The 57,671-nt window shown below is 71.7% G+C and carries 43 protein-coding genes and 1 pseudogene (1 of these 44 running past the window's edge); 19 read left to right on the top strand and 25 right to left on the bottom strand.

Translation table 11 applies throughout. The features are described 5' to 3' along the window. Positions 1–108: the 3' end of a hypothetical protein gene (locus tag ABZ321_RS40440; protein WP_354900937.1), read on the top strand. 1,746 nt of this gene lie to the left of the window's left edge; only the last 108 of its 1,854 coding nucleotides appear in the window; its start codon lies beyond the left edge, outside the window; it ends in the stop codon at positions 106–108. A gap of 87 nt (positions 109–195) precedes the next feature. Here ABZ321_RS40440 and ABZ321_RS40435 read toward each other — a convergent pair whose 3' ends face one another. After that, on the bottom strand, positions 196–1,692 hold the full coding sequence (locus ABZ321_RS40435) for a cellulose binding domain-containing protein (protein ID WP_354900935.1): 1,497 nt from the start codon (positions 1,690–1,692) through the stop codon (positions 196–198). 154 nt (positions 1,693–1,846) lie between these two features. Here ABZ321_RS40435 and ABZ321_RS40430 point away from each other — a divergent pair, with 154 nt between their 5' ends. After that, positions 1,847–2,038 (top strand): hypothetical protein, encoded by a 192-nt coding sequence (locus ABZ321_RS40430; RefSeq protein WP_354900933.1) that lies wholly within the window; start codon positions 1,847–1,849, stop codon positions 2,036–2,038. 44 nt (positions 2,039–2,082) lie between these two features. On the opposite strand, the gene ABZ321_RS40425 is transcribed toward ABZ321_RS40430, so the two are convergent. The 9 genes from ABZ321_RS40425 to ABZ321_RS40385 all read right to left on the bottom strand — a co-directional run bounded on the left by ABZ321_RS40425 (position 2,083) and on the right by ABZ321_RS40385 (position 14,442). After that, positions 2,083–2,751 carry a hypothetical protein gene (locus tag ABZ321_RS40425; protein ID WP_354900932.1) on the bottom strand — a complete coding sequence of 223 codons (669 nt, stop codon included), beginning with the start codon at positions 2,749–2,751 and terminating at the stop codon, positions 2,083–2,085. Positions 2,752–2,890: 139 nt separating this feature from the next. Continuing rightward, complete coding sequence (locus ABZ321_RS40420; RefSeq protein WP_354900930.1) at positions 2,891–3,949, bottom strand: polysaccharide deacetylase family protein; 1,059 nt, start codon at positions 3,947–3,949, stop codon at positions 2,891–2,893. Between the two features lie 231 nt (positions 3,950–4,180). Further along, entirely contained in the window at positions 4,181–5,179 is a 999-nt protein-coding gene (locus ABZ321_RS40415; RefSeq protein WP_354900928.1) for a S66 peptidase family protein, read from the bottom strand. Between the two features lie 193 nt (positions 5,180–5,372). Continuing rightward, a complete protein-coding gene (locus ABZ321_RS40410; RefSeq protein ID WP_344513814.1) occupies positions 5,373–6,176 on the bottom strand; it encodes a TIGR02569 family protein in 804 nt (267 codons plus the stop codon). Positions 6,177–6,266: 90 nt separating this feature from the next. Continuing rightward, positions 6,267–7,940 carry an allophanate hydrolase gene (gene atzF, locus ABZ321_RS40405; RefSeq protein WP_354900926.1) on the bottom strand — a complete coding sequence of 558 codons (1,674 nt, stop codon included), beginning with the start codon at positions 7,938–7,940 and terminating at the stop codon, positions 6,267–6,269. After that, complete coding sequence (locus ABZ321_RS40400; RefSeq protein ID WP_354900924.1) at positions 7,937–11,431, bottom strand: 5-oxoprolinase/urea amidolyase family protein; 3,495 nt, start codon at positions 11,429–11,431, stop codon at positions 7,937–7,939. Before ABZ321_RS40400 ends, atzF begins: the two co-directional genes overlap by 4 nt. 4 nt (positions 11,432–11,435) lie before the next feature. Then, on the bottom strand, positions 11,436–12,074 hold the full coding sequence (locus ABZ321_RS40395) for an urea amidolyase associated protein UAAP2 (protein WP_354900922.1): 639 nt from the start codon (positions 12,072–12,074) through the stop codon (positions 11,436–11,438). Further along, positions 12,071–12,868 (bottom strand): urea amidolyase associated protein UAAP1, encoded by a 798-nt coding sequence (locus ABZ321_RS40390; protein ID WP_354900920.1) that lies wholly within the window; start codon positions 12,866–12,868, stop codon positions 12,071–12,073. The genes ABZ321_RS40395 and ABZ321_RS40390 overlap by 4 nt, the downstream gene beginning before the upstream one ends. Further along, a complete protein-coding gene (locus tag ABZ321_RS40385; RefSeq protein WP_354900918.1) occupies positions 12,865–14,442 on the bottom strand; it encodes an amino acid permease in 1,578 nt (525 codons plus the stop codon). The genes ABZ321_RS40390 and ABZ321_RS40385 overlap by 4 nt, the downstream gene beginning before the upstream one ends. A gap of 190 nt (positions 14,443–14,632) precedes the next feature. Here ABZ321_RS40385 and ABZ321_RS40380 point away from each other — a divergent pair, with 190 nt between their 5' ends. Further along, positions 14,633–15,244 (top strand): helix-turn-helix domain-containing protein, encoded by a 612-nt coding sequence (locus tag ABZ321_RS40380; protein WP_354900916.1) that lies wholly within the window; start codon positions 14,633–14,635, stop codon positions 15,242–15,244. 28 nt (positions 15,245–15,272) lie between these two features. Here ABZ321_RS40380 and ABZ321_RS40375 read toward each other — a convergent pair whose 3' ends face one another. Continuing rightward, on the bottom strand, positions 15,273–15,707 hold the full coding sequence (locus tag ABZ321_RS40375) for a helix-turn-helix domain-containing protein (RefSeq protein ID WP_354900914.1): 435 nt from the start codon (positions 15,705–15,707) through the stop codon (positions 15,273–15,275). 108 nt (positions 15,708–15,815) lie between these two features. Here ABZ321_RS40375 and ABZ321_RS40370 point away from each other — a divergent pair. Further along, positions 15,816–16,466 (top strand): annotated as a pseudogene (locus ABZ321_RS40370) (NAD(P)-binding domain-containing protein); the annotation flags it as partial. 25 nt (positions 16,467–16,491) lie between these two features. Here the strand turns inward: ABZ321_RS40370 and ABZ321_RS40365 are convergent. Further along, the gene (locus ABZ321_RS40365; protein WP_354900912.1) at positions 16,492–17,055 is read right to left on the bottom strand and encodes a MarR family winged helix-turn-helix transcriptional regulator; all 564 of its coding nucleotides are present in this window, start codon (positions 17,053–17,055) and stop codon (positions 16,492–16,494) included. A 133-nt stretch (positions 17,056–17,188) separates the two neighbouring features. Between ABZ321_RS40365 and ABZ321_RS40360 the strand changes: the two genes are divergently transcribed. Continuing rightward, on the top strand, positions 17,189–18,439 hold the full coding sequence (locus ABZ321_RS40360; protein WP_354900910.1) for an amidohydrolase family protein: 1,251 nt from the start codon (positions 17,189–17,191) through the stop codon (positions 18,437–18,439). Between the two features lie 65 nt (positions 18,440–18,504). On the opposite strand, the gene ABZ321_RS40355 is transcribed toward ABZ321_RS40360, so the two are convergent. Then, positions 18,505–19,083: a TetR/AcrR family transcriptional regulator gene (locus ABZ321_RS40355; RefSeq protein ID WP_344513834.1), complete on the bottom strand. Its 579-nt coding sequence runs from the start codon at positions 19,081–19,083 to the stop codon at positions 18,505–18,507. A gap of 90 nt (positions 19,084–19,173) precedes the next feature. Here ABZ321_RS40355 and ABZ321_RS40350 point away from each other — a divergent pair, with 90 nt between their 5' ends. From ABZ321_RS40350 to ABZ321_RS40305, 10 genes are all read left to right on the top strand, one after another. Beyond that, on the top strand, positions 19,174–19,620 hold the full coding sequence (locus tag ABZ321_RS40350) for a DUF1772 domain-containing protein (RefSeq protein WP_354900908.1): 447 nt from the start codon (positions 19,174–19,176) through the stop codon (positions 19,618–19,620). Between the two features lie 155 nt (positions 19,621–19,775). Further along, the gene (locus tag ABZ321_RS40345) at positions 19,776–20,855 is read left to right on the top strand and encodes a hypothetical protein (RefSeq protein ID WP_354900906.1); all 1,080 of its coding nucleotides are present in this window, start codon (positions 19,776–19,778) and stop codon (positions 20,853–20,855) included. Positions 20,856–21,390: 535 nt separating this feature from the next. Continuing rightward, positions 21,391–22,656 (top strand): extracellular solute-binding protein, encoded by a 1,266-nt coding sequence (locus ABZ321_RS40340; protein WP_344513841.1) that lies wholly within the window; start codon positions 21,391–21,393, stop codon positions 22,654–22,656. An 18-nt stretch (positions 22,657–22,674) separates the two neighbouring features. Beyond that, positions 22,675–23,655, top strand: a complete 981-nt coding sequence (locus ABZ321_RS40335) for a sugar ABC transporter permease (RefSeq protein ID WP_344513843.1) — start codon at positions 22,675–22,677, stop codon at positions 23,653–23,655. Then, a complete protein-coding gene (locus tag ABZ321_RS40330) occupies positions 23,652–24,545 on the top strand; it encodes a carbohydrate ABC transporter permease (RefSeq protein WP_344513845.1) in 894 nt (297 codons plus the stop codon). Before ABZ321_RS40335 ends, ABZ321_RS40330 begins: the two co-directional genes overlap by 4 nt. Continuing rightward, positions 24,542–28,540 carry a glycoside hydrolase family 38 C-terminal domain-containing protein gene (locus ABZ321_RS40325; RefSeq protein WP_354900903.1) on the top strand — a complete coding sequence of 1,333 codons (3,999 nt, stop codon included), beginning with the start codon at positions 24,542–24,544 and terminating at the stop codon, positions 28,538–28,540. The genes ABZ321_RS40330 and ABZ321_RS40325 overlap by 4 nt, the downstream gene beginning before the upstream one ends. Before the next feature lie 656 nt (positions 28,541–29,196). Continuing rightward, on the top strand, positions 29,197–29,859 hold the full coding sequence (locus ABZ321_RS40320; protein WP_354900901.1) for a response regulator transcription factor: 663 nt from the start codon (positions 29,197–29,199) through the stop codon (positions 29,857–29,859). A 203-nt stretch (positions 29,860–30,062) separates the two neighbouring features. After that, the gene (locus ABZ321_RS40315; protein WP_344513855.1) at positions 30,063–31,466 is read left to right on the top strand and encodes an MBL fold metallo-hydrolase; all 1,404 of its coding nucleotides are present in this window, start codon (positions 30,063–30,065) and stop codon (positions 31,464–31,466) included. Next, entirely contained in the window at positions 31,463–32,044 is a 582-nt protein-coding gene (locus ABZ321_RS40310) for a rhodanese-like domain-containing protein (RefSeq protein ID WP_354901034.1), read from the top strand. Before ABZ321_RS40315 ends, ABZ321_RS40310 begins: the two co-directional genes overlap by 4 nt. Positions 32,045–32,150: 106 nt before the next feature. Beyond that, positions 32,151–32,927, top strand: coding sequence for a sulfite exporter TauE/SafE family protein (locus ABZ321_RS40305; protein ID WP_354900898.1), 777 nt, complete (start codon positions 32,151–32,153; stop codon positions 32,925–32,927). Between the two features lie 10 nt (positions 32,928–32,937). On the opposite strand, the gene ABZ321_RS40300 is transcribed toward ABZ321_RS40305, so the two are convergent. Continuing rightward, positions 32,938–33,207, bottom strand: coding sequence for a metal-sensitive transcriptional regulator (locus ABZ321_RS40300; RefSeq protein WP_344513859.1), 270 nt, complete (start codon positions 33,205–33,207; stop codon positions 32,938–32,940). 268 nt (positions 33,208–33,475) lie between these two features. On the opposite strand from ABZ321_RS40300, the gene ABZ321_RS40295 reads away from it, so the two are divergent. Next, positions 33,476–38,809 (top strand): AAA family ATPase, encoded by a 5,334-nt coding sequence (locus ABZ321_RS40295; RefSeq protein ID WP_354900896.1) that lies wholly within the window; start codon positions 33,476–33,478, stop codon positions 38,807–38,809. A 30-nt stretch (positions 38,810–38,839) separates the two neighbouring features. Here ABZ321_RS40295 and ABZ321_RS40290 read toward each other — a convergent pair whose 3' ends face one another. After that, on the bottom strand, positions 38,840–40,711 hold the full coding sequence (locus ABZ321_RS40290) for a DUF4118 domain-containing protein (RefSeq protein ID WP_354900894.1): 1,872 nt from the start codon (positions 40,709–40,711) through the stop codon (positions 38,840–38,842). Between the two features lie 389 nt (positions 40,712–41,100). Between ABZ321_RS40290 and ABZ321_RS40285 the strand changes: the two genes are divergently transcribed. Next, complete coding sequence (locus ABZ321_RS40285; protein WP_354900892.1) at positions 41,101–42,030, top strand: aminoglycoside phosphotransferase family protein; 930 nt, start codon at positions 41,101–41,103, stop codon at positions 42,028–42,030. Between the two features lie 79 nt (positions 42,031–42,109). On the opposite strand, the gene ABZ321_RS40280 is transcribed toward ABZ321_RS40285, so the two are convergent. The 5 genes from ABZ321_RS40280 to ABZ321_RS40260 form a co-directional block, all read right to left on the bottom strand. Then, a complete protein-coding gene (locus tag ABZ321_RS40280; RefSeq protein WP_344513865.1) occupies positions 42,110–42,841 on the bottom strand; it encodes a phosphotransferase in 732 nt (243 codons plus the stop codon). Positions 42,842–42,898: 57 nt separating this feature from the next. Continuing rightward, a complete protein-coding gene (locus ABZ321_RS40275) occupies positions 42,899–43,759 on the bottom strand; it encodes an ABC transporter permease (RefSeq protein WP_344513867.1) in 861 nt (286 codons plus the stop codon). Next, a complete protein-coding gene (locus ABZ321_RS40270; RefSeq protein ID WP_344513869.1) occupies positions 43,719–44,507 on the bottom strand; it encodes an ATP-binding cassette domain-containing protein in 789 nt (262 codons plus the stop codon). Before ABZ321_RS40270 ends, ABZ321_RS40275 begins: the two co-directional genes overlap by 41 nt. 68 nt (positions 44,508–44,575) lie before the next feature. Further along, on the bottom strand, positions 44,576–45,271 hold the full coding sequence (locus ABZ321_RS40265; RefSeq protein WP_354900889.1) for a CPBP family intramembrane glutamic endopeptidase: 696 nt from the start codon (positions 45,269–45,271) through the stop codon (positions 44,576–44,578). Between the two features lie 122 nt (positions 45,272–45,393). After that, positions 45,394–45,921 (bottom strand): hypothetical protein, encoded by a 528-nt coding sequence (locus ABZ321_RS40260; protein WP_344513873.1) that lies wholly within the window; start codon positions 45,919–45,921, stop codon positions 45,394–45,396. 164 nt (positions 45,922–46,085) lie between these two features. Between ABZ321_RS40260 and ABZ321_RS40255 the strand changes: the two genes are divergently transcribed. Both ABZ321_RS40255 and ABZ321_RS40250 read left to right on the top strand, forming a co-directional pair. Further along, positions 46,086–46,844, top strand: a complete 759-nt coding sequence (locus ABZ321_RS40255) for a DUF4118 domain-containing protein (RefSeq protein ID WP_354900888.1) — start codon at positions 46,086–46,088, stop codon at positions 46,842–46,844. A 407-nt stretch (positions 46,845–47,251) separates the two neighbouring features. Further along, positions 47,252–49,084, top strand: a complete 1,833-nt coding sequence (locus ABZ321_RS40250) for a hypothetical protein (protein WP_354900886.1) — start codon at positions 47,252–47,254, stop codon at positions 49,082–49,084. 32 nt (positions 49,085–49,116) lie between these two features. On the opposite strand, the gene ABZ321_RS40245 is transcribed toward ABZ321_RS40250, so the two are convergent. The 5 genes from ABZ321_RS40245 to ABZ321_RS40225 are packed head-to-tail and all read right to left on the bottom strand — an operon-like array spanning position 49,117 to position 57,360. Then, positions 49,117–49,794 carry a hypothetical protein gene (locus ABZ321_RS40245; RefSeq protein WP_354900884.1) on the bottom strand — a complete coding sequence of 226 codons (678 nt, stop codon included), beginning with the start codon at positions 49,792–49,794 and terminating at the stop codon, positions 49,117–49,119. A gap of 8 nt (positions 49,795–49,802) precedes the next feature. After that, positions 49,803–50,681, bottom strand: a complete 879-nt coding sequence (locus tag ABZ321_RS40240) for a hypothetical protein (protein WP_354900882.1) — start codon at positions 50,679–50,681, stop codon at positions 49,803–49,805. Further along, positions 50,671–51,780 carry a hypothetical protein gene (locus ABZ321_RS40235; RefSeq protein ID WP_344513883.1) on the bottom strand — a complete coding sequence of 370 codons (1,110 nt, stop codon included), beginning with the start codon at positions 51,778–51,780 and terminating at the stop codon, positions 50,671–50,673. The genes ABZ321_RS40240 and ABZ321_RS40235 overlap by 11 nt, the downstream gene beginning before the upstream one ends. Beyond that, entirely contained in the window at positions 51,780–55,049 is a 3,270-nt protein-coding gene (locus ABZ321_RS40230; protein ID WP_354900880.1) for a hypothetical protein, read from the bottom strand. Before ABZ321_RS40230 ends, ABZ321_RS40235 begins: the two co-directional genes overlap by 1 nt. A gap of 1 nt (position 55,050) precedes the next feature. Further along, positions 55,051–57,360 carry a hypothetical protein gene (locus tag ABZ321_RS40225; protein WP_354900878.1) on the bottom strand — a complete coding sequence of 770 codons (2,310 nt, stop codon included), beginning with the start codon at positions 57,358–57,360 and terminating at the stop codon, positions 55,051–55,053. Positions 57,361–57,671: the final 311 nt, after the last annotated feature.

Below are 57,671 nucleotides of genomic sequence, written 5' to 3'. Positions count from 1 at the left end.
ACCTACACCGTCCGCAGCGAGCTCAACGACTGCGAACCGAGCTGCGCCGAAGGCACCATCCACACCACCACGTACCGCTACAACGGCACCGACTACGTCAAGCAGTAGCCCGGCAACGCGCGCCGGCGGCCGCCCAGGCGAGCAGGCCCGGGAACCCCGACGGCGACCCGGCAGCACGTCCTTGTCGGCGGTCGGTCACCAGGCCAGGGGGAGTGTCGACAGGTGCTGGGACAGGGCGGCGGCGAGGACCTGGTGGTCGTGCCGCGACGGGTGCCAGTCGCAGCCCAGCAGGTCCAGCCCCAGGGCGGTGTTGTCGTAGTACAGCGCCGAGACCCGGGCGTCGCCGGCGCTGTTGCGGGCCTGGACGATCTGCTGGACCGAGTCGGCGAACGCCGTCGTCATGTACGTCAGGTCCGGGTATGCGAGCACGATGTGCGTGCTCGTGCCGTACCGGGTCCGCAGCCTGTCGATGAAGGTCTGGTAGGCCGCGCGGTAGTCGGCGGCGAGCGCGCCGGTCGTCGACCACTTCTCGCCGGACGTCAGTGCCGTGGAGAAGTCGTTGATGCCCAGGCCGACCACCACGACCTGCGGCCGCCACGTGCTCGGCACCGGCCACACGCCGCTGTTGTACAGCGCCTGCAGGTCCTTGTCGTAGTAGCTCGCCGGGAAGTTGTACGCGGTGTTCTGGCCGCCGTAGTTGCGGACCATGCCCATGCCGGACCAGGCGATGATCTGGTAATCGGCATTGAGACCCTTCGCGGTCAGCGCACCGAACGACGCGTCGGCGTTGGAGTTGCGGGTCACGCCGCCGTTGCCGGCGCAGTCGCGGGTCGTCGACATGTTGCCGTAGCCGGCGGTCCACGAGTCGCCGATGAACTCGATCTGGCGGCTGCGCCGGCCGGCCTTCGCCAGGATCGCGCCGCCGGTGTCGGCGACCAGGCCGCCGAACTCGCCCGCGGCCCACGGGCTCTCGGTCCGCTTCGCCAGCCGCACGGTGTGCTCGCCGCCCGGCAGGCCGCGCACCCAGTACGTGGTCCGGCCCGGCGTCACCAGGTTCGCCACGGTGGTGCCGTCGACCTGCACGACGTAGTCGTTGTCGGCGTCGTTGAGCGCCAGGCCGACGCCGGTGCCGCGGAACCGGCCCTCGAAGTACGTGCCGGGCCAGGTGAACTGCGCGGCGGTCCCGGCCGCTCGGACCCGGCCCACGGTGCTGACCTGGTCCAGTACGGTCCCCGCCGGGCCACTGCCGGAGGCGGTCGGTGATGCCGTGCTTCCGGTACAGGCGACGCCGTTGAGCGCGAAGGTCCCCGGCACCGGGTTGGACGCGTTGTTCCAGGTGCCGCCGAAGCCGAAGTTCGTGGTGGCGCCGGTGCCGAGGGCGGCGTTCCACGCGGCGTTGGTGACCGTCACCGTGGACCCCGACTGGCTCACCGTGCCGTTCCACAGCTGCGTGACGGTCTGCCCGGCGGCGAACGACCAGGTCAGCCGCCAGCTGGTGACGGGATCGCCGAGGTTGGTGACGTCCACGCTCGCGCCGAAGCCGCCCTGCCACTGACTCGTCACGGTGTACTTGACGCGGCATCCGGCGGCGGCGTGCGCGGCCAGCGTCGTCGCGAGCACACCGGTCGACCCGACGACGACCGTGGCGGCCGTGACGATCGTCGTACGGGACCATATCCGCGCTGATCGCATGGGCGCTCCTCCTCGATGACTGTCGATGCGCTTCGAATGCTGCCCCGATGCCGCCGGCCGCGCACGCCGCCGCGACCGGATCATGCATCCGGACGGCGTTCAGCAGCGGCGACGCGGCCCGCCGCCGGGAAACGTTCACGGCCATACTGTTGCGATGACAATTCGGATCAACCGGCACACGGTCGCCGATGAGCGGATCGTCGCGGCGACCGACGACTTCCCGCGGCGGGTGGCGACGCTGGTCGATGCCGAGCAGGAGGGCGGGCCCGGCGGCACCGGCTGGGACATCGACATCGAGTCCGGCTACCTGCCCCGGTCGGTGCTGACCCGCGACTGGACCCGATAGACCTGCACGTGGACGCGGCCTACGCTGCCGGTGCTCGGAGCTTGCTAAACCTCGCGGTCATGGCGGTAGGCGGAACCCGCAGGGGTAAAGGTGAACGTGTCGGCGAAGGCGCCGGTGCCGTACCGGACCGCCACGAGGACGGGCTGCGCCTCGGGCTGCGGCTGAGGCGCGTTCCAGTCGTAGGTGCTTGCGAAGTGCAGGCAGAGCAAGCCTCTGGCGCCGGACGCGGCGGCATAGGCGAGGGTCTTGGCGTAACGCGGGTTGCTGCCGCCGAACAGGACGGACGGTGGCCCGAGTTCGGCGACGATCTCATCGAGTTGCCGGTCCCGGCCACTCCATCGATCAGTCTCAGCGCTCAGCTGCTGGTGTTCGTCGTCGGGCAGGGTCCGATCCACGGTCAGCCAGCCGAGTCGCCACGCTATGTCGGCGTAGACAGAGGCTACCGCCGCACCGTCGTCCTGGTAGCCGGGCAGGATCGCCGTGAACGCCCCGTGCACACCAAGCGGGTTGAACGCACCTCGGACCCGAAGGTCATCGTGTTCCTGCCGCCACAGCTCGTCTGTCCCGTCGACAAAGGCGACGTCGTCCATGAGCAAGCGGATGGACAGCTCCCGACCCCACATGCCCGGGCGGCGCAACGCTTGGTTGAGGCGGTCCAGGTGGTAGCGCCGAACCTCGTCCAGACTGGGCGCACGGCGGATGTCAGGGGCCACTCGAGGATCGTCCCAGGTCCCCAGCGCCTCATCGCCGTCGGACTGCCCACATCGTCAACGTGAAACTGGACCGACCTGAGACCCGGCCCCACTGCCGGGGCGGGCGCCTCGAGGTGAGGCGCCCGCCCGGTAGTCGCGTTTATACGGTGCAGGTCAGCGTGGGCACGGCGTTCGTGCCGTTCCAGGTGCCGGTGAAGCCGAACGAGGTCGTGCCGTTGGCCGGGACGGCGCCGTTGTACGACACGTTCGTCACGGTGACGGCCGAGCCGGACGTGCTCAGCGTGCCGTTCCACAGCTGTGTGATCGTCTGGCCGTTGGCGAATGTCCACCTGACCGTCCACCGTGAGATGGCGGCGTTCCCGGCGCGCACCGTGACCGAGGCCTGGAATCCGCCCTGCCACGAGCTGGTGACCGCGTACGTCGCGGAGCAGGCGCCGCCCGCCGGAGGGGGAGAGGTCGGCGGCTGCGACGTGCCGCCGCCCGGGGTGGTCGGCGGTGGGGTGGTCGGGTTGGTCCCGCCGTCCGGGGCGACCGCCCGGCCGGTCTGCGGGGAGATCATGCCCGCGCAGAGGTTGCGCGCCGCCAGGCCCTGGGCGATGCGCGGGATGGCGGCGACCGTGTTGGCCGGCCAGTCGTGCATGAGGATGATCTGGCCGTTGGTGAGCCGCCCGGCGGCCTGGACGATCGCGTCGACGCTGGCGTTGTTCCAGTCCTGCGAGTCGACGTCCCAGATGATCTGGGTCAGGCCGTAGCGCGACAGGACCGACTGCACGGTGGCGTTGGTCTCGCCGTACGGCGGCCGGAAGAGCTTCGGGGTGCCGCCGCCGGCGTTGGCGATGGCCTGCTGGGTGCGGGACACCTCCGAGTCGATCTGGGCCTGGCTCTGCTGGGTCAGGTGCGGATGGGTGTAGCTGTGGTTGCCGACCCACATGCCGGCGTCGACCTGCGCGCGGACCTGGGCCGGGTACTGGGCGGCGAACTGGCCCTCGTTGAACATCGTGGCCCGCAGCCCGTTCTGGCGCAGGGCGTTGAGCAGGTTGCCGGTGTTGGTGCCCGGGCCGTCGTCGAACGTGAGCCCGACGTACCCGTTACAGGTCGCGGCGTTCGCCGGGGTGGCGGCCCAGGCGACGAACGTGGAGAGGGCCGCGGCCGCCGAGACGGCGACAGCGGTGGCGAGCAGACGGCTACGCGTGTTCATGGTGCGCGCGTTCCTCCTCATTTGGGCAGCGTGCGACGAACCGGTCGGCGTCCGGCTTTGACAGGTGTCGATGGCGCCAGTATTGGGCGACCTTCACGGCGGTGTCAAAGCTTTCGAAAAGCGCGGCGTCGACCGTGCCGGCTTCGCACGGGAACCGGTGACGGTCGCGGTGTACCTTTCCTGGCGCCATGGGGGGTAACGGCGGGACGGGCCGCGCGCCGGCGTGAGCGCTCAGCCGCGCACCGCCGGTTCGAGCAGCGACAGTGTCCGCTGCTGCGCATCGAGACCGACACGGATGCCGACCGGCATCGGCAGGTTCGGGCCGGCGTGTCCGAACTCGACGTTGCCGAGCACCGGGATGTCACGGTCGCCGAGCACGTCGAGGACGATCTCGGACAGCGTCGGGGACGCCTCGGGCGAGTCGAGTCCGGCGATCTCGCGCGGAACGCCCACGACCATGCCGGAGATCCGATCGAGGATGCCGCCGTGCCGCATCACCTGCAGATAGCTCCACACGTGCGACGCCTGGCCGCCCATCTCCTCCCAGAACAACACGGCACCGTCGAACCGGTCGAGCGGCACCGCGAATCGCGTCGCCTGTACCAGCGCGATGCGGTTGATCACCCCACCGATCAGCGGGCCTTCGACCCGCCCGGCGCGCCAGCACTCCCACGACGAACTCGCAGGCAGCGGACCGATCGCCGCGGTGTCGGTCAGCAATCTCGAGTACAGCTTCTCGAGCTCCGCCCGGCGCGTCGCCGGCGCCGTCTGCCAGTTGCCGCCGAAGCCGGGCACGGCCATGTCGGCATGGAACCCGACCAGGCCCGTGCGCGAGTACAGCACCAGATGCAGCAAGGAGATGTCGCTGTAGCCGAGGATCGGCTTCGGATCGGCCCTGATCGCCTCGATGTCGATCAGGTCGAGGTAGCCGAACGCCGTCTGGCCGCCGTCACTCGCGATGATCGCACGCACCTCAGGATCACGGAGAAGGCCGTTGAGCTCCGCGGCGATCTCCGCCGGCGTCGCCGCGCTCCACCACCGGTGCCGCCCGGCTTCCAGCAGCGGGGCCCGGCGCACGCGGAACCCCATCCGCTCGAGCACGACCTCCGTCTGCGCGACGTTGCGCTCGTACGCCGCGGGCAGCGGCCCGGACAGCGAAGCGATGACGACGAGATCGCCGGGTCTCAGCGCACGAGGCCGGAGCGGCTGAGGCGAAGCGGAGCCGGTCACCGATGCAGTATCCGCATCCGCACCACAACCCGCGACACGTTTCCAGGCTCTGGCTCACTTTCGGTGAAGTCGTGACTCGCAGCGACGTTCGTCCATGATCTTCGGGTGCTCGATGCGAGCTCCGTAGATCCTCGGCCGGTTGAGGGTAGGCAGACCGGTACGCGCTCCTGCGAGCTGGGGACCTCTTGACGGGTCACAGACCGATGGCTGCGGCCGCGAGACCGTACCGCCGAGCTTCGTCCTGCAGGTCGACTCCCTCGCCTCCGGACAAAACGCGCTCGTTCGTCGTGGCCATCCGGAACAGCAGTGCGCGCGCTACCGCCGCTGCCGATACATCCACCGTCTCCCACAGAGACGACGGTGCGTCGTGCCAGCAGAGCGCATCAGCCACCACGATCCCGTCGGCGTACGCGGGCGCCCGCCAGTAGGGCGAGATGTCGATGATGGCCGGAGGGAGCCCCGGAGCGAACAAGACGTTCTTCGTCAGGTCCGCGTGCACGAGCTGCGGGCGCCCCAACGGCTGCAGTGCGTCCTCCAGCCGTCGTGCCAGGGCGGCGAACTCCGGTACGAACCGGATAGCCCGTTCTGCCCAGGCCGCTCTGTCCGCTTGTGCCCACCAGTCCCGTCGCGTATCGAGAAAGACCGGCCGGCCGAGATGGGCAACCGCCCGGTGAAACGCCTGGCCGGCCGTGAGGATCTCCTGCCACGTCGATACCGCGGTGTAGTCCGGTTCGCCACCCTGGACCCATCGCGTGGCCGACCACCCCTGCACGCTCCACGCGCCGTCACGGGTACGGACCGGCGCCGCAAGCCGGAAACCTTCACATGTGACGTCGGTGAACGCATCGCCCAGCCATTCGTGCAGGGCACCCCCGTCCGGCTTGAGTACCACATGGTCCGCAGCCCACGAGGTGCCTTGCCCGCCGGTCAGCCGTCGGGCAGGCCCGTCGACACCGAAGGCGTGCAGGACGGTCGATGAAGGGTGATCACGAGACACCCGGTGCACGGTAGACGCCCTCGATCGTTCTATCGACACGATTTGAGCGAGGAAGACATCCGCTCATGCCACATGCAACGCCGGGCGTGTTCATCGGTGCGGCCGCAGGGAGGCCAGGTAGGCGCGCCAGCCGCCGTGGGCGGTGATGTCGGGGGCGTCGGCGACGGCGACGGCTTCGCACAGGAAGCCGGTGACGGTCGAGCCGTCGTCGAGGTGTACCTTCCCCAGCGCCATGGGGGAGGGCAGCGCGGCCAGGAACGGGCCGACCGCGGCGGGCGGCAGCTCCCACAGCTCGCCCTCCACGGCGGCGCCGCCGTCGAGGACGCGGACCAGGCCCGGTTTCGGCGGTTCGGTGGTCAGGCAGTGCAGCCGGTACTGCGGTGCGGTGCGGACCTTGCGGAGCAGGCGGCCCCCCGCCTCGGTGAGCTGGTGGTTGAGCGGCTGCCCGGTCAGGTGCGCGCCGACCACCATCATCGGCAGCCCCCGCCGGTGCGCGCCCGTCGGGGCCTCGCCGGCCAGCCGTGCGGCGATGTCGGCGGCGACGGCGTCGGCGAAGCCGCGGGCGACGACCTGGACGCCGAAGTTGGTGCCGCCGGCCTCACCGGCGGGCACGGCGACGGCGCTGAGGCCGAACAGGTTGCAGAAGTTGGTGTAGGTGCCGACGGTGGCGTTGACTCCGATCGGGTCGGCGGTGACCTCGGCGATCGTCGGGTGGATCGGGCTGGTCGGCAGCAGGAGCGCGTCCGCGTCGCCCCATGCGGTCATGGCCTCGCGGCGCAGGTGCGCGAGCCGTTCGGTGTCGGCGACGAGGACGTGGGCGGGGATGTCGCGGGCGGCGCCGATGATGGCCCGGACGGTCGGGTCGATGTCGTCGGGGTGCCCGTCGATGAAGGCGCCGACGGCGGCGTACCGTTCGGCGACGAACCCGCCGTTGTAGAGCAGTTTCGCCGCGGCGAGGAACGGCGCGAGCCGGATCGGCCGCAGCCGGGCGCCGTGGGTCTCCAGGGTTTTCGTGGCCTGTTCGAACGCGTCGAGCCACTGCGGTGACAGGCCGATCAGGTCGTCGCGGTCCGGCACGGCGACGATCGGATGTGGCGGCGCCGCGAGCGGTGCGTCCGCGGGGAGGACCGGGTCGCTCATGAGGGCGATGGCGTGCGTTCCCTCGGCGACGGTACGGGCGAAGATGGTGACGCAGTCGAAGCTGCGGCAGGCCGGCACGACCCCGTCGGTGGGGACGAGTCCCGGTGTCGGTTTGACGCCGACGATGCCCTGGAACGCGGCGGGCACGCGGCCGGAGCCGGCGGTGTCGGTGCCGACGGCCAGGTCGGCGATGCCGAGCGCGACGGCCACGGCGGAGCCGGAGCTGGACCCGCCGGAGACGCGGGCGGGGTCGCGGACGTCGCGGACCGCGCCGTACGGGCTGCGGGTGCCGACCAGGCCGGTGGCGAACTGGTCGAGGTTGGTCTTGCCGAGGATCAGCGCGCCGGCGTCGACGAGGCGCTGCACGGCGGGGGCGCTGCATTCGGGCTGGTAGGCGTAGGCCGGGCAGCCCGCCGTGGTCGGCAGGCCCGCGACGTCGATGTTGTCCTTGACCGCGACGAGGCGCCCGGCCAGCGGCAGGTGCTCGCCGGCGGCGAGCCGGGCTTCCACGGCGGCGGCGTCGGCGAGCACGTCGCGCTCGGGGCGAAGCGTGATCCATGCCTCGGGGCGTTCGCCGAGGGCGAGGCGTGCGTAGGCGGCGCGGACGCGGTCGGTCGGTTTCATGCGAGCACCACCAGTGGGCTGCCCGGAGCGACCTGGGCTCCGGGGGTGACGAGGATGTCGGTGACGGTGCCGTCCCGCGGCGCGGTGACGACGCTCTCCAGTTTCATCGCTTCCAGGGCGAGCAGCGACTGCCCGGCGGTGACCCGGTCGCCGGGGCGCACGTCGACGCGCCACACGCTGGCGACGAACGGCGCCTCCACGAGCGCGCCGCCGTCCGGCACGGACACCGCACCGGCGGCGGGCGGCGCCGGCGGTTCGGGGCGGGGGTCGAACTCGCCCGCCGCCGCCCACGCGTCGCGTTCGGCACTGAACGCGGCGGCCTGCGTCGCCCGGAAGGCGGCGATCGAGGCGGCGTTGTCGGCCAGGAAGGCCTCATGCTCGGCGAGACGGAAGGTGCCGTCGTCGATGCGCAGCCGGTGCCGTCCGGCGGCGACGTCGGCGCGCAGGTCGAGCAGTTCCTCGGCGCCGACCGGGTACCACTGGATGCGGTCGAAGTGACGCAGCAGCCAAGGGTCGCCGGCTTCCCGCCGCCAGCGGGACCAGACCTGCACGGTACGGCCGACGAACTGGTAGCCGCCGGGGCCTTCCATGCCGTAGATGCACAGGTAGGCGCCGCCGATGCCGACGGCGTTCTCCGGGGTCCAGGTCCGGGCCGGGTTGTACTTCGTGGTGACGAGCCGGTGCCGCGGGTCGAGCGGGGTCGCGACCGGTGCGCCGAGGTACACGTCGCCGAGGCCGAGGACGAGGTAGCTGGCGTCGTAGACGGTGCGGTGGACGTCGTCGACGGACGCCAGGCCGTTGACCCGGCGGATGAACTCGATGTTCCACGGGCACCACGGGGCGTCGTCGCGGACGCCGTTGATGTAGCGGGCGATGGCCTCGCGGGTGGCCGGGTCGTCCCAGGACAGCGGCAGGTGCACGGTCCGGCTGGGCACGGCCAGGTCGCGGGTGGCGGGCAGGTCGGCCTGCAGCGCGCGGACCAGGCCGAGGAGCCTGCGCACCGGCAGGCGGGCGGGGTCGGCGTGGACCTGCAGCGAGCGGATGCCGGGGGTGAGGTCGACGACGCCGTCGAGGCCCTCGGCGCGCAGCCGGTCCATCAGGGCGTGGGCGCGTAGCCGCAGGCCGAGGTCGAGGGTCATCGGGCCGTACTCGATGAGCAGGTTGTCGTCGCCGGACCGCCGGTAGGTGACGTCGTCGTCGCGGGCCAGGATGCCGTCGTCGACGGGTCGCACCAGCGGTGTGAAGTCGAGGTCGGACACGGGCACGAACCGCACGGTGTCGCCGGGGGCCAGCTGGCCGAGCTTCCACCGCTCGGCGGTGACGACGGTGGCCGGGCAGACGAACCCGCCGAGGCTGGGCCCGTCCGGGCCGAGCAGGATCGGCACGTCGCCGGTGAAGTCGACGGCGCCGACCGAGTACGGGGTGTCGTGGATGTTCGACGGGTGCAGCCCCGCCTCGCCGCCGTCGGTGCGCGCCCACCGCGGCTTCGGGCCGACCAGCCGGACGCCGGTGCGCGCGGAGTTGAAGTGCACCTGCCACTGCGCGGCGTAGAACGCGTCGATGTCCTCGCGGGTGAAGAACTCGGGGGCCGCGTGCGGCCCTTCGGTCACCTTGATCTGCCAGTCACGGCGGATCACCGGTCGCTGCGCCACCGGGACGGCGGCGGAGGTCGCGCCGGCCGGCGGTGCGGTGCGCAGGACGTCGCCGAGGCGCAGGGTCCGGCCGCCGTGCCCGCCGAACTGCCCGAGCGTGAACGTCGCCGCGCTGCCCAGGTACTGCGGGACGGCGAGGCCGCCGGCGAACAGCACGTAGGCCCGCAGCCCGCCCTCGGTCGCCCGGCCCACGTCGAGGACCGAGCCGGCGCGCACCCGTACCGGCTCCCACTGGGGCACCTGGACGCCGTCGACGGTGACGGGCATCGCGGCGCCGGTGACGCAGATCGTGGTGTTGGCGGTGAACCGCAGCGCGGGCCCGTCGACGGTGCACTCCAGCCCGGCGGCGCCCTCGGGGTTGCCGAGCGCCGTGTTGCCGAGCCGGAACGACAGGTCGTCCATCGGCCCCGACGGTGGCACGCCGACCTCCCACAGCCCGGTGCGCCCGGGCCAGTCCTGCACGGCCGTCAGCGTGCCGGCCCGCTCCACGACGATGCGCGACTCCGTGTCGTGCACGCCGGCGAGGGTCGCGGTCGAGTGCCGGGCGGCGAGCACGTCGCCGTTGCCGGCCGCCGCCCGCAGCAGACCGAGGTTCGTCTCGATGCCGTCGACGCGGGTGGCGGCCAGGGCGTCGCGGAGGTTGGCGAACGCCTCGTCGCGGGTCGCCCCGGTCACGATGACCTTGGCGAGCATCGGGTCGTACGCCGTGCTCACCTCGGTGCCGGCCTCGACCCAGCCGTCGACCCGCACGCCCGCCGGGAACGCGACGTCGGTGACGAGGCCGGCGCTGGGCTGATGCTCCCGGGTCGGGTCCTCGGCGTAGACGCGGGCCTCGACGGCGGCGCCGGCACCGCCCCGGCGCGGGGTGTCCAGGACGTCGTCGTCGCCCTGGGCCAGGCGCAGCATCCACTCGACCAGGTCGACGCCGAGGACCTCCTCGGTCACCGGGTGCTCGACCTGCAGGCGCGCGTTGACCTCGAGGAAGGAGGCCTGTTCCCGCTCGGCGTCGTAGACGAACTCGACGGTGCCCGCCGACCGGTAGCTCACCGACGCGCACAGCGCCGCCGCCGAGTTGTGCAGCCGCTCGCGGACCGCGCCGGACAGGCCGGGCGCGGGCGCCTCCTCGATCACCTTCTGGTTGCGGCGTTGCAGGCTGCAGTCTCGGTCGCCGAGCGCGACGACGCGGCCGCGGCCGTCGCCGAAGACCTGCACCTCGACGTGGCGGGCGCGCTGCACGAAGCGTTCCAGGAAGACGCCGCCGCTGCCGAAGCTGGCCAGGGCGAGGCGTTCCACCCGGTCGAATGCGGCGGCGAGCTCGGCCGGCGTGTGGCACGCCTGCATGCCGATGCCGCCACCGCCGCCGGTCGCCTTGACCATCACCGGGTAGCCGATCCGGTCGGCGGCGGCGAGTGCCTCGTCGAGACCGGCGAGCAGGCCGGTGCCCTCGATCATCGGTACGCCGGCCGCGCGGGCCAGCTCGCGTGCGGTGTGCTTGGCGCCGAACGCGGTGAGCTGCGCGGGTGTCGGCCCGACGAAGGCGAGCCCGGCCGCTTCCACGGCGGTGGCGAAGGCCGCGTCCTCGGAGAGGAACCCGTAGCCGGGGTGCACCGCACCGGCGCCGCTGGACAGCGCCGCGTCGAGCACGCGGTCCACCAGCAGGTAGCTCTGCCGGGCCGGGGCCGGGCCGAGCCGCACCGCCTGGTCGGCGAGCCGTACATGTGGAGCGCCGCGGTCCGGGTCGGAGAAGACCGCGACCGTCTTCAGGCCGAGCCGGGCGGCGGTGCGGATGATGCGGCAGGCGATCTCGCCGCGGTTGGCGACCAGAAGCGTGTCGAACACGCGGCTACTCCTCGGTGACGATCATGCGGACCGGCGTCGGGTCGAAGCCGTTGCACGGGTTGTTGATCTGCGGGCAGTTCGACACCAGCACCAGCACGTCCATCTCAGCGCGCACCGCGACCCGCAGGCCGGGCGCGGAGATGCCGTCGACGATGCCGAGACTGCCGTCCGGGTCGACCGGCACGTTCATGTACCAGTTGATGTTGCTGACCAGGTCCCGTTTGCCGAGCCCCCACCGGGCGCCCTCGATGAGGAAGTTCTCCACGCAGGCGTGCTGGTGCTTGGTGTGCTGCCCGTAGCGCAGGGTGTTCGACTCCCGGCTGCAGGCGCCGCCGACGGTGTCGTGCCGGCCGACCTCGTCGCCGACGACGGTCATCAGCGCCCGGCCCTCGTTGGAGCGCAGCACGCTCCCGGTGGTCAGGAAGATGCCGCCCTGCGCGGCGATCGTGTCCGGCGCCGAATAGCGTTCGGCCGTGTCGTCGGCGTTGTAGAGCAGGCAGTCGACGGCCTGGTTGCCGTGCAGGTCCACGATAGTCAGGACCTGGCCGCGGCGCACGACCGCCGACCAGGGCGCGCGCGCCGCGACGGTCTCGTCCAGCACGATCCGGCCGGCGGCCGGCGCCGGTGCTGCGGTGACGGTCATGCGATCCCCCGGGAGGTCAGGTAGTCCGCGGTGTTGAGCAGCGCGCGCTCGCCCTCCGGCGACCGCGACCACAGCGCGTCCGCGGGCGCGGTGGGTGCGCCGGGCCGGGCCTGCACGCGGACGGGTGTGCAGGTGTACGCCTCCCGCGGGTCGAGCGGGTGCGGCACGTTGGCCAGCAGCACGATCAGCGGCAGCTCCGCCCGCAGCTCGACCGTCGCCCCGGGCCCGGCCGACCCGAGCCAGGTGAACGCGCCGTCGTCGCCGACGCGGACCCCCTGGAAGAACGAGATGCTCGGCGGCAGGTCCCGGCGGGTCAGGCCGTGCTTGGCGGCGGCCAGGACGAACAGCTCCCGCCCGGCCGGTGTCGCGGTGTGCGGCGCGCCGCCGCCGTACCTGCCGGTGTTGCTCGCGAGTGTCGAGGTGCCGCAGAAGGTGTCCGAACGGTCCGGGGCGCCGGCCGTCACCGAGGCCAGGACCCGCCCCTGGTCGGACAGCAGCAGGTGCCCTTCGCCGACGTACGCCTGCCACAGGACCTTGACCGTGTCGGCGACGTTGAGGCGCTCCCACGGCTCGTCGGCGTTGAACAGCAGCACCGACACGCAGGCGTCGCCGTGCAGGTCGGTCAGCTGCAGCGTGGTGCCGCGGGCGAGCCGCTTGCCGGCGTAGCCACCACCCGGGACCGTCTCGGCCCAGCTGAGGCCCTCACCGGCAGGGACGGTGGGCATGCACTCCACGACGGTGCCGCCCTGGGCGCGGGCGTGCGCCCGCGCTCCAGCGGTGGTCGCGGTGCTCATGCCGTCTCTCCGGCGACGACGGGTGCGGTGAAGGCCAGCTCCGGGTGCAAGGCGGCGACCTTGGCGCGGTGGCGCAGGAACGCGGCGGCACCGGCGAGCAGGGCGGCGCCGACGAACAGCAGCGGGAAGTAGTGCAGGTACCAGTGGGCGCCGGCCGGGTCGTACACCTCCTGCCGGGGCCAGCCGAGGTTCAGGATCATGCCGATGCCGTAGACGACGGCGAGGGCGTTGACGACGATGCCGAACTTCCCGAGGGAGAACAGCTTGCCGCCGCGCTCCGTGGCGGCGGCCTCCTCGCCGGCCGGCCAGCCCTTGCTGCGCCGGATCAGCAGCGGGATCGTCACCAGGGCGTAGGCGATGTACAGCATGACGATGCAGACGCTGGTCAGGGCGGTGAACAGGGCGGCCTGGCCGATGTTGACCAGCAGGACCGCGGCCGCGCCGACACCGACGACGATCGCCGGCCACGCCGGCGTCCCGGTGCGCGGGTTGACCTTGCTGAGCGCGCCGGAGAACGGCAGGACGCCGTCACGCGCCATCGAGAAGATCATCCGGCTGCCCGCGGTCTGGATCGCGAGGGTGCAGACCGCGACCGCGATCGCCACGTCGATCAGCAGGATCCGTCCGCCGGTCTCACCGAGGCGGCTCGTCAGCACGTACGGCAGGCCCTCGGTGGCCAGCCGGCCGTCGGTCAGGCTCGGTGCGGACATCAGCGCGACCAGCAGCATCAGGCCACCGCCGATGCCGGAGGCGGCGAGCGCCCGCAGGATCGTGCGTGGCGCGATGTGCCGCGGGTCGCGGGTCTCCTCGCTGAGCTCGCCGGCACTGTCGAAGCCGACCACCACGTACGCCGCCATGAGCGCCGACACCAGGAACGGCCCGACGTAGGACAGGCCGCTGCCCATCCCGCCGGTGTCGAATACCACGCCCGGCCCGCGCTCGATGTTGAACAGCAGCAGGATCACGACGGCCGCCACGCCGATGATCTCCAGGGTCACGCCGGCGCTGTTGACGATCGCCATGAGCCGCACGCCGATGACGTTCACCAGCGTGGTCAACGCGATCAGGATCGAGCCGAGGACGACGGCGTTGGTGGCGCCGCTGGTCGAGGTGAGCGCGGGGTCGCCGCCGACGAGCTGGAAGCCGGACCAGATCTGGGGGAGCACGACCTGCAGGGCGATCGCGGCGGCGGCGACCGTCACGATCTGCGCGACGATCATGACCCATCCGGCGAACCAGCCGACCGTGGCGTTCGACAGCCGCCGCGACCACTGGTAGATGCAGCCGGAGAGCGGGTAGCGGGCGGCGAGCTCGGCGAAGTTGAGCGCCACCATGAACTGGCCGGCGAAGACCAGCGGCCAGGTCCAGAAGAACGCCGGGCCGCCGAAGGAGAACCCGAAGGCGAAGAGCTGGAAGACCGTCGTGAGGATCGAGACGAACGAGAACCCGGCGGCGAACGACGCGTAGCTGCCGATGCTGCGGCGCAGCTCGGGCCGGTAGCCGAAGCCACGGAGATCCGCGGCGTCGGCTCGATCGCTCGCCGGTGGTGTCGCCAGGGTGGGGGTAGTGGACAAGACCGCCTCCTCGACGCAGGCGGCAGCGGGTCTGGGGGTCCCGCCGCCCGAATACCTGTCGAGTGACAGATTTCTCGACGTGAGATCGACAGGCGTTTCTCCGTCGTAAACGTTCGATTGCCGGACGTCTCGGCGCGGTTACGTCCCGCTCACATCGCTCCCGACCCCGGTTGCGTGCGACGATGCGAGCGTGAGCTCCGCACCTTCCGTCGGCCGTCCCCGCTCCGGCGCCCGGCGCCTGCCGGCCGGCACCGCCCGCGAGGAGATCCTCGACGCCGCGGCCGAGCTCTTCTCCGAACGCGGGTACGCCGCCACCTCGACCCGCATGATCGCCGAGATGGTCGGGGTGCGGCAGGCGTCGCTGTACTACCACTTCAGCACCAAGGAACAGATCCTCGCCGAGCTGCTCGAATCCACCGTCCGCCCGTCGCTGACCTACGCCGAGCAACTCGCCCAGCAGGCGCTGAGCCCCGCCGACGCCCTGCAGGCGCTCGTCCGCTACGACGTCGGGATCCTGCTCGGCGCACGATGGAACGTCGGCATCCTGTACGCCCTGCCGGAGATCGCGACCGAACCGTTCACCCGCTTCCGTGCCGAACGCGAGCAGCTCAGGTCCGCGTACCGCCGCCTGGTCGCCGCCGTCGCGGGCACCCCCGCGGCGGACGTGACCGGCGACCTGGTCTTCGGCATGGTGGAGAGCGTCATCGGCATGCGCCGCGACCTGCCGGCCCTGCCACCGCCGGACCAGCTCGGCCAGTCGGTCGCCGACGCGGCCCTGCGCCTCGCCGGCTCCCCTCGCTGACCGGCACCCACTTAATTCGCTGTGGCAGCTACTCGGCGTTGCCGGTGAGTGGGATGCGGCGACGCCGAGCAGCTCCGAAGCGGGTGGACGCCTCCCGCGCCTCGAACCGCTCCTGAGCGTCAAGGACCGCATCGGCGTACCGGCTGGCCCAGGCGCCCATTGCCTGCATCGGCTCCAGCAGCGCGTTGCCCGCTTCGGTGAGCGCGTAGTCCACACGGGGTGGCACTTCCGGGTACGGCCGGCGCTCCATCAGGCCGTTGTACTCCAGCCGGCGCAACGCGTCGTTGAGTACCTTGGGGCTGATCCCGCCGATCCGGGTGAGGAGTGCCGTCGGCCGCATCGGACCGTAAGCGGCGATGGTGAAGACCACGACGCTGTCCCAGCGGTTGGCGAGCACCTCGAATGCCACGCGGGCCCGGCAGTCGGAGGTGTAGTCGTCGAGCTGGTCGGCGGGATCACCCATGCGCCCATCCTGCCCGATGTATTGCACACCATACGGTGTGCATCGGCCTGCCTATCGTCCTGCACGGCTGCCTGAACCGAGCAGCCGCGGAGCGGGAAACGGAGCAGATGGATGAAAATCGGCATCCTCGGCACGGGCGGTATGGCGGCGGCACTTGGCGGCGCATGGACTGTGGCCGGACACGAGGTGGTGATCGGTGGCCGGAGTCAGGGGCGGGCGGAGCAGACCGCCAGACGCATCGGCGCCGCCGGGCATGGCAGCCTCGTGGACGCGGCGGGCCACGGCGATGCCGTCCTCGTCGCGGTTCCGGCGGCAGAGGCGCCGCAATTGGTGGGCAGCCTTGCCGGGAGCCTCGCCGGTCGGACGGTCATGGACTGCACCAACTCCCTCGTGCCGACCAGCGACGGGCTGATGCTCAACACCGGCGGCACGACGTCTGTGGCGCGGCAACTCGCCGGCGCCGCGCCCGGCGCGCACGTGGTCAAGGTGTTCAACCTCTGCCACGTCAGCATCTGGACACTGCGTCCGCCAACCTTCGAGGGCGTACCACTGGCCGTGCCCTACTGCGCGGACCACGCCGAGGCAGCCGCGGCGACGGAGACCCTGATCAGCTCGATCGGCTGCACGCCAGCGCCCTGCGGCGGGCTGGCACGAGCGGCCTACCTGGAGGCGGCAGCGGCGCTTGCGATCGGGCTGTGGTGGGCGGGCCAGCAGCCGCGCACCGCGTTCCCCCTTCCGGCTGAGGCGCCGCCTCGCTGAGGTCGCAGGGCGTGGGGCCGTGTCGTCAATCGGCGGAATCGGTCTTCGCTGCCGTGCTCTTCCTGCGCGCGCCTTCGCCGGAGTGGCTTGGCTTGTCGCTGTCGTCGCTGCCGGGCGGTTCGGGGAGGCGGGACGTCGCTTCGGCGTACTTGATGAGGAGGCGGGCGAACTCCAGCCGCTCGGCTTTCGGCCAGTCGCGGGTGATGTATTCGAACGCCTGCCGGTGCTGGTGGCGGAAGTGGTCGAGGAGCGCGTTGCCTTCGTCGGTCAGCTGGATGATGGTGCGTCTGCCGTCTCGTTGTGAGGCCGCGCGCACGAGGTAGCCGTGGGTGATGCAGTCGCTGGCCATACGGCTGGCCACGGAGGGGTCGACCATGAGGTGGTCGGCGAGGTTGCCGACGGTCATCTCCCGGCCGGCAAGCTGCGCTTCCTCGACGAGGTTGAGGACCAGGTTGCGGGTGAGGTCCTTACGGCCGCTCGGCGGGTCGACCGGGGCCTGCATGGTGCGTCGCCGCATCCGGGCGAACGCCCCGCCCACCGCATCCAACAGGTCCCGTTCTCGCTGTTCGAGCGCGCTTTCGCTGGTCACCGGCATAGCCTACGCGAGGAAGTGCCGGTGAGCACATGTGTGCACTGTTGCACATAATTGCTGAACCGCACTATTCTTCGGCTCGGCACGTTGTGAGCCAACTGCTCGAACAGTCCAGGAGACGAGGTACGGCATGGTTACCGCCATCACGAACGCGCGGGTGTTCGACGGTGAGAAGGTGCTCGAATCGGCAACGGTCGTCATCGACGGCACCCGGATCGCCGCGGTCGGCGGGGAACCGCCGGCCGCGGCAGAGATTGTCGACGCGTCCGGGGCGACGCTGCTGCCGGGCCTGATCGACGCGCACACCCACAGCTCCGATGAAGCGCTCGCCCTGGCGCTGCGGTTCGGCGTCACGACCGAGCTCGAGATGCAGGGCATGAACACGCGGCCCCACCGGTCGCACATCATCGGCGACGACACCCTCGCGGACGTGCGCTCCGCGGGCTTCGGCATCACCCCGCCCGGCGGTCACCCCAGCGAACTGTTCCCGGACGACTTCGACTTCGGCCCTGGACCCGGCGGCGACGACCAGCACGGTGGACACGACGGACCGGCGCCGTTGATGCCGTTCGCCACCACGCCGGAGGAAGCGGCCGGCTTCATTCCTCAGCTGATCGCGGCCGGCTCGGACTACATCAAGTTCATGGTCGACGACGGTTCCGTGGAAGGCCACCCCGGACTGCCGATGCTCGACCAGGCCACCCTCAACGCCGGCGTGGCCGAGGCGCGCCGGCACGGCATGCTCACCCTCGCCCACGCGCTCACGGTCGACGCGACCCGGATGGCGGTCGACGCCGGCATCCACGGTCTCGCCCACCTGTTCATGGACCAGCCACACACCGACGACGTCATCGAACGGATCGCCACTGCCGGCGTGTTCGTCGTCCCGTGCGTCGTACTGGACGCGTCCATGATGGGCATCACCGCATCAGCGCTGGCCGACGATCCCCGCGTCGCCGCCCGCCTCGGCGAGGCCTGGACGGACCTCCTCCGCGGCAGCTACAACCGGTATCCGCAGGGCAGGCTGGAGGACGTGTTGCACTCGGTCAAGGCACTGCACGACGCCGGCGTCGACATCCTCGTCGGAACCGACGCCGTCCCGTTCCCGCTGCCCTTCATGGCCGGAGTGGCACACGGTGCGAGCGTCCACCACGAGCTGCAGTACCTGGTCCGGGCCGGCCTCACCCCGCTCGAGGCGCTACGCGCGGCGACATCCACACCCGCTCGCCGCTTCGGACTCGACGACCGCGGGCGCATCGCCGCCGGCCTGCGCGCGGACCTGCTCCTCGTCGACGGCGACCCCACCACCCGGATCGGTGACACGCTGAACCTGCGTACGGTCTGGCGGCGCGGCACCCCCACCCAGCTCACGATCGACTGAACAAGGCTGGCGAGCCCGTGCTCGACGAGCGCCACGTCCTCGTCGCGCCGGCCGCCGACGGTGTGTCAGATCACGGCGAGCCGGTCCACCAGCAGCTGCACCCTCAGCTCGGCGTACTCGGGTAGCAGGCGGCCCGCGCGGGTCAGGGTCGCCAGGCCGTGCAGGGACGCCCAGAACACCTCGGTGAACAGCCCTGGGTCGACGCCGTCCCCGGCGACCTCGCTCAGGCTCTCCATCAGCGCGGCGAAGGCGTCCTTCAGTGGCTCGGGGGTGTCCTCCTGCGCGTACGTCAGGCCGCCGTCGAGCTGGAACAGGGCGTCGTAGACCGCGGGATTGTGCGCGGCGAAGTCGAGGTAGGCGCGGGCCAGGGCGGTGACCCGGGCGCGCGGGTCGTCCTCGGCGGAGGTCGCGGCCCGCATCGCCGCGGCCATCTCGGTGGCGCCTTCCAGGGCGACGGCGCCGATGATCTCCCGTTTGCCGCGGAAGTGGCTGTACAGGACGGGCTGGCTGTATTCGATGCGCTCGGCGAGCCGGCGGGTGGTGACCGCGTCCCAGCCCTGCTGCTCGGCGAGTTCGCGGGCGGTCGCCACGATGAGGCGCTCGCGGACCGCCTGCTCGCGCTGTTTGCGTTCCTGCGTCGACATGACCCGATCCTAGCACTGCTAGACAATCGAGCAGTGGCATTGCTAGCGTTGCTTCGTCAGCTAGCAGTGCTAGATTTCGGAGGGTCAGTCATGCTCAACGCACTTACGGTCGTCACCGTCGTCATCGTCGGGCTGATGGTGGGGGTGGAGTTCTCCGTCGCCTTCATCATGAGCCGGATTCTGGACGCACTTCCCGGGGACGCCGGCCAGCTCGGCCACGCCCACGGCGGCCGGATGCTCGGCGCCCTGATGCCGTTCTGGTACATCGGCTCGGTCCTGCTCAGTGCCGTCTGGGCCGCGGCCCGGTGGCAGGACCACGGCGCCGGACTCGTCGTCACCGCCGCCGGCCTTCTGATCGTCAGCGTGGTCATGTCGATCCTGCTGCTCGTCCCGATCAACAACCGGAACAAGACCTGGACCCCCGAGAACCGGCCCGCCGACTGGAAGCAGCAGCTGCAGAGGTGGAACCGCTACCACTACGTCCGCGTCGCCGTCATCGTCGCCGCCTTCGCCCTGCTGGTCGTCGCTCTCGTCTGATGCCGCCGCCCCCGGTCCCACGACTGCGATCCCGGCAACGCCCCTCGGTCAGGCCGCGATCCGCGCGGCCTGACCGGATCCCACCGTTTGACGGTCCGCGCGGCGCTGATCACCGCAGACAGCGGCCGCACCCTCGCGGGTTGTACCGTGCGCGGATGTCCCAGACATCGCGCACCCCGGTCGCCCTCGGGCTGACCGCGGTGGGGCTCGCCGTCCTCGGCCTGGCGGTCCTGCTCTACGGCACCTACGTCGGAGTCCGGGACACCCACGTGGTCCTGGCCCGGGACATCGGCGCCGACCTCCCCGCCGACGTGCTCGAGGACCTGCTCACCGCCACCGTGTTCGAGGCCATGCTGCCGGCGACCCTGCTGGTGGTGGGATTGCTCGTGAGCGCGGGGCTGGTGCTGGCGGGCCGTGACGCCGGGCGCGCCGCGCTCGTGTGGCTGTGCGGCGTCGGGTCCGTCGTGACCCTGGTGCAGTACGCCAATCGCGGGCGCCTGTTGGCCATCTGGGACTTCGAAGTGCGAATCGGCCTACCGGCGTGGGCCGGTGTGCTCGGCGTGCTGGTGGCCATGATCGCGCTGGCCGGGGCGACGGTCAGCCTCGGCGTCCCGGCCGCCCGCCAGGCGTTCGTGGCCGACGGCGTCGACCAGGCCGGCATCGCGCAGGCGGGCCGGGCCGGACCGCCGGCACCGTTGCGGGCGGCCGCGGCACGGTTCGCGGTGGGCGGCGTGCTCAGTCTTGCCGGGCCCGTCTACATCAACATCGACGACCTCGTGGACGGCGACCTGGCGGACCTCACCAGCGTTGCCGGTCTCATCTTCCTGGCCGGCACCGGCGCGATCGCTGTCGCGGCCGCCGGCGCGTGCTTCGCGGCGTGGGTCGCCGGGCGCGGCTGGCCGAGCGGGGCGCACACCGCCCGGATCGCCGGGGTACTGCTGCTGCTCCTGCAGGTGTTGTCCCTGTATTGGGCCACCCGCACCACCGCCACCGGCCTGCGCCTCGCCTTCATCGACAGCGACCTCAAGCTGACCGGCACCCTGATGCTCGTGACCGTCGTGGCCGGCATCGCGGCGACCCTCGGCGGGTTCGCCGGGCTGGCCGACCCGCGCAGCGAGCGGTTCCTGCGACCGGCCAGCCGCCCCTTGTATCAGAGTTCGCAGTCCTGGACGGCGGTCGATCCACGGCCCGCGGACGACCCGGCGCCGGCGGACGGCTACACCGTTCCTTCTTGACCTGCCGGGGGCGTGATCGTCCGGCTCGACGTCCACCTCGGCCGCCGTCGGCAACGCGGTCATGACACGGTGCCAGGTGTCATTCCGGGCCGGCCGGACGGCCGTTTGCGAACCTCCTGGCGGCCGAGTAGCCGCACGCGGTCCAGTGTCCGCGCGGTTCCTTGACGGTGCTCGAACTTGAATGCGCAATAGTTGCGAAGCGGACAAAGCTAAAGTTTTCCTTAATTCGGTCTTTACACGCGTAAAGCGAGCGGGCTAGGGTTTCCGGCAGTTGGTGCCGCTCCCGCGAAGTTCGCTGCGGCCGGCGTCGACCGCCGCCGCGAGGCCGGGTGCACTGCGCTTTGACCGCATTGCACGAAGCCGTCGTCCTGCTAGCGCCTCCGCCGCGGCCTCGCGCCCGTGCCCGGGTCGACCGGGCCGGCGACGGCCCTCGGCCGATCCCGGATTCGATGACGCACTCGTCGTGTGGCGCTACCGCGCGCTGCGTTCCTCGCATCCGATCCTGCCAGCAGTCCGAACACCTGAAGGAGATCCGATGCGTACCCGCAGGCCCGCAGCGTTGACCGCGCTGATGCTGGGCTGCTTGGCGCTCGTCGCCTCGGTCGGCGCGTGTGGTGCCGTCAAGCCGGGCCAGACGCAGCTCGTGGTCGAGATCTTCGGCGACATGGGCTACCGCGACCTGTACACCAAGTACGAGCAGAGCCATCCCGGCGTCAAGATCGTCGAGCACGTGGTCTCGTACGACGACCACCACAAGAACCTGCAGGCGCACCTGCTGGGCGGATCGGGAACCGGCGACATCGAGGCCATCGACGGCGGCTACATCTCGCAGTTCAAGGTCATGTCCGACAAGTTCGTCGACTTCCGCGACTACGGCGCCGACCCGGGCCAGTGGCTGGCGTGGAAGGCGCAGCAGGCGACCGGGCCCGACGGCAGCCTGATGGGGCTGGGAGCGGACGTCGGCGGCCTGGCGATGTGCTACCGCCGGGACCTGTTCGCGCAGGCCGGCCTGCCGACCGACCGCGACGAGGTGGCCGCGCTGTGGCCGGACTGGCAGTCGTACATCGCGACCGGCAAACGGTTCAAGGCCAACGCGCCCGACGGCGTCGCCTGGTTCGACTCCGGTTCCAACGTCTTCAACGCCATCATCAACCAGGCGCCGGTCGGCTACACCAACGCCGACAACGAGGTGGTGGTGGCGGACAATCCGGCCGTCAAGAAGGCGTTCGACCTCGCGGTCGAGGCCGTGCAGGCGGGCCAGTCGGCGAAGCTGGCGACGTTCAGCCAGCAGTGGAACGCCGGGTTCCAGCGGGGGTCGTTCGCCACCGTGGCCTGCCCGGCGTGGATGACCGACACCATCAAGCAGAACGCGCCGCAGACCAGCGGCAAGTGGGACATCGCCAAGGTCCCCGGCGGTAGCGGCAACTGGGGTGGGTCGTTCCTGACCGTGCCCAAGCAGAGCAAGCACCGCAAGGAGGCCGCCGAGCTCGCCAGGTTCCTGACCGCACCCGAGCAGGCGAGCTGGATCTTCCGCACCCAGGGCCACCTGCCCAGCCAGGCGGCGCTGTACGACGACCCCGCGGTGCTCGGCAACAGCAACGCGTTCTTCAACGACGCGCCCACCGGCCGGATCTTCACCGAGTCGGCGAGCACCCTGCGGCCGCAGTACCAGGGCCCCAAGGACGGCGACATCGGCCCGCTGATCGGCCTCGGGATCAACCGGGTCGACAAGGGCAAGCAGCGACCCGAACAGTCGTGGCGCCAGGTCCTCAAGGACGTCGCGAATGCCACCGAGCCGTAGAAAGGAACGACGAGCCTGATGGCAGTGATCGCACCCCCACCGGTGCTGCCCGAGCGACCGGAGGCCGCGCCGCCGGAGAAGGTCGAGCGGTGGCCGAGCCTGCGCCGCAAGTTCGACGTGAGTGGCACCCCGTACCTCTATATCGCACCGTTCTTCGTGGTGTTCGCGGCGTTCGGGCTGTTCCCGTTGCTCTACACGGGCTGGATGGCCGTCACCCAGTGGAACCGGGACATCCCCGGCAGTGACGACACGTTCGTCGGGCTGGGCAACTTCGTGCGGCTCATCCACGACGACTTCTTCTGGAACGCGCTGCGCAACACCGCCGTGATCGGCCTGCTGGGCACCGTGCCGCAGCTGCTGCTCGCGATGTGGATCGCCCACCTGCTGCAACGCAAGATGCGAGGCCGCACCCTGCTGCGGATGGGCGTGCTGCTGCCCAACATCACCTCGGTGGCCGCTGTCGGCGTGATCTTCGCCCAGCTGTTCGGGCGGGACGTCGGCCTGATCAACTGGGTGCTCAGCCTGGTCGGCCTGGGCAAGGTCGACTGGCAGGCGGGCACCTGGCAGTCGTGGGTGGCTCTGGCAGTCATCCTGACCTGGCGCTGGACCGGCTACAACGCCCTGATCTACCTCGCCGCGTTGCAGGCCGTGTCGGACGACCTCTACGAGGCGGCTGACCTCGACGGCGCCGGCCAGTTCCGGAAGTTCCGGACCATCACCGTCCCGGCGCTGCGCCCGACCATCATCTTCAGCGTGATCATGTCGACCATCGGCACGATCCAGCTGTTCACCGAACCACTGATGTTCAACCCGGGCATGAGCCCGACCGGCGGCGACTCCCGCCAGTTCCAGACCCTCGCCATGTACGTGTACGAGCAGTTCTGGACCCATGGCAAGTACTCCTACGCCGCCACGGTCTCCTGGGCCATGTTCATGATCATCGTGCTGGCGGTCGGCGTGAACTACCTGCTGTCCCGACGTATTCGGAGCTCCTCATGACGACCCTGATCCCGGTTTCCCGTGCCATGACCGGCGGCCGCCGGGTCCGCGGGCGGACCGCGGCGCCGGCCCAGCGCCGCGCCGGAAAGAGGACCTACCTGCTGCTGGGGCTCATCGCCGCGGTGTCGGCGTTCCCCCTGTACTGGTCGGTGGTCGCGGCATCCAACGACAACTCCGTGGCGGGGAGCTGGCCACCCCGGCTGCTGCCCGGCAGCCACCTGTGGGAGAACCTGCAGCGGGCGTACACCCAGGCGAACTTCAGCCTCGCACTGCTCAACTCGATCATCGTTGCGACCGTGGTCACGGTCAGCGTCGTGCTCACCAGCACGCTGGCCGGTTTCGCGTTCGCGAAGCTCAAGTTCCGCGGCCGCAACGCCCTGCTCGGGTTCCTGCTCGTGACGATGATGGTGCCGGTCCAGCTGGGCATTATCCCGCTGTACATCATGATGTCGCAGTGGCTGGGCTGGACCGGGCACCTGCAGGCGGTCATCGTCCCGGCGGCCACCTCCGCGTTCGGCGTCTTCCTGATGCGCCAGTACCTCTCCGACGCGCTGCCCGACGCGCTGCTGGAGGCCGGCCGGATGGACGGATGCTCGACGCACCGGCTGTACTGGCACGTCGTGCTGCCGGCGGCGCGGCCCGTCGCCGCGGTGCTCGCGCTGTTCACCTTCATGAACGCCTGGAACGACTTCTTCTGGCCGCTGCTGGCGCTGGGCCAGAGCAACCCGACCGCCCAGGTCGCACTGTCCACACTGGCCGGTGGCTACTACATGGACTACTCGCTCGTGCTCGCCGGGACCCTGATCAGCACGGCGCCCGTGCTGCTGGTGTTCCTCTTCCTCGGCAAGCAGATCATCGGCGGGATCATGCAGGGTGCGGTGAAGGCGTGACCTGGACGGTCTGGCTCATCCCGCACTTCCACTACGACCCGGTGTGGTGGAACACCCAGTCCGCGTACACCCAGACGTGGGACGAACCGCAGGATCAACAGGCCGCCGACGAGGGCCAGGCGCGCTACGCCTGGCCCGGGCACAGCGCGTTCAGCCTCGTCAAGGCGCACCTGGCGAAGGTCCAGGAGGATCCGCGGTACAGCGTGATCCTTGCCGAGGTCGACTACCTCAAGCCGTATTGGGACACCTTTCCCGAGGACCGGGAGCTCATCCGGCGACTGATCGCCGACGGCCGCCTGGAGCTGGTCGGCGGCACCTACAACGAACCCAACACCAACCTCACCGGCATCGAGACGACGATCCGCAACGCCGTGCACGGCACCGGGTTCCAGCGGCACGTCGTCGGGGGCGTCCCGGCCACCGCGTGGCAGCTGGACGTCTTCGGCCACGATCCGCAGTTCGCGCAGGTGATGGCCGGCGCGGGGCTGACCTCGATCGCGTTCGCCCGCGGCCCCTACCACCAGTGGGGGCCGATGCTGACCAGCTGGAACATCCGCGAGCACCGCAAGCCGTTCGCGCCGGTCCAGTTCCCCACCGAGTTCGAGTGGGTGTCGCCCGGCGGGGACGGCCTGCTCACCCACTACATGGCCGGCCACTACTCGGCCGGCTTCAGCCTCGACGCCGCCCAGGACCCGCAGACCGCGGCGGGGGAGCTGCACGAGCTGTTCACCCAGCTGAGTCCGGCCGCCGCGACCCGCAACGTCATGATCCCGCTCGGCAGCGACTTCAGCCCTCCCATGCGCTGGGTCACCGACCTGCACGCCGCCTGGGAGCAACGGTTTCCGCAGGTGCGGCTGCGGTACGGCCTGCCACGCGACTTCTTCGCCGCCGTGCGGGACGAGCTCGCCGCGCGCGGCGTGCACGCCACGCCGCAGACCCGCGACATGAACCCGATCTACACCGGCAAGGACGTCACCGCGATCGACACCAAGCAGGCCCACCGCCTGGTGGAGACGCTCCTGCTGGATGCCGAGAAGTGGGCCACGTTCGCCGCGCTGCACGGCGCCGCCTACCCCGCCGCGGCCGTCGACAAGGCGTGGCGGCTGCTGCTGTTCGGCGCGCACCACGACGCGGTCACCGGCACCCAGTCCGACCAGGTCTACCTCGACCTGGTCGCCGGCTGGCGCGAGGCGCACGACCTGGCCGCCGGCGTGGACCGGTCGGCCCGCCGGCACCTGACCCGGCACGTCGACACCCGCGGGGAGGGCACGGCCGTCGTCGTGTTCAACCCCCTCGCGCACCCCCGGACGGACACCGTCGGCCTGGAGATCGACCTCGACCCGGCCGCGGGCGTCACGCTCACCGACGACGGCGGGGTCCCGGTCCCGTACCTCACCGAGGCCCTCACACCCGCCGCCGACGGCCGGCCGGGCCGGGCGCTGCTGCGGTGGGTCGCACGCGACATGCCGTCGATGGGCTACCGCACCTACCGCCTGCTGCCCGGCACCACGGAGCCGTCGGCGTCCACGTGGCGCACCGTCTCGCAACTCGCCGAGGCGACCGGCATCGCCAACGACCGCTACCGGGTCCGGGCGGATCCCGCGCGGGGCGGCGCCCTGACCGAGATCACCGACCTCGCCGCCGGCCGGGACCTCCTCCCGCCGGGCCGGGTCGGCAACGAGCTGGTCTGCGTCGCCGAGCACCGCGACCACCCCGAGTTCGGCGAGGGCCCGTGGCACCTGCTCCCGCACGCCGTCGCCTGGCGCAGCACGGACACCGCGGCGACCGTCACCGTCGAGCGCTGCCCGATCGGCGAGCGCATCACGGCCACCGCGGAGGTCGACGGATGCCGCTACACGCAGCAGACGACCCTGTGGCACGGCATCGACCGCATCGACTTCGCCACGAACATCGACGGGTTCGCCGCCACCGACCGGCTCCTGCGGGTGCGGGTACCTTGCGACGTCCCCGGCGGCATGCCCGTCAGCGAGACCGCCGCCGCCGTCATCGGCCGCGGCTACGCCCTGCTCGACGCCGACGCGGCAGAGCACCCCCGGACCCTGGACAACACCGCGCACCAGTGGTTCGGCCTCGGCGCGGCGTTGACTGTACGTCTGCACGCTCCACAGGAACGCTCCGAGCGCTCGCGTGCGGTGTCCATCGCCGAGCTCGTCGTCCCCGACGGCGACGAGGGCCTGCCGTCGACCCGGCGGCTCGCGGTCGCGCTGGCCCGGGCGGGGGTCACCGCCACCGTGACGGGAGCGACGGGAAACCGGTACGGCGCGCTGGACACCGACTCCAACCTCCCCGACTGCCGCGTGGCGGTCGGCACCCCGCAGCGCAACGGGTTCGTCGCCGAGCTTCTCGACCGGGCACCGGCGCCGTACGCCGCCGAACTGGCCGCCCAGCTCGCGGCCACCGGCACGGCCCGCCTCTGGATCCCGGCCGAGCGGCCGCTCGGTGAGATCTGGCGGCCCGGCGCCGACGTGCGCGCGATCCGGGACCTGCCCGTCCTGCTGGTCGCCGGCACCGACGCGGACGCCGAACGGAAGGCCCTCGCCGGGCTCCTCGACGACCTCGGCGACGCGAACGTGCACGTGACGCAGCCGTCCGAGCTGCACCACGGCGAGACGGCCGGCGAGGACTACGCCGTCGCGCTGCTCAACCGCGGCACCCCCGGCTTCGCGGTCGAGCCCGACGGCACGCTGAACATGTCGCTGACCCGCGCGAGCACCGGCTGGCCCACCGGAACCGCGATCAACTTCCCGGACCTCAACGCGCCGGGCGGGCGCAGCTTCCAGCACCTCACCAGCAGGCGCTTCGAGTACCACCTGGTGAGCGGCGCCGGCGGATGGCGTGCCGCAGGGTTCGTCGCCGCCGGCGAGTCCGTCAACCATCCGCTCGCCGCGACCGCCGCACCGGCCGGCGACGGGGCGCTGCCGGCCACCGGATCCCTGTTGAGCGTCGAGCCCGCCGGGGACTTCGTCGTCACCGCGGTCAAACCGCGGGGCGAGCCGCTCGCCACCGGCTCCGCGGTGCCCGCCGACCCGTGCGGCAGCCTGATCGTCCGCGGCTACGAGCCGCACGGCCGGTCCGGCAGCGTCGCGATCCGCCTCGCCGCCGGTATCGCCGCGGCCGCGACCGCCGACCTGCTCGACCGCTCCGGCGCGCCCGTCGAGCACGACGGCCGGCAGCTGCGGCTGGACGTCGAGGGGTACCGGATCACGTCGCTGGCCCTGTCACCGGCTCGCGCCGAACGGGGCGGGACGCCGATCGCGGCGGCCACCGAACCGGTGCAGCCCGTGTTCACCCGCTACTGGCTGCACAACTGCGGCCCCGCCCCCATGGGGAACCTGCCGGTCACGCTCACCCTCCGGCCGGACGACCGGCCAGGGGACGGCGTGCGGATGTGCGCGCAGATCGTCTGCGACGACACCGACGCCGGCTACGGCGGGGACCTGCTCGTCGAGGCGCCGGAGGGGTGGACCGCCACCCCCCGGTCGAGGTCCGTGACCGTCGCCGCGGATGGCCACGTCAGCGTGCCGGTCACCGTCACGGCTCCCGACGACGCCGAGCCCGGCTGGTATGCGGTCGCGGCGAGCATCACCCACCAGGGCCAGCAGCTCCAGGACACCCTCGTCGTGCCCGTCGGCCGGCCCGCGCCGGGACCGTTGCTGCACGCACACGCCGATGTCACGGAGCTCATCCTGGCCCCCGGGGCACGCGGTCATGTCCGCGTGCGGGTGAGCCACGACCTGCGTACGCCGCTGCGGGGGCACGCCCAGCTCATCACCCCGCACTACATCTGGCCGCTGACGGGCGAGCCGATCCAGGGCTTCACCGTCGCGTCCGGGTCCACGCTGAGCGTCGAGTTCCCGGTCACCGTCCCGGTCGGGACGCCACCCGGGGAGTTCTGGGCCCAGCCCAAGCTCAGCGCCTACGGCCGGATCGCCTACAGCGAACCCGTCCGCATCGTCGTCCGCGCCGCCCCCTGATCCGGGCGGTCAGCGGTCGGCGCCACCGGGGGAAGCCACGACGGCGGTGGAGGCGCGGGGGATGTCGCGGCCCGGATGGCTGCTGTTCGGGGGAGTGCGGGCACCCACGCCGGCCGGCTACTCCCAGCGGAGTACGCCGGCGCAGTAGCCGCTTCCCCGACTGTCTCCAGCGGGCGGACGATTGCGGTGGCCGGTTGCGACAGTCTCGTGGGCATGTCCATCGCATGCACTTCCTCGTCCGGCATGACTGCCGGTGTCACCGGCCGCCGGGCGCTGCGTACGGCGGCCCTCGGGGCATTCGGCTTCGACCTGTTCTACGTGGTCCATCGGCTGCTGCAAGGGCTCGGTCCGGACGGGGACACCCCCGCTGCTGTCGCCGCGTTCAACGTGGCGCACCGGTCGGCGCTGGTGGCCAGCGAGGTCGCCGTCGGCGCGGCGTTGCTGGCGGCGAACGTGTTCGTCGCGGCCCTGGCCCCGGTCATCCGTAGGGCCGGTCAGGACACGCTTGCCACCGCGATCGCGATCGTCGGCACGGTGTTCGTCGCGCTCGGGTTCGTGTCCCAGGCCGCCGAAACCGCGCTCGTCGGAGCGTCCGACGCGGGCGACCTGTCGGCGGTGCTGGCACTGAACCAGCTGCAAGGGCGCACGCCGGTCGTGTGGAGCATCACCGCGCTCACCGCCGTGGTCTCCCTCAGCGCGCTTCGCACCGGACTGCTGCCGAGGTGGCTCGGCGCCGGCGGGCTCGTCGCGGCCGGCGTGTTCGCCCGGACGTCGTGCTGATGGACATCCGGATGCCCGATGTGGACGGTGTCACCGCCACGCGACTGATCACCGGCGACGCCCAGCTGTCCGGGGTCCGGGTTCTGGTGCTGACCACGTTCGCCGAGGAGGACGACGTGTTCGCCGCCCTGCGCTCCGGCGCCAGCGGCTTCCTGGTCAAGGACACCGACCCGGACGAACTGGTACAGGCGGTGCGCGTGGTGGCCCGCGGCGACGCGCTGCTGTCGCCGAGCGTCACTCGGGCGGTGATCCGCCGCTCGGTCCAGTCCGGGCAGCCCGCGGTCAGGCGGAGGCCCGAGCCGCCGGAGCTGGCCCTGCTCACCGCCCGGGAGCGGGAGGTGGTGCAACTCGTCGCGGCCGGACTGAGCAACGACGACATCGCGGTCCGCCTGGTGGTCAGCCCGCTCACCGCGAAGACCCACGTGGCGCGCGCGATGGCGAAGGTCGGTGCGCGGGACCGGGCGCAATTGGTGGTCTTCGCCTACCAGAACGGCCTGGTCACCCCCGACGGGTACGACGCCGGGAGCGCGAGCCGGTAGCAGGCCGCTCCGGACCGTGTTTCGCCGCCTCCAGCGCTGGCACTACCGCGCCCAGGTGCGGGGATGCCGCCGAGGGTGACGATCTCCACACGCTGCTTGATACCCCCGGGGGTATATTGGGGCCGAGGCCGGCGTGCGTTCCGCGCATACCCCCAGGGGTATCGTTGAGGAGTTCCGGTGACCGACGAAAGGTGACAAACGCGATGACGATCGACGTCGAGGTCGTGGCGACCTCGTCCCTGGGTGACCGCAGCTACCTGGCCCACGACGGCCAGGTCGCGGTGGTGGTCGACCCGCAGCGCGACATCGACCGCGTCCTGGCGCTGGCCGGCCGGCTCGGCGTGCGCATCACGCACGTCGTGGAGACCCATCTGCACAACGACTACGTCTCCGGCGGGCTGGCTCTGGCGAAGGTGACCGGCGCGGCGTACCTGGTGGCGGCGGCCGACGCGGTGGCCTTCCACCGGGTGGCGGTGACCGACGGCGACGAGATCACCGTGTCCGGGCAGTTGCGGCTGGCAGTGGTGGCAACGCCGGGACACACGTTCCACCATCTGTCGTACGTGCTGCACGGCCCGACCGGACCCGTCGGGGTGTTCACCGGCGGATCGTTGCTGTTCGGTACCACCGGCCGAACCGACCTGCTCGGCAAGGAGCACGCCCACACCCTGGCCCGGCATCAGCACGCCTCCGCCCGCCGGTTGGCCGACCTGCTGCCCGACGGTGCGCAGGTGTGGCCCACGCACGGGTTCGGCAGCTTCTGCTCGGCCACCCAGTCCGACGCGTCGGAGTCCACCATCGGCAGGGAGCGGTCCGCCAACCCGGTGCTGCGGCTGGAGGCCGACGACTTCGTCACCACGACCCTTGCCGGGCTGGACGCCTACCCCGCGTACTACGCCCACATGGGCGCCCGCAACGCCGACGGCGCCGACGCGATCGACCTGACCCCCGTCCGGCCCGCGAGCGCCGACGAGCTGCGTGCCCGGATCGCCGCGGGGGAGTGGGTGGTGGACCTGCGCTCGCGCAAGGCGTTCGCCCGCCAGCACCTGACCGGCACGCTGAGCTTCGGCCTGGACGGGCCGATGTCCACCTGGCTGGGCTGGCTGGCCCCGTGGGGCGCCCCGATCACCCTGCTCGGGGAGTCACCGGAGCAGGTCGCCGCCGCACAGCGGGAACTGGCCCGGATCGGCATCGACCGCCCCGCCGCCGCGGCCACCGGCACCCCCCGGCAGTTGGCCGGCGGCGACGCCTCGCGGCTGGGCGAGCTGACCACCGCCACCTTCGCCGACCTGGCCGCCGCCCGCGACGGCCGTCCCCCGCACGGACTGCCCGCTCCCGACGTCGTGCTCGACGTGCGTATGAGCAACGAGTGGCGCGCCGGCCACATCGACGGCGCGGCGCACATCCCGCTGCCCGACCTGCCGCACCGCCTCGACGCCGTGCCTGACGGGGTGATCTGGGTGCACTGCGGCTCCGGCTACCGGGCGGCGGCAGCGACCAGCCTGCTGGTCCGCGCCGGCCGCCGCGTCGTGCACATCGACGACGCCTACGCGCAGGCCGCTGCGGCGGGCCTGCCCACCGTCACCACCGACAAGGAAGACATCTGATCGTGGCCAGCACCTCCACCCTGCCCGTCGACGACCTGCGCCACCTCGTGGAATCCGGCGGCACGCCCCGCCTCATCGACGTGCGCACCCCGGGCGAGTTCGAGACCGCCCACATCCCCGGCTCCTACAACGTCCCCCTCGACCTGCTCCGCGAGCACCGCGACGAACTGCTCGCCCACCTCGACGAACAGGTCGTGCTGGTCTGCCGTTCCGGACAGCGGGCCGGCCAGGCCGAACAGGCCCTCGCCGCGGCCGGGCTGCCCAACCTGCGTGTGCTCGACGGCGGGATGACCGCCTGGCAGGCCGCCGGCGGGCCGGTTCGCCGCGGCCGGGCCCGATGGGACCTCGAACGCCAGGTCCGGCTGGTCGCCGGCTCGATCGTGCTCGTCGCGGTCCTGCTCAGCGTGGTGGCGGCGCCGGTGAAGTGGATCGCCGGTCTCGTCGGCGCCGGGCTGACCGTCGCCGCGCTGTCGGGCACCTGCGTGATGGGGATGCTGCTGGCCAAGCTGCCCTACAACCGAGGCCCTCGCACCGACCTGGACAGCGTCATCAGGTCGTTGGCCGCCGACCGGCCGTGACCGCCACGAGAGCGGCCACCGCCGCGGCCGGCCGTACCGGCGAGAGCGGCGGGCACACCCCGCGAGGCGCCGCCGGCGACCTGCCGATCCCACAGAGGAGCTCACGATGATCGCGGCACTCGGCCTGGGCGCCGTGATCGGCATCCTGCTCGGCCTGCTCGGCGGCGGCGGCTCGATCCTGGCCGTGCCGGCCCTCGTCTACGGCGTCGGACTGCCGCTGCGCGCGGCGGTGCCGACCTCCCTGCTCGTGGTCGGGCTCTCCTCGGCCGCCGCCGTGCTGCCCCGGCTGCGTGCCGGACAGGTGCGCCGGCGCATCGCCGCCGTGTTCGGCGCCGCCGGCGCGGTGTCGGCGTTCGCAGGCGCCGCGGTCAACCGGCTGCTCGACCCTCGGATCGTGCTGATCGGGTTCGCGGTCATGATGGTCGCCGCCGGGATACGGATGCTGCGCCGGCAGGGCGGCGAGGGCGGGGACTGCGCCCTGCCCAGCGGCGGGGTGAACTGGCGCGGCTGCCTGCCCAAGTCCGTCGGTGCCGGCGTCACCGTCGGGTTCCTCACCGGCCTGTTCGGCGTCGGCGGCGGGTTCCTCATCATCCCCGCCCTCGTCCTGCTGCTCGGCCTGCCGATGACCGCAGCGGTCGGCACGTCCCTGGTCATCATCGTGATCAACTCGGTGGCCGGGTTCGTCGCGCACGCCGGCGACACCACCATCGACTACAGGATCGCGGCTGGTTTCACCGCCGCGGCGATCGTCGGCTCGCTGGTCGCCGCCCGCGTCGCCACCCGGCTGCCCGCCGACCGGCTGCGCCGCTGGTTCGCCTACCTCGTCTTCGTCATCGCGGCGTTCGTGGTGACCCAGACCCTGCTCCACCCGGCCGCCGGCTGAGGTCGCGTCGTCAGGCCAGCGACAGGAACAGCTTCTCCAGCTGGGCGACGTCGATCGCCGGCTCCCGGTCGTCCGCCTCCGCGGTGACACACTGCCGCAGCCCCGTGGCGATGATCTTGAAGCCGGCCCGGTCGAGCGCCCGGGACACGGCCGCGAGCTGGGTGACCACCTCCGCGCAGTCCCGGCCGTCCTCGATCATCGCGATCACGCCGCGGATCTGGCCCTCGGCGCGCCGCAGCCGCTTGATGACGTCGCCGAGGGCGTCCTGGTCGATCTGCATGCCCGCTCCTCACCACGCTTTGCCGTTCAGGATACCCCCTGGGGTACACCGTGCGGCGTGTCGGCGATCACCGCAGATCACGTCGCGGCCCAGGCCGCTGATGTGCATGGGTGTGGGCGTCCCCTCGCCCGGAAAGTGGGCATCAGTACGGTAGAGGTGGGGATCAGACCGTCCGCGGAGGTGTCGGATGGGGGCAGGCGAAGTGCTGCCGGGCGGGGTTCCACCTGACCGCGTACTCCACGAGAGTGAGCGCACGCGGATCAGTCGGGTGTCGGTTGGTGGGCGCGTCGTCATCCGCAAGGAGCCGCTGGGGCCGGGTGCGGCGCGGCGGGTGCAGCACGAGGTGGCGATCCTCGAGCGCCTGCGCGGTGTTCGGGGCGTCGTCCAGGTCGCGGATACGCCATGGTGTCCGGGGGCGGTCAGCATGGCCGACGTCGGCGGCACGAGTCTGAGTGCGTTGGCGAAGCCCATGGCGGTCGCGGAGCTGATCGCGCTGGCGACGGGGCTGGCCCGCGCGGTGGCGGGGATGCACCGCCGGGGTGTGCTGCACCGCGACATCACGCCGGCGAACGTCCTGGTCTGCCGGGACGGCGCGCCGTGCCTGGTCGACTTCGCCCTGGCGTCGTCGCTGGCGCAGATCCGCCCGGAGTTCACCCACCACAGCGAGATCGTGGGGACGCTGGCGTACCTGGCGCCGGAGCAGACCGGGCGCACCGGCTGGCCGGTGGATCAGCGGGCCGACCTCTACGCGTTGGGTGCGACGCTGTACGAGCTGGCGACGGGTGAGCCGCCGTTCGGCTCCGGCGACCCGCTGCGGCTGACACACGATCACCTCGCGCGGGTGCCGGTTCCGCCGGCTCAGGTGAACCCGGCCCTGCCGGAGCCGCTGTCCGAGATCGTCATGCACCTGCTGGAGAAGGAGCCGGGCAACCGGTATCAGACGGCCGACGGCCTGGTGCACGACCTGGAGCGGCTGCGCGACGCCGGCCCGGCGGCGGCCGGGCTGCGGGTCGGCGAGCGTGATGTGCCGCTGCGGCTGATGCCGCCGTCGCGGCTGGTGGGACGCGACGCGGAGGTGGCGACGCTGGCCGCGGCGTTCGAGGAGGCGCTGGCCGGCCGGTGCCGTGGGGTGCTGGTCAGCGGCGCGCCGGGGGTTGGGAAGACGTCGCTCGTCGATGCACTGCGCCCGGTGGTGACCGGCGGCGACGGCTGGTTCGTGCGGGGCAAGTTCGACCAGTACCGGCGCGACCTGGAGTTCGACGCGCTGCATCAGGCGTTTCGTGGGCTGGGTCAGCTGTTGCTGGCCGAGCCGGAGGAGGAACTGGCCGAGGTCCGCGAGCGGATTCTGCGCGCGGCGGGGTCGAATGCCGGCCAGCTGGCCGCGGTGGTGCCGGAGTTCGCGGCGCTGCTGGGGGTGGTGCCCGATCCGGGCGATCCGCTGACCGCGCAGACACGGGTGCAGCGCACGTCGGTGGAGGCGTTGCGGGCGATCGCCTCGCGCAAGCGGCCGATGGTGGTGTTCGCCGACGACCTGCAGTGGGCGGGGCGCACGCCGCTGGGCATGGTCGACCTCATGCTGAGCGAGGAGCCGGTCGAGGGCCTGTTGCTGGTGGCCGCCTACCGGGACGGTGAGGTGGACGCGGCCCATCCCCTGGCGGCGCCGCTGGCGCGGTGGCGGGACCAGGCAGGGGTGCGGCACCTGCGGCTGGTCGACCTGCCTGTCCCCGGCACGGTCGCCATCGTCGCGGACATGCTCCGCGTGCCGCGGGCCGAGGCGGCCGGCCTGGTGCGGCTGATCGACCCGTTTGTGTCCGGCAATCCGTACGAGACGGTGGAACTGCTCAACTCGCTGCGGCGCGACGGTGCGCTGACCGCGACCGCTGCCGGGTGGCGGTGGGACCCGGCGGCCGTGCGGGCCCGGCTGGGCCGGTCGGAGGTCGCCGGGTTGCCGGCGGCGGGTGTCGCGGCGGTCCCCGGGCCGACGCGGCGGGTGGTGGAGGCGATGGCGTGCCTCGGCGGGCGGGGTGAGCTGAGCCTGTTGCAGGCCGCCACCGGCGTACCGGCGGGCGTGCTGGAACAGCGGCTGGCGCCGGCGCTCGCCGAGGGGCTTCTGGTGGTGGAGGCCGGTGCGCATCAGGGCGTGCGGTTTCGTCACGACCGGATCCGCGACGGGGTCCTGCGCGGGCTGGCGCCCGGGCGTCGGGCCACGTTGCAGCTGGACATGGCGCGGCGGCTGGCGTGCGTGCCGGAGTTGTTCGCGGCGGCGGCCGAGCAGTACCTGCCGGTGATCGACGCCGTCGAGGATGCCGCGGAGCGCAGGCGGGTGGTGGGCCTGCTGCGGCGAGCCGCCGGCCAGGCGGCCTTGATCGGCGACTACATCCTGGTCAACGCGCTGCTGGCCGCCGCGGTGCCGCTCGTCGATCCCGGCGACGTCACCACGCTCGTCGAGGTCAGCACCACACGCCACCGCGCCCTGTACAGCGTGGGCCGCCTGGAGGAGGCGGACGAGGAGTACCGCACGATCGCGGGGCTGTGTCCCACGGCCCTGGGCCGGGTGGACGCGACGGTGGTGCAGGCGCGCAGCCTGATGCACCGCAACCGCAGCCGGGAGGCGATCACGCTGGGCCTGGAGTCGCTGCGTGAGCTCGGCCTCGCCGTCCCGGCTGCGGACCGGCTCGCCGAGGAGGTCGACCGCCAGATCACCCTGCTGTACCGGTGGCTGGAGCACACCGAAGACGCCGATGAGCTGGCCCGCCCGGACCTCACCGACCCGACGCTGCTCGCCGTGGCCCGGGTGATCAGCGCGATCCTGGGGGCGGTCTACTTCGCCGCCGACCAGGCCACGTTCGACTGGTTGAGTCTGGAGTCGCTGCGGATCTGGATCGAGTACGGCCCCGCCCGCCCGCTGCTCGGCCCGGCCAGCCACACCGCCTTCACCGCCATGGCGACCTTCAGCGACTACGCCGCCGGGTGGCGGGTGATGCGGCGGGTCCTGGCACTGGGTGAGGCGCGCGGCTACGAACCCGAGACCTCCCAGGTGCGCTTCCTGTCCTCCCTGGTGGGCTGCTGGTCCGAACCGGTCGAACGCACCGTCGAGCAGGCCCGGCAGGCCCGGGAGGGGCTGATCACCGGGGGCGAGCTGGCCAACGCCCTGCACACGTACTTCGTGATCAGCGGGGCACTGCTGGACTGCGCGCCGCTGGACACCTGCCTGGCCGAGGTGGACGCCGGGCTGGCCTTCGCGCAGCAGACCGGCGGCGCGCACATCCGCGAGACGCTCGACAGCTACCGGTGGCTGGCCGGCGTGCTGCGCGGCGACCGGTCCAGCAGGGCCGGCTGGGCGCTCCCGGCGGACAGGTATGCCGACAACCCGCTGGCCGAGCTCCACGCGCATGCGACCCGCGCGCTCGCCGCCGCCGTCTTCGGTGATCCGGCCGCCCTGACCCGGCACGCCACGGCGGCGACGCCGCTGCTGCCGGCATCCCCGGGCGTCTACATCGCGGCCCTGGTCCACCTGCTGCACGGGCTGGCGCTCGCCGGGCAGGTCCGCGCCGCCGCCGGGGCAGAGCGGGACGGCCCGCTGCGGGCACTGGATGAGGAGGTGCGCTGGATGGCCGCCCGTGCCAGGGACATGCAGGTCAACTTCCAGCACCTGCTGCGGCTGCTCGAGGCTGAGCGGGCCTGGGCGGTCGGTGACTTCCGCGCCGCCGTCCTCGCCTTCGACGCCGCGCTGCGCCACGTCATCGAGCGGCAGCGCCCATGGCACCGCGCCCTGATCTCCGAACGCGCGGCCCGGTTTCTCCTCGACCACGGCGTCGAACGCGCCGGCTACGGCCTGCTCGTCGAGGCCCGCCAGGACTACCTCGACTGGGGCGCCACCGCGAAGGTCACCCAACTGGACTGGGCCTACCCGAAACTGCGGCTCCAACCTGATCCGAGCGTCGGCCCGGCGGCCGACCTGTCCCGCCGCCGCGCCACCGTCACGACCGGAACGATCGACCTGCTCGGCATCCTGTCCGCCTCCCAGGCGCTCAGCTCCGAAACCAGTATCGACGGGCTCCATACCCGCCTGGTCAAGGTCCTCAGCGCGATTGGCGGCGCCACCGGTGTCAGTCTCCTCATGCGCAGTGACGACCAAGGCGAGTGGCTCCTGCCCGCGCCCGGGCGCGTCACCCCCGTCACCGGCACCGGCCACGAACAGCTCGCGCCACTGTCCGTCCTGCGATACGCCCAACGGATACCTGCCCCGCTCGTCGTCGACGACGTCACCCGCGACGACCGCTTCTCCCGCGACCCGTACTTCACCGACGTCACCTGCTGCTCCCTGCTCGCCGTGCCGATCGTCGGCCGCGGCACGCTGCGCGCCGTGCTCCTGCTGGAGAACCGCCTCATCCGCGGCGCGTTCACCACTGAACGGCTCGACGCCGTCGAGCTCATCGCCGGTCAACTCGCCGTGTCCCTCGACAACGCCCACCTCTACGCCGAGTACCGCCGCATCGCCAACGAGCAGGCCGCCCTGCGACGCGTCGCCACCCTCGTCGCCCACGGCGTCGGCCCCGGCCCCGTCTTCACCGCGGTGGCCGAGGAGGTCGCGGCCCTCTTCGGCGCCGACAGCACGGCGATCGTCCGGTTCGAGCCGGACGGCGAGGCGACCGCCATGGGCGGCTTCCCGCACGAAGACCCATCACCGGCCGCACGTGCCAAACTCGACGCCGAGTCGGTGCTGGCATCGGTCCAGGCCACCGGCCGGGCGGCCCGCCGCGACGCGGGCCGGCCCAACTGGGCGGACCTTCCCATCCCGTGCCGCTGCGCGGTCGCCAGCCCGATCGCGGTCGAGGGCGCGCTCTGGGGCGCGATCGGCGTCGGATCCCGGCGCCATCGGCTGCCCCAGGACACCGAACGCCGCCTGGCCGACTTCACCGAGCTCGTGGCGACCGCGATCGCCAACGCCGAGAGCCGCACGGAACTCACCACGTCCCGCGCCCGCATCGTCGCCACCGCCGACCAGACGCGCCGGCGCATCGAACGCGACCTGCACGACGGCGCCCAGCAACGCCTCGTCGCGCTCGCCCTGCAGCTGCGCGCGACCCAGGCGACGCTCCCACCCAACCTCGACACGGTCGCCCAGCAACTCGAACAAGCCGTCACCACGGCCACGACCGCCGCCAACGAGCTCCGCGAGACCGCGCACGGCATCCATCCGTCGATCCTCACCGCCGGTGGGCTCCGTCCGGCGCTGCGGTCACTCGCCCGCCGCTCACCGATCCCCGTCGAGCTCAACCTCCAGACGGTGGGACGGCTCCCGGAACCCATCGAGGTCAGCGCCTACTACATCGTCGCCGAGTCACTCACCAACGCGGCGAAACACGCCCACGCATCGAGCATCGCCATCACCGTCACCACGGACCCCGCCCTGCGTGTCAGCGTCCAGGACGACGGCATCGGCGGCGCCGACTTCACCCACGGCACCGGCCTGCTCGGCCTCAAAGACCGCGCCGAGGCGCTCGGCGGCCGCATCACCCTGTACAGCCCGCGCGGCGCCGGCACCCGTCTCAGCGTCGAAATTCCCCTCACAGCGGCGGACTGCGACCCCGGTCAGTGACGCGCTGGTCGTGCCGGGGTGCCGGTCGCTTCAGGTGCCACCGAACGACCAGTCGGCCTCCGAATCCTGACGGTCGCGGCCGCCCATCGGCAGCCGCGCGTTGACGGTTGTGCCGCGGCTGGCGGGGCTGGTCAGCGTCAGCGTGCCGCCGAGTGCCTCGACGCGGTCGCGCACGTCGGCCAGGCCCGGACCCGGGTCGGGGCTGCCGGCACTGTCGTCGCGGATGGTCACGCTGAGGACCTCGCCCTGCATGGCCGCGTCCGTTGCCGAATCCTCGATGATGTCGAGCTCGACCTCGATCGCCGAGGTGCCGGCGTGCTCGGCCGAGTCGGCGAGCGCCTCGGAGACCACGTGGTAGGCGGCGACCTCGACGAAGTCGGGCAGGCGACGGTGCGGCCCGCCGCGGACCGTCACCGGGACCGGGCAGCGGCGAGCGAGCGCCTTGACCGCGGGGACGAGCCCGCCCTGGGAGAGCAGCGATGGGTGGATGCCGCGGACGATCCGCTGGAGGGCCTCGAAGGCGCCGTTCAGCCCCGCGGTGGTGTCGGACAGCCGGGACCGCAGCTCGCCGAGATCCTCTGGGACCAGTGCCTCGGAGATGCGCATCTCGAGCCCGAGCGAGATGAGCCGCTGCTGCACGTGGTCGTGGAGTTGGCGTTCGATGCCGCGGCGGGCCTCGTCCGCGGCGAAGACGAGCCGGACCCGTGACGCGGTGAGCTCCGTCCGGCTCTCGGTGTTGGCGATCGCGGTCGCGACGAGATCGGTGAACTGGGCGAGCTCGTGCTCGGTGCCGGATGGTGGTGGGCCCTGGCCCCAGTGGCCGATGAGGACACCCCAGACCTGGCCGTCGACGATGATCGGCGCGCCGACGGAGGCGCGGAAGCCCTCGGAACGGGTGATGTCGACGACCAGGCCGCTGCTGTCCTGGTAGGAGTCCAGGCGAGCCGGACGGGCGTCGCGCAGCACCAGGTCCGCGACCCCGCCGGAGCTGTCGAGCCGCTGGCCCAGCAGCACCTGGACCCCCGGCCTTCTGCTCCACTCGGCGACGACGCTCACCGTGCTGGAGCCTTCCCGGCGCAGCACCCGGACGGCGTCCGCGTTGAACAGCTCAGCCGCCTCGGCGGCGACCGCGGCGACCAGCTTGGCGGGAGCGACGCCGTGGGCCACGAGCTCCGCCACCCGCCGCAGCGCCGCCTGTTGCGTGAGCAGTGCCTGCAGCTCCGTCCGGCTCGCCTGCAGCGACCTGCCGGCCCGTAACACGGTCGCCAGCCCGGGCACCACACTGTCGCGCAGGCGCCCCATGACACGCTCCGGCAGATCCGCGGACACGACGAGCGCGCCCGGGTGCAGCGGCAGCTGCACCCGGCCCTCGTACGGCGGGACGGTGTCGAGCTCGATCGCCGCGTACGGCAGGCGCATGGCCTCCGCGATCCGGGCGGAGGCCGCCGGAAGGACCGCTCGGACGTCGTCGGCGCCGAGGATGAGCCGGGTCAGCTCGGCGACCGCGTCGCTCTCCCGGCGCCGCTTGATGGTCTCGATCGCCCCCGAGCGGGCCAGCTGCGCCACCGAGCTGGCGACCCCGGCCACCATGAGGTACACGGAGAGCCCGAGCCAGTCCCGCCAGTCCTCCGTCTCGAAATGCCAGAACGGCGGGGTGTAGAAGAAGTCGAACGCGAGCGTGCTGACGATCGACGTCGCCACGCCCAGCCACAAGCCCCACACGGTGGAGACGACGAGCACACCGGGCAGGTAGACGATGGCCACGGCCTCCACGGCGGCGAGGTGCCGGAGCGGGAAGACCAACAGCGTCTCCACGACGATGAACCCGACGCCGACCGCGATTCCTGCGGCGAGGGGCGGCGGACCCAGCCGTACCAGCCACGCCGCCAAGCGTGCCTGCATCATGGGTCCCCTTCTCCAACGGTCCCGTGGGTGGATCGGACGGAACCGGTCGAGCGGAGGCAACGATTCGATGGTAGGGCGGCCACGCACCGGACGCTCGGCCCCGTGGCGGTCCGGGCGCCGCGGGTCACCCCCCGAATCACCCCGTCCACCGGCGTGCGGTGCCGGTCGCTGGACCAGGTGGCGTGACCGTCTGGTCAACCATCCAGGGCCGCTGTACAGTCAGCTCGATTGTGCTTGCACCGGTTCGCCAACCCCCCTCGGCGAATCAGCACGTGGCCATGCGGCGCAGCCCACGCCCCCCGGGTGCGCCGCACGGTCACCTCTTACCGATGTACGCCGCGGTAAAGCGGGTGCATCGACGAACTGCCAGTCCTAGAGTGCTCGGGGTGGATCTTTCACATCTCGGCGCGCCGATCGGTCCGATGATCCGTGTCCACGGCGGCTACGCCAACCGGATGTACCGGCTCGACACCGACCAGGGGTCGTTCGCGGTGAAGGAGCTGAACCTCGTCGACCGCCGCACGGCGTACCGCGTCGAGGACGTGTTCAGGTTCGAGCGGGCGGCCTTCGCCGCCGGCGTCCCGATGCCGGAGCCGATCTCGGCGGGTCACGACACGCTCGTCCACCGGTGGGCCGAGGGCGAGAAGGTGCCCGAAGCACCGGTGCCGGCGGCGTACGCGTTCGAGGTCGGTGAGATTCTCGCCCGCATCCACGCGCTCGACGTCGCGTGGACCGACGCTTCGACCAAGGAGCCGACGGCACGGGACTGGCCCGACCTCGCCGAGCGGGCGACGGCGACCCGGCAGCCCTGGGCCGGCGAACTCGCCTCCCAGGTCGAGACGTTCCTCGCGATCGCCCACTTCGTCGACACCTGCGAGCGACCGGGCCCCGTCGTGTTGACCCACCGGGACATCCAACCGTGGAACCTGCTCTCGCACGAGGGCCGGCCGGTGGTGCTCGACTGGGAGCTCTCGGGGATGCTCGACCTGTCCGGCGAGCTCGGCTCCACCGCGCTGAGCATCGCGAAGGGACCCGGCTTCGACGACATCCAGCCCGCCGTCTTCCGCTCGGTCCTCGACGGCTACGTCGCAGGAGGCGGACCGCTGCCGCCGTGGGGTCCGAGCTGGTTCGTGTTCATGATCGGCGGCTGGCTCGGGCACATCAGGTGGAACATCCTGCGCTGCCTCGCCGGTGTCGAGGCGAGCACCGGCCCGGAGCTCGCGCTGTCGCACGAGTCCGCGCGCAACGGCGTGCGTGGCCTCCCCGACCTGTTCGGCCGGCTTCCGCAACTACAGGAGCTGCTCAGGTACTCGTGACCGGGGCCGGCGTTCGTCCCGCCGCGGGGCAGGTACGAGACAGGTCGGCGCCGGCCGCGGCCGCGGCCTGATCGCCGCGTCAGACCGCTCGGACTTCGGCGAGCCGCTTGACGGAGTACTCGTCGTCCCAGCAGACGGCGGCCTCCCATGCGGCCGATGCCTGCGCGGCGATGTCGTACGCATCGTCGTCGAGGCCGGCAGCGTTGTCGGGCAGCGCGAGGTCGAGGTCGGGCACGTCGACGTGCGCCTCGTCCCAGTCGATCAGCGCGACCTGGTCCGCGGTCATGCGGACGTTGCGAGGGTTGGGGTCGCCGTGCACGACGCAGGTCTGACGTCCGGCGAGCCGCGCCCACGCCGCCCGGCACCGGGCGACGCCCTCGACGGGCATCGCGCCGAGGTCGACCTTCGTCCCGGTCTCGGCGTGCAGGAGGTCGGTCGACGACCGCCAACCGGGGCGCTGCGGCCAGCCCCGCGTCAACCGGTGCAGCTCGCGGAGCGCTTCGGCCACGCGACGCCAGTCGGCCTGCGTCTCGGGCGGTCCACCTTCCAGGTAGGTCATCACGACCAGACCATCGACGAACAACCGGCCGTCCGTGGTCGGGATCGGCACCGGCACGGTCAGACCTTCACGGTCGAGGTGTCGGAGCAGTTCGGTCTCCCACGCGAGATCGGCGTCGCTCCGGCGGCCGAGCCGCCCGACCGCGAGCTGCCCGTCGACACGCACGCTCCACACGTCGTTGGCGACTCCGCCGGCGAGCCGCTCGATGCGAGCGACGTCGTCACCCCACTGCCCGAGCGCCTCCCACCCCATTCGCCACACCTTACAGACCGGCACCTCAGGAAGTACCCCGGCGAGGAACCGGCATCGTCAGAGCACGACCCGGGGATAGAGGTGCGCCGCCACCGCGACAAGGACCAGGAGCGTCCCGGTCAGCACGGCGAAGTCCAGCGGCAGCCCGAAGGCGCTGGTGCCGCCTTGCAGCATGAGGGTGCGCAGGATGTCCGTCTGGTACGTGAGCGGGTTGGCCTTGGCCAGCCACTGCAGCGCGGTGGGCATGATGGCGATGGGGTAGATGGCGTTGGAGGCGAAGAACAGCGGCATGGTGAGGATCTGCCCGATGCCCATGAACCGTTCGCGGGTCTTGACCAGGCAGGCGATGATCAGCGAGAAGGTGGCGAACACGGCCGCGCCCAGGACCAGCGCGACGACGACGCCGGCCAGCGGCGCCAGGGCGAACGCCAGGTTCACGCCCAGCGCGGCCGCGATCAGGTAGACGATGGCGGCCTGGGCGAGGGCCCGTACCCCGGCCGAGAGCGCCTTGCCGAGCACGAGTGATGCCCGGGAGGCGGGGCTGACCAGGAACTTGTTCAGCACCCCGAGGTCGCGTTCCCAGATCACGGCGATGCCGTAGAAGATCGCGACGAACAGGGTGCTCTGGGCCAGGATCCCGGGTGCCAGGAAGTCGAGGTACGGCAGGTCCCCGGTCGGGATCGCCCGGGCGTGGGCGATCACCTTGCCGAACACGAGCAGCCACAGCACCGGCTGGACCGCTCGGGTCAGCAGCTCGACCGGGTCGTGGCGCAGCTTGCGGATCTCGACGTCGACGATCGTGGCGGTGTCCTGAGCGAACAGCAGCGGCACGGCCAGGCGCCGCAGCGCCGCCTGTACCGGGTACGAGAACTGGCCTTCAGCCGAGGCGCCGTGCGGTGCGCCGGGTCCGTTGGACATCGCGGAGCGCTCCTTCCTCCGTCTCCTCGGTCGCCGCGCTGTACGCGACGAAGACGTCATCCAGGTTCGCGTGCGCGCCCAGCCGGGCCTTCAGTTCCTCAGGGGTCCCGTGCACGACCACCGTGCCGCGGTGCATGATCGCCACCTGGCCGCACAGTTCGTCTGCCTCCTCCATGTCGTGTGTGGTGAGGAACAGGGTCGTGCCTTCCTGCGCGATCAGGTTGCGCAGTTGCTCCCAGATGCCGTGACGGGCGACCGGGTCGAGCCCGATCGTGGGTTCGTCCAGGAACAGCACCGCTGGACGGTGCAGCATCGACTGGACGATCTCGAGCCTGCGGATCATCCCGCCGGAGAAGTCGCGGACCAGCTTGTGCGCCGCGTCCTGCAGCCCCACCGACGCCAGCGCCGCATCGATGCGCGTCCGCCGCTGCGCCCGGGGAATGTGGTACAGGCGGGCGAAGACGAGCAGATTCTCCAACGCGGTCAGGGCACCGTCCGCGGAGAGCAGCTGCGGCACGTAGCCCACCAGGCGGCGTACCCGCGCCGGCTGCGTGCCGATGTCGAAGCCGGCGATCCTGGCCGTGCCCTCGGTCGGGGCCAGCAGCGTGGTCAACATCTTGATCGTCGTGGTCTTGCCGGCGCCGTTGCGTCCCAGCAGGCCGAACACCATGCCCTGCGGGACCAGCAGATCCAGATGATCGACCGCGAGCAGCTCCCCGAACCGCCGGGTCAGGCCCCGGGTTTCCACCGCGAGATCCGGGTGACACCCCACCATCCCAGCATACGAAGCGTTCACCGGCTCATCGTCGCGCCGCCTCAGCGGAGCAGCAGGGGTGCCACCACGATCGCGAGGAAGTCCAGCAGGAAGTGCATCACCATCGGCGCCACCAGACTGTGCCGCCAGACGTACACGGCGGCGAGGGCCAGACCGGTCGCACCCACGGTCAGGACTCCCGCGCTGCCTTCGTATCCGTGCCCGACGGAGAAGATCACGGAGGACAGCAGCACCGCCGACGTACGGCTGCGGAGGACACCTGCGATCCGCAGGATCAGGTACCCGCGGAAGACCGTCTCCTCGGCGACGGCGACCACCGCGACCAGCGCCACGGCGAGGAGCAGCTGTCCGACCCCGGGTGCGGGCTGCAAGCTCGCGCTGGACGGCCGCGGCCCGGACAGGCCCGCGCCACGCAGGACGGCGTCCAGCGCTTGCGCCCCGACCAGGACCGGCACCGTCAGGGCGACCCCCCAGGCGACCTCCCGCCAGGCGGAACGGCCGGTCCAGCCGATGACCGCGACCGGTTGCCGGGCACGGGCGAGCAGCAGCAGGATCAACGCGACGAGGCCCGCGTCGCGCGCGATCGTCGCACTGGCCAGCAGGGTGAACGGCACGGCGGCCTGCCCGGCCGCGAAGTACGACAGCACCAGCGGCGGCACGAGCAGCAGCAGGAACACGCCCAACTCCGCCAGTTCCTGCCGGCGGGACAGGATGCCGGCGAAGGCCCGATCGTCCATCGGCGCTCCACCTACTTCGCGCTACCTCGTGCTACCTCCCACACAGCCGGACACGAACCCCGGCAACGTCACCGGGCCCGGGCCACCCCGGAAGGTGGCCTCGGGCCGGCTCGACGGTGGCGCTACATGCCGGATGGCGATGGCGTCGCGCCCGGCGACGGCTGCATGCCGGTGTGCTCGTGCAACCGGATGATCCGGGCGGTGTAGGTCTCGCTGGTGCCGGTGCCGCTGGTCGTGCCCGCGATGGTGATCTTCGTGCCGGCCTTCAGGGCGCTTGGTTGCAGGGTGTGCCGATGCTCGACGACCCGCAGGTTGTCGCCCATGGCCCACGTCCTGGTCCATCCGTCGGCCGACTTCACGGTGACCGACGACGCCGAGACGGCGGTGAGCGTGCCGTTCTGCATGGCCACGTTCACCTGTCCCTGCTTGGTATGGACGACACCCTCGCCGTGCTCGACGTCCCTGAGCATGCCTTCGTGCCGGTGGCCGTGCGCGCAGGCCGTGGAGCCCATGCCCGGCGCCATGGTCTCCGGACCGCAGCCCGGAGCCGACGGGCTGGGTTGGGCACCCGCCACCGCCGGCACGCCCACCGCGCCGACTCCGGCGAGCACAGCAGTGCTGAGTGCGAGTCCGATCCGATGGAATCTCATGGCCCCTCCTCACTTGGACCAAGGCTGCCGATACCACCGCCGGACCGGCGACAAACCCGCTGCCGGCAGATCACAGACAACTCCCAGCCGCGTCGGTACGTCGCCCAGCTGGGAGACGTACGCTGGAGGCGGTTACCGCTGGGCGAAGAGGCAGGCGGTGCACGATGTTCAGCTCCCTCAGCCGGGAACGGATCGCGCTCGCGGCGGCGATCTTCGGGCCGCTGGCCGTCGCCGGAGTCCTGATCCCCTTCCGCACCGCGATTTCCGGCGCGAACATGGCGCTGGTCCTGGTGGTGGCTGTCGTTGCGGTGGCCGCCATCGGCAACCGCCTGGCCGGCGCGCTGGCGGCCTTGTCCGCCGCGGTGTGGTTCGACTACTTCCTGACCGAGCCGTACGAGCGGTTCACCATCGCCGCGAACACCGACGTCCTCACGGCGATCCTCCTGCTCGTCGTCGGCCTGGCGGTGTCGCAGCTGGCCGCGCGGGCCCATCGCCTGCACCTCATCACCGTCACCGACGCCGACCAGCTGTCCTGGATTCACCGGACGACGCAGCTGGTCCAGTCCGGTGCCGCCCCCAACCAGGTCGTCAACCAGGTCCGCCCGGAGCTGGTCGACCTGTTGCACCTGCGCGGATGCCGATTCGAGGAGGGACTCCTGCTCGGCCGTCCACCGCGGCTCGAACCCGACGGCAGCATCACACCGAAACCCGTTCACTCGTCGTCGCACGCAGGCGAGCTACCGGATGCGGACGTCGAACTCAGGGTCAGCGCGGACGGCGTGTACTACGGGCGGTTCATGCTCACCCCCACCCCTGGCCACGCCGTGCCGCTCCAGGCCCGGCTCGTCGCGGTCACCCTCGCCGACCAGGTCGCCGAGGCATTCGACGCCGTACACACCAGCAGGCCCGATCGCCGAACCTGACCGGTCGGCTCGATTTGTGCTTGCACCGGTTCGCCGGCCCGCTCGGCGGACCAGCACGTGGCCATGCGGTGCAGCCCACGCCCCCCGGATGCGCCGCACGGTCACCTCCAACCGCGCCGGCGGGCGGGAGCCTTGTCTCGCCGCAGGGTCTGGCTGGGGATGATGCCCATCCGCGCGGCGCCGCCCGCCACGAGCGGTGAGGACGCGACCTGAGGGGACGGGCGCACCGGTGTTCACCGCACTGGCTCGCCCTGGACGCCGAAAGGCTGGGCGGACCGGTCCGGAGGCACCCCGGCGGCGGCCGTTCGTGTGGACTTGCGCGCAGGAGCCCCGTAAGCCGGTGCGAGGCTGAACGATGAGGGCACTCGGCGAGTTGGAGGTGCTCGATGCGCAGGACAAGGACCGCTGTGGCGATCGTTGCCTGCTTCGCGGTGCTCGCCTCGGCCACGGGCTGTTCCACGAAGAAGGCCAACGAGTCGCCGCCGGGCTCGGACCTGCCGACGCCGACGGTGCAGCCGAAGGGCGACGCCATCGTGGTCGCCGTGGCACCGGAACAGCCGCTCACGGTCGCGGTGCCGGGGCTGGGGCATCTCGCGGCGCCGGCGGGGGCGTTCAGCGCGCCCGGCAAGGTGGTCGTGCGCGGGCTGCAGTCGGACAATCCGGATGGCTCGCTCGTCGTGGTCGGGGGAACGGGCGTCGACGTCGCCTTCGAGGGCACGTCGCTGGTGTCGCCGATCACGGTCCTGTTCGACGACCCGGCCGCGACCCGAGACCTGCCGAAGGACGCGCTGCCGGTGGTGCTGCACAAGCCCGACGGCGGCGACTGGGAAGCCAAGAGCCTGTCGCGCACCGCTGACGGGGTGCCGTACCTCTCGACCAAGGAGTTCTCGCCCAACCTGCTCGGGTGGATCCCGATACCGGGCTGGGTCCGTGACCTCGCCGACTCGTTCGCGGACTTCGCCACGCAGCGCACCGACGCCCGGCCCTGCGGCGGCCCCGCCGCGCCCGGCTGGAGCAGCGTCGACAAGCGGACCACACTGGTGCATCTGTGCTCCATCGCCAACGCCGACCGGGCCGAGATCCAGGTGCAGTCCAACCGCCGGTTCTACCAGTGGGTGAACGTGCCGGCCGGTGCGGACTATGTTTGGGTCGAGGACCAGCCCGACCTGCTTCGCCGGGCCATCGCCAAGGTCACCGGGCACGACATCGGCGGCAACGTGCTGCTGGCCGGCAACGGCCGGTTCACCGCCGGGTACAAGCAGCCCGCGCAGACGGCGAAGAAGGACTTCAACGCGTACATCGATGCGTGGAGCGCCGGCCTCAGCGTCGGGATCAGCGTGCTCGGGCTGGATCCCCGCACGAAGGTGTCCAGCGCCGCGCTGATCGTGGCCAAGTGCGTCACCCAACTCTCGCCGTTCCCGTCGGCCGACGGTGCGAAGGCGTTCCTGGGCTGCTTCGTCACGCAGGCGCTGAAGAACCTCGAGAATCCCGACGTCGCGCTCAGCGCGGCGAAGGACCTGTTCGGCGAAGCGGCCTACGCTAAGGAGGCGGAGGAAGGCCTGAAGCAGGCGAAGGACCGGCTGCGCTATCTCGGGCGGTTCCTGAAGGTCGTCGGGATCATCACCTCCACCTTCCCGCAGCTGCCCGACCTCTTCTCGTCGTGGGGCAACGATCAGCCGGGCCGCTTCACCCTGGAGCTGAAGGGAAAGCCGGCCACGCCGGCGCCGCCGCCTCCGGGCAACGGCGGCAACCCGCCCTCGCCGGCGCCGCAGCAACCGCACGCCGTGACACCGTACGACAACTACGGCGCCGCCAACGCCGGTCGTGCGATGTGCCGGGGCAACCCGGGCAACAACAGGTCGATGCCGGGCGGCACCGCGTCGCAGACATTCGTGGTCCCGGCCGGGGTCTCCGCCATCGACCACGTACTGGTGCAGATCGACCCCGACGGCACCGTCACCAGCCATCTGAAGGTCTCCGTCAACGGCGGCCTCGCGGCCACGGCCGATGCCACCGCCGCGGGCGACACGCACTTCTCGTTCGGCGCCGTCGGCGTCTCCGCCGGTCAGACGGTGACGCTGAGCCTGGCCTTCACCGCCACCTCCGGGAAAATCATCACCCTGTATACTGCCGGAGCCCCAGGCGGCACGTTCACGGCGTCGAACAGCTGTCCGGACGGCGCGCCGAGCGTGTCGACGTCGGCCACCGGCTTGCGCGCCGTCGTGTCAGGCTGGAGCTAGCCGACCACTGTCGGCGGGGCTACGGGCCGCGATCACCTGAGCGGCACCGTGCCTTTCCACCAGATTGTGGTCGCGGAGCAGCTTGTGGCGGGAATGGTGGCCGAGAAGGTGATGTAGGCCTTCGTGACCTTCCAACCGCCGGAGATGCTGTACTGCGCGCCGGTCACCTGCGCGGTGAAGGCCCATGCGGCGCCGCTTGTCGGGACGGCAAAGCAGGCCGCGCGGCCGTTCACGGCGGTGCCGCGGGCGGACCAGGTGTCGCCGTTCAGGGTGAGCGCGTAGAAGCCGCTGATCCACCGCGACCCGGCGACGCAGAACGGGGTGCCGCTGGAGCACCGGCTCAGCTGCAGGGATATCGCCACCCTCTTGTCTCTGTCACAGTTGTCGTCGCCTCCGTCACAGGAGTACATGGGCAGGTCGAAGTAGATGTCGGTCAGGCCGCGGGCGAGGTCCTGCGGGCTGGTTGTGGCGATGTGCTCGCGGGCTGCCCGGAGCGCCTCCGCGTTCTGGCCGTCGGCGGCGTCGGCCTCCTCGCGGGAGCTCCGCAGATCGAGCCGGGCATGGTCCAGGTCGTCGCCGAGCTGAGAGACCTTCTTGTCGGCGGCGGAGAGGCGCACCGCGGCCGTGACGAGGGTCGCCGCGCAGATCACGGCCATCGCGATGAACAGGCCGCCGAAGAGCTTAGGGGCCGGCCGCGGGATCGGCTTCATGCTCGCTCCTACATTGTCCAGAGTGCGATGAGACCGAACAGGCAGCCTGCGACGACCGCGGCCATCACCACGGCCACCATCAGCGAACGGTCCCGGGTCGGTGCCGCGGTCGGTGCCGCCGGCGTTGCGGGGACCGCCGGCGTGTTGTCGCCGGCCGGGTCGGGCAGCGGGGTGAGTTGTCCCGGCTGGTCGAGCAGTGGCTGCTCCAGCTTCGGCACAGGATCCCCGGTCGGTGCCGCCGGCGTTGCGGGGACCGCCGGTGTGTCGTCGCCCGCCGGGTCGGGCTGCGGGGCGAGTTGTGCCAGTCGGTCGAGCAGTGCCTGCTCCAGCAGGTCCGGCGCGGGCGGTGCGCCCGGTGGACGATCCCAGCCCACGACGCGCAAGGTCGCGACGCTGTCGGAGGGGATGTGGGCCAGGTGCGGGGTCGGCCCGGCGTGCTCAAGCCCGAAGCGCTGCTGGAGGTCTTCACGTAACGCGAGCCAGCGTTCCAGGAGGCTCTGGACCTCGGCCAGGGTCAGGTGCGGAAGGCGCCCGGCCAGGACGCTCTCCGGGAGTTCGGGGTACACGAGGACTGGGCGGAAGCCGTCCTCGAGTCGCAGGCCCTGCTCGTACCAGCGCGGCACGACAACCTCGGGTGGAAGGTCGAGCTGCCCGAGCAGCAGGCTGCGGTCGCGGAGCACCCCGACGGGCCCGGCGATCAAACACTCCGCGCGGCACGGGCCGTCGGCGGCCGCGAGCCGGAACGTCACGGTGGTGGTGGTGATGGCGGCTGCCGCGGGCCGGTTGTCCGCGTCGACGGCGAGCCAGGCGCGCCGGAGCTCGGCAGGATGGAACGCGGCCCGGCCGTCGGCGACATGGTCGATGCAGTACCTCGCCTCAGCTTGCATAGATCACGCGTCCCGGGTAGTCGGTGTCGTGAACTCTCGCCCAGACGCGGACGCAGGCCAGGACCATCCCGGATACGTCCGGGCTCCGGATCCCGGACACCTCCGGGATCCGGAGCGGGATGTTGTCGGCGGTGAACGCCTGGGCGCTGTCGAAGCGGGCTGGTGGCAGCTTCACCAGTCCGGGGCCGATCTCGGCGGCGGCGTCGCGGATCGTGGTGTGCGCGCGGACGCGGAGCCGCCCCCACCAGCTGACGTCGGCAGCCGGTGGCAGGTGGACCACGGACGTCACCGCCTCGTGCAGGCGGACGAGGCACTCCAGCCGGTCCGGGTCGCCAGGCACGGCGGCGATCAGCGCCGCCGTTCTGGCCGTCAACTGACCGCGGAGCCGGTCCTGGTCTGTCGGAGTGGTGCGCTCTGCCAGTCCGCGGACGTGCAGGGACTGTAGGCAGTGCCGTAGGTGCCGGTCCTGCGACAGCAGGTGCAGGACCGGCACCACCAGCCGGGTGAAGGCGACCGTGGCCGGGTCGGCACCGGCGCGGTCGACGGCCGCCGCGTGGACCCGCAGCTCAGCGGGCAGCGGCGCGTCCGGGTCGGTCGCCAGGCCGTCGTGCAGCGTGCGTCCCCCGACGGACAGCCGGGGGATCAGGATGTCCCGGTCGATGCCGCGGATGGTCACGATAGGGGCTTCCACGGTGGCGCCGGCCGCGCGGGCCTCGTCCGCCGCGCGGGTCTGGACGTCCCGCCGGTCGTCGGGGGCCATCCGGAGGCCGAGGAGGTGCAGCGCGCTCCAGAGCTGGGCGCGGTCGGCCGGGGGCGGGCCTGGGTCGTGCTCACCGGCCGCCTGCGCCGCCTCTGTCCAAAGGGGAGTGGCCGGGGTCCGCGTTGCCGCCGCCGACCCCGGCGATGTGCTGATCGGCCGGCCGATCGCCGGCAGGGCCGCGCCACCGCCGGCAAGGATTCGGTCGATGGCCTCGCGAGCGGCGTTGCCGGGCGCGGCCTCCTCCAGTGCCGCGCGCATACCGGCGAGCAGGCCACGGACCAGGGTGGCGGTGGCCGGCTCGGCCAGCAGTACGCCGAGCGCGTCGTCGAGGGATCCCATCAGTGGGAACCGTTGAATGGGTCGAAGCGCTCGTCCAGGTCGATGTTGCCGGGCCTCATCGCGACGGTGAGGACCCTGCCGGGGTTGGCGATGACGTCGGCCATGGAGCTGGCCGGCAGGTACGGCACAAAGCCCTGAACAGGCTGGACACGGCCGGTCTCATCCACGACGATGCGGGTGTCGGCACCGCGCCCGTGCCGGATGCTCGCCCGGAACGGCGCGCCGACCCGATGCAGCACGGTCGAGTCATCGGGGTCGCGCCGGCCGATCCACCACGTGCCGTCGGTGGGCACCTCCCGCGGGAAGCGGACGCTGATCCAACAGCTCAGCGGCGTCGGGTCGTCGGGCGAGACCACGAAGCCGTCAGGTTCGGCGTCCTCGTGTATCAACATCTTGCCGTGGTTGGCCATCCCGCCAGCGGCATCGGGGTTGACCACCAGGTCGTGCCGCAGCCGGACTGGGCCGAAGGCCGCGTCCCGGCCGGCCACCTGATCGTCCGGGCGACACGTGGACATGTCGAGGCTGTAGTGCGGGCTGCCGGCGCAGAAGTGGACGATCAGCTGATCGGCCTCGTCGATCTGGAACTGCATCGATACCTGGCGGACCCACTCGTCGAGGTCGAACGGCCCCTGCGGATTCTCGGACTGCTGCAGATCCTGCAGGCTGAGGAAGCCCCACAGCACCGCCGGTTCGGCCTTCGACACACCGCTGCGGTTGATGGCGATGTCGAGGATCGCCGGCATCCACTCGGAGCGCTGGGCACCCTGCCCGGAATCGCCGATGCGCTCGAACTCGCGGCCGGCGGGGAAGACCGGGAGCTGGTTCGGGCCAGTGCCGGACAGCTCGAGGTCGAACGGCAGCCCGTGCAGCAGGTTGTCGACGTCGATGTGGAGCTCGGTGCGGCCCATCGCCACGTTGCGTTTCGCGCGGCGGGGGTCCGCGTAGCCCTTCTGGCGGACGTGTTCTGCCCAGCAGGCGCCGATGGAGGTGCCGACCTTGGCGAACGCCGGGTCGTGCACGACGTGCAGCGGGTTCCAGCGCAGGGCGCCCCAGCCGCTGTGGGTGGTGTCGCTGGTGAAGACCTGCTGCAACAGTTCCCGGGCGCGAGGCAACGCAGTCGTGCCGCCGGAGAGGATCACCGTGTCCAGCGGCTCGTTGTCGCCTTCCGCGGCCAACAGTCGTTTGCGGGCGACGTCCAGGGCGATCTCCATCGAGCGGGTCAACACGTTGTCGACCTCGGCACGGATGGCGTCGGCGTCGATCTCGACCGTCGACAGGTGCCCGGTCGCGGCACCGAGGTCCAGCAGCTCGTGCAGGTTGCGCAGCTGGTACGGCTGGCCTGCGGCGGAGGCCCGCTTGGCCCGGTCCGCCTCGATCCACAACCGCCCGAACCGCTGGCGGGCCTGCACCTCCTCGGCGGCCGTCCGAACGGCCGCCCACCGGGTGGGGACGACCTGGTCGATCAGGGTCAGCCTGTCCTGCTCGGTGTCGGAGACGTCCTCTGCGCCGGCCACCGGCAGCAGCGATCCGGCCCGGTAGACGCCGCCTTCCAGGAACGGCTTGTATTCGCCGACCACGAGGGTTGGCGTGCGGGTCAGCAGCAGGTCGGCGATGCGGGCCTTGAACAGGTGGAAGATGCCCAGCGTGATCCGGTCGCCGCCGAGCTGGAGGTTGCCGGCCTTGCCCAGCACCGTCGGCCGCAGTTCGTAGAAACGGCCCTGCTGGTCGGCCGGCACACCGCCGTCGCGCTCGGTGTGGTCTCGGAGGGTGAGGGTGAGCAGTGCGACGTCGGTGGACCCGCCACCGACGTCGACGACCAGGATGTTGTGTCGCCAGGTCTCCGGGGCGACCTGCCGGCTGCGGGCGCGGAACGTCTCGACGCCGATCGCCGGGTCACCGGCGAACATCCGCATGAGGTTGAACATCGCCGCCGCGGTCGCCTCGTCGAACCGGGTGTCGGCAAGGTGCAGGCCGACGTCGTGCGCCAGGCGCTCCATGTCGAGACGGGTCTGCGGCGGGGAGGTCGTCGGATACGTGACGACCGCCCGGTGGATCTCGCCGGGCGCGTATCGGTCCTTGTTCGCCCGGCGGAATTCGGTGACCTTGTCCAGCAGGCACCTCCATACCGCGATCAGCGCATCGTCCGTCGTCGGGCCGTCGGTCACACCGGGCGGGAGCCCGGGCAGCGGCCGTTCGTTGCCGACGAAACGCTTGAGGCCGGGCTGGTGCTCCACCGCCACGGGAACGTCCCCGTCGGTGTGGGCATGCCCGTCGTTCCACATCGCGAGCTTGAAGGGCGCCAGCGACAGGACCCGCGCATCGCTGGAGATGGCCGGTGTGCCGGCGTGCAGGGGTACCGGAAAGAACTGCAGCTCGGCGATGGGCGGACGGGAGAACGCGTCGCGGTAGAGCCGCTGCAGCACACCGGTGAGCGTGTCGCGGCGCGCCGGCAGCGCATTGTCGACCTCCTGGTCGAGGGCCAGCAGCACGTCGAAGACCCGGTCGCCGGCGAGGGACTCCTTCAGGTGGGTGAGTGGGTCGCCGAGACGGTTGCCGGGTGCCGACGCAGCGAGGGTGCGACCGGCACCCTCCAGCAGCCGTCGCCACTCGTCGCCGGACAGCCCGAAGTCGTCGGTGGCGGTGCCGTTGAGCAGTTCGGTCAGGCAGTCGCGGATCCGGGCGACCTGAGTCGGGGCGATGCCGAGCAAAGCGCGCTTCTGGTTCTGGTCGAACATCGTGATGGTCGAGTTCGACATGCCGAAGTCGATCGCGATCCAGCCCTTGTACCGCTGGTCGGTGTCGGCGGCCGTCGATCGCGGCTCGGTGGCGGGTGACTCGGCGGGCGACACGGGCGGCTCCGGGATCTGGGACGGGGTCACAAGCACGCACTGCCGGTGCAGCGGATCGCCGGACGATGTCAAGGTGCCGTCGGCAAGGCGCTCGGCGACGTCGACGGCCCAGGTGAACGCCGTCTGGCCGGGCGGTAGTGCCGAACCCGCCACGTATTGCCAGGGCGCCATGTAGCGCCCGTACGGTGGCAGGTCCAGCCCTTCCCGCGGCAGGGAGGGCCGCCACAGGTCGCAGATCTGCCGGGTGGGCGGCGTGGCAGTGTCAGCCGTCACCCGGATTCCACAGACGACGAGGTGTCGGCCGGACCGGTTGACGAGCAGCGGCGACGGCAGCGCGACCGGTAGGTCGGTGCCGTCCAGGGTGAACTGCTGGTGGGCGCTGCCGTCGGCCTGGTCGATGAACTCGAGTTCGATGTCCATCTCAGTTCTCCAATTCCGACCAGAGTCCACCGGAGGTCGGACCGGTCGAGCGGGTGCGGAGCTTCCGGATCGCGTCCAGGAGCGCGCCTCTGGACTCCTCGTCCGCCGGTGACGCCTCGGGTGGTCTGGCACTGGCCAGGGCCTGCAACAACCGGTTGAAGAAGTGCAGAGTCACCTGCTCGGCCCAGCCACGGACCATTTCGACGTCGGTCTGCATCAGGTACGCACAGGTGGCGACGAACTCGTGACGAAGCCGGATCACGTATCCGGGATGCCTGCGGTGCAGCAGGTCGGAGTCGGAGGCGTCGTACGTGTGCTTCGCGGGCAGCGACCACACGAACCGCGAATCGCGGCGGAGCGGGAACGCCTCGGCGTACCGGCTCGGGCCGGGAGCTTGGTAGGGAATCTGCTCCAAGATTGACGCCGAGGCGTTGGTCAGCAGTCCCTGCCAGTCCTCCGGCCGCACGATCAGGGTCAACGTGGCCGGCTGGTCGGCGAAGACCGCCTTCGCGCGGCTCCGCAGCGCCTCCTCGTCGGCGAGCGTGTCCTCCGCGTTGCGGATCAACGCGCGCTCCCAACGCGAAAGCGCCTCGGCGCGGACCGTGTCGAACGCCTCCACGCAGGACTCGCTGAACGGCCCGACCAGCTTGGTGGTGGTCTCGGGACCATCTTGGACCTCACGCCCTCGGACCGAGTCGAGCGTCTGCCGCCATTCCGGCCACCGGTGCACACGGCGGGCGGCGGTCTCCTCGACGAAGTCGGCGAACGACGTGCGGTCCGGCCCGTCCCCGGACAGCGCGCCGGTCAGCACACCCGGCAGGCTGCGGCGCAGCCGGATCAGCACGCTGCGCAGACCCGACAGGACCGACTGGAACTCCACGTGCGCGGCGGCGGCGCCGCCGGGCTCCGGGGCCGTCTGGACCGCGGACTCCAGCTGCAGCAGGAGCTCGCGCAGCCGTGAGTCTTCCCGCTCGACCCGCTCCACCCGGCGGCGCAGACCGTGGACGGACAGCTGGTCGGCGAGCATCGTCTGAACCCGCTGCCGGCCGCCGTCCTCGGCGACCGGCAGCAGCAGCGCCCGGAACGGACTGCCCTCCGGAAGGCCGAGGGCGACCCGTTTGGCGTCGCCGGCGAGCGCACCCTGCATCCGGACGCGGTCGTCGAACCGTCCAGCGACGAGCTCCGGGGCGACCTGGCCGAGCGCGACGAGGCCGGCATAGAGGAACGGCTCGCCCGGGGCCAGCTCACCGGCGGTGCGCAGCAGCTCCGTGATCGACGTCAAGCTGCTGCGGACCGCGTCGTCGCTGTCCAGGCCGGGCTCCCTGAACCGGACGGCCTGCGGGCTGTCGAACACGTTGCCGACGCCGGCGATCGCCCCACCGTTGACGGCGGTCAGCAGCCGGGTCAGCTCGTCGGAGGCCAAACTGTCGGGATTGGCCGCCTTGAGCAGCACCACCGCGGTGTCGACGTCGTGCAGGAGCGTCTCCGTCAGCATCCGGTCGCGCTCGGACGACAGGTGGTTGAGGATGCCAGGGAAGTCCCAGAGCTCCAGCACGGCGCCCTCGCCGAACCCGGAGAGGTGCGGCCGGTCCGGCGGCTGAAGGACGGGGCCGTGCGCGAGCAGGCCGGGCAGCACACTCACCGGAACGTCCATCGCGATCTCGGCCTGACGGACGATCCAGAACGGCTGTGCGGGCGACTGGTCCTCGTAGGCGATCTGGATCAGCGCGCCGAACTCCTCCGCGGACACCTCCCGGCTGGTGCCGAGGCAGGCGTCGTGCTGCCGGGCACTCGCGGCGACCGCTATCAGCTGCCGGACAAGGCGGTCGAGACTCGGGTCGAGCGATCTGGCGGTGCGGTGCCAGGCCGCCAGGAAGTCCGGGTCGCCGTCGACGGCCTTGCGGGTGGGCGTGTCGAGGCCCGGGTGCGGGCCGCTGATCGCCCGGATCTGCCGGCCGAGGTCGGCCAGGCAGGCCTCGCACTCGGAGCGGCTCAGGAACACGATCCGGCGGCCGGTGACCGTGGATGTGCCGCCGGCGACCGGGCGCAGCCGGAAGCGGGTCACGTTGCCGGTGGTGGGCCGGTCACCGATCGGCAGGTTCTCGAGGAAGCCGAGCATCGAGGCGACGAACAGTGTCTTTCCCGCCCCGTACTCACCGATGATGCCGACCTTGTACGGCTCGCGGACCATGGCCAGGACCTGTCTGGCCTGATCGTGGACCCGTTGGATCGGTGCGGTGAGAGAGGGTCCGAAGTCGGCACCGTCGATCAGGGCGATGGCGTCAGCGGCGAGTTGCTCCGCGTCCGTCACAAGGTCTTTCCTGGCGGCGTTCGCACCGCTGCTGTTTGGATGCCACGTGTCGGTCATCAAGGCCTCTCGGCGTGACGATGGGGAGTGCGCAGGTATCGCCGTACTGACGGACAGCGCAGTCCGAACGCCGTGGCGCGAACGGCTCGACCTGTCCGCCGCCGGAAACAGAAGAGGGCCGGCCCTGTAGGGCCAGCCCTCTTACTTGAAGCGGTGTGCTTACCCGGTGAACGTGGCGGTGATCTGGGTGAACTGCCAGTTGTTCTGGGCGATGCCGCTGCAGTTGGAGACGACGCCGCCGCCGGGGCAGGGGC

This window comes from Dactylosporangium sp. NPDC006015, from assembly GCF_040614215.1.
GTDB lineage: Bacteria > Actinomycetota > Actinomycetes > Mycobacteriales > Micromonosporaceae > Dactylosporangium > Dactylosporangium maewongense.
Note: the sequence above shows the minus strand (reverse complement) of the source record. Positions and strands in the feature narration are given on the sequence as shown.

What these genes read in the sequence shown, in the direction of transcription:
- ABZ321_RS40280 (WP_344513865.1), bottom strand. Translation starts at nt 42,841, where the DNA reads ATGGGGTGGGAGGCGCTCGGGCAGTGGGGTGACGACGTCGCTCGCATC.
- ABZ321_RS40435 (WP_354900935.1), bottom strand. Translation starts at nt 1,692, where the DNA reads ATGCGATCAGCGCGGATATGGTCCCGTACGACGATCGTCACGGCCGCC.
- ABZ321_RS40420 (WP_354900930.1), bottom strand. Translation starts at nt 3,949, where the DNA reads ATGAACACGCGTAGCCGTCTGCTCGCCACCGCTGTCGCCGTCTCGGCG.
- ABZ321_RS40260 (WP_344513873.1), bottom strand. Translation starts at nt 45,921, where the DNA reads ATGAGATTCCATCGGATCGGACTCGCACTCAGCACTGCTGTGCTCGCC.
- ABZ321_RS40275 (WP_344513867.1), bottom strand. Translation starts at nt 43,759, where the DNA reads ATGTCCAACGGACCCGGCGCACCGCACGGCGCCTCGGCTGAAGGCCAG.
- ABZ321_RS40265 (WP_354900889.1), bottom strand. Translation starts at nt 45,271, where the DNA reads ATGGACGATCGGGCCTTCGCCGGCATCCTGTCCCGCCGGCAGGAACTG.
- ABZ321_RS40360 (WP_354900910.1), top strand. Translation starts at nt 17,189, where the DNA reads ATGGTTACCGCCATCACGAACGCGCGGGTGTTCGACGGTGAGAAGGTG.
- ABZ321_RS40375 (WP_354900914.1), bottom strand. Translation starts at nt 15,707, where the DNA reads ATGGGTGATCCCGCCGACCAGCTCGACGACTACACCTCCGACTGCCGG.
- ABZ321_RS40245 (WP_354900884.1), bottom strand. Translation starts at nt 49,794, where the DNA reads ATGAAGCCGATCCCGCGGCCGGCCCCTAAGCTCTTCGGCGGCCTGTTC.
- ABZ321_RS40350 (WP_354900908.1), top strand. Translation starts at nt 19,174, where the DNA reads ATGCTCAACGCACTTACGGTCGTCACCGTCGTCATCGTCGGGCTGATG.
- ABZ321_RS40335 (WP_344513843.1), top strand. Translation starts at nt 22,675, where the DNA reads ATGGCAGTGATCGCACCCCCACCGGTGCTGCCCGAGCGACCGGAGGCC.
- ABZ321_RS40340 (WP_344513841.1), top strand. Translation starts at nt 21,391, where the DNA reads ATGCGTACCCGCAGGCCCGCAGCGTTGACCGCGCTGATGCTGGGCTGC.
- ABZ321_RS40430 (WP_354900933.1), top strand. Translation starts at nt 1,847, where the DNA reads ATGACAATTCGGATCAACCGGCACACGGTCGCCGATGAGCGGATCGTC.
- ABZ321_RS40255 (WP_354900888.1), top strand. Translation starts at nt 46,086, where the DNA reads ATGTTCAGCTCCCTCAGCCGGGAACGGATCGCGCTCGCGGCGGCGATC.
- ABZ321_RS40290 (WP_354900894.1), bottom strand. Translation starts at nt 40,711, where the DNA reads ATGCAGGCACGCTTGGCGGCGTGGCTGGTACGGCTGGGTCCGCCGCCC.
- ABZ321_RS40315 (WP_344513855.1), top strand. Translation starts at nt 30,063, where the DNA reads ATGACGATCGACGTCGAGGTCGTGGCGACCTCGTCCCTGGGTGACCGC.
- ABZ321_RS40305 (WP_354900898.1), top strand. Translation starts at nt 32,151, where the DNA reads ATGATCGCGGCACTCGGCCTGGGCGCCGTGATCGGCATCCTGCTCGGC.
- ABZ321_RS40390 (WP_354900920.1), bottom strand. Translation starts at nt 12,868, where the DNA reads ATGAGCACCGCGACCACCGCTGGAGCGCGGGCGCACGCCCGCGCCCAG.
- ABZ321_RS40395 (WP_354900922.1), bottom strand. Translation starts at nt 12,074, where the DNA reads ATGACCGTCACCGCAGCACCGGCGCCGGCCGCCGGCCGGATCGTGCTG.
- ABZ321_RS40345 (WP_354900906.1), top strand. Translation starts at nt 19,776, where the DNA reads ATGTCCCAGACATCGCGCACCCCGGTCGCCCTCGGGCTGACCGCGGTG.
- ABZ321_RS40230 (WP_354900880.1), bottom strand. Translation starts at nt 55,049, where the DNA reads ATGGACATCGAACTCGAGTTCATCGACCAGGCCGACGGCAGCGCCCAC.
- ABZ321_RS40300 (WP_344513859.1), bottom strand. Translation starts at nt 33,207, where the DNA reads ATGCAGATCGACCAGGACGCCCTCGGCGACGTCATCAAGCGGCTGCGG.
- atzF (WP_354900926.1), bottom strand. Translation starts at nt 7,940, where the DNA reads ATGAAACCGACCGACCGCGTCCGCGCCGCCTACGCACGCCTCGCCCTC.
- ABZ321_RS40240 (WP_354900882.1), bottom strand. Translation starts at nt 50,681, where the DNA reads ATGCAAGCTGAGGCGAGGTACTGCATCGACCATGTCGCCGACGGCCGG.
- ABZ321_RS40235 (WP_344513883.1), bottom strand. Translation starts at nt 51,780, where the DNA reads ATGGGATCCCTCGACGACGCGCTCGGCGTACTGCTGGCCGAGCCGGCC.
- ABZ321_RS40355 (WP_344513834.1), bottom strand. Translation starts at nt 19,083, where the DNA reads ATGTCGACGCAGGAACGCAAACAGCGCGAGCAGGCGGTCCGCGAGCGC.
- ABZ321_RS40330 (WP_344513845.1), top strand. Translation starts at nt 23,652, where the DNA reads ATGACGACCCTGATCCCGGTTTCCCGTGCCATGACCGGCGGCCGCCGG.